This is a genomic window from Streptomyces sp. NPDC101181, from assembly GCF_044767975.1.
GTDB lineage: Bacteria > Actinomycetota > Actinomycetes > Streptomycetales > Streptomycetaceae > Streptomyces.
In genome coordinates this window covers 1-57,397 of sequence record NZ_JBIWOX010000023.1, presented here as the reverse complement: position 1 = coordinate 57,397, position 57,397 = coordinate 1, and the positions used below count along the sequence as shown (strand labels likewise).

The window sequence follows — 57,397 nt, the reverse complement described above, 5'->3', positions numbered from 1 at the left end:
CTTCTTCCCGCTCCCGGGGGAAGACGCCGTGGTGTCCACGGGCCTTGAGGCCGCGCAGCGCGACACGATCCACGCGAATCACTCCTGCTGTCGTTGGTCCTGCGGCACCCGGCCGCGTGCGGGCGGTGAGGTGCCGTCCGGTGAATCTACCCGCGGGCGCCGACGACGTTCGTCCGTGGGGGGCCCGGGTGCTCCCGCACCGGGCCGGGCCGCCTCCGGGCGATGGGCGCGCCGGGGGCTTCCCGAGGGTCCCGTACCCACTCAGGCGGGCGTTTCCCCGTCCTCGTCCTCGTCGGTTTCGGCCAGGACGGGGGAACCGTGGTGAGACCACAGTTTCCAGCCGTCGGGTGTGCGCCGGAACACGTTCGTGGCGACGACGAGCTGGCCGACCAGGGGGCCCAGTGCGTTGCCCTCCTCGGCGGGGCCGCCGCTGAGGATGTTCTCGGTGCAGGTCACCAGGGCGGTGTCGCCGGTCATCGCGACGTTGACGTCGGTGAGGAAGAACTGGATGTACTCGGTGTTCGCCATGATCAGCGCGTAGCTGCGCAGCACCTCGCCCCGGCCCGTGAGCACCGGCCAGCCGGGGTGGACGCAGGAGACGGTGAGGTCCTCGCCGGGCAGCCAGCTCTCGGAGAGGTTCTCGTAGTCGCCCTGTTCCAGCGCCTCGTAGAAGGCGGTGTTCGCCGCCTCCACCTCCGCGATGTCGGCGGCGGCCCGTGCGTGCTCCTCGTTCACTCGGCTCCCTCGACCGCGCGGGCGACCCGGACCGCGTCGGCGGTGGCCCGTACCTCGTGGACCCGTACCGCCCAGGCGCCGGACCGGGCGGCGAGGGCCGAGACGGCCGCGGTCGCCGCGTCCCGTTCGCGGGCGGGCGGCGGGGAGGCGTCCGGGGCGGCCAGGACGTGCCCGAGGAAGCGTTTGCGGGAGGCGGCGACCAGCAGCGGGCGGCCCAGGGCGTGCAGTTCGGCCAGGTGCGCGACGAGCGCCAGGTCGTGGGGCGCCTGCTTCGCGAAGCCGAGGCCGGGGTCGATCACCACGCGTTCCGGAGCGACGCCGCCCGCGATCACCGCGTCCAGGCGCTGCCGCAGTTCGTCCAGGACCTCGGCGACGACGTCCCCGTACACCGCGCGGCTGTTCATCGACGCGCTGAAGCCGCGCCAGTGCATCACCACGAACGGGATGCCGGCGGCGGCGACGGCGGGGATCATGTCCGGGTCGGCGAGGCCGCCGCTGACGTCGTTGACCAGGACGGCCCCGGCCGCGACGGCCCGGTCGGCGACGCGGGCGCGCATGGTGTCCACCGAGACGGTGACGCCTTCGGAGGCCAGGCCCTCGACGACCGGGATCACCCGGCGCAGTTCCTCGGCCTCGTCCACCCGGCTGGCGCCGGGGCGGGTCGACTCGCCGCCCACGTCGACCAGGTCCGCGCCCTCGGACACCAGGTGCAGGCCGTGCTTGACGGCGGCCGTGGTGTCGAACCAGCGGCCCCCGTCGGAGAAGGAGTCGGGCGTCACGTTGACGACTCCCATGACTCCGCAGCGGTCCCACTCCGGCAGCCCATGGACCGTGCCCCGCGCGTGTGACGTACTCATGCCACCAGCCTAGGCCCCGAACGGGCCCGGACGGCCGCGTACGGCGCGCCGGTGCCGCGCCTACGCCGCGCTCACCTCGTGCTCCGGGGCGGTGTCACGGGTGTGGCCGCAGGGGCGCGGGCCCCGGGAGCGGAACGGGCGGGGCCGGGAGACGTTGACGAAGCCCTCGGCCCGCATGGCCGCGATCCCGATGCGCGGCAGGTCGCGGCTGGTACGGAAGACCATGAAGCGGGGCTCCCAGCGCGGCTTGAACTTGGCGTTGAACTTGTACAGCGACTCGATCTGGAACCAGCGGGAGAGGAAGATCAGCAGCCCGCGCCAGCAGCGGAGCACCGGGCCCGCGCCGAGCCGTTCGCCGCGGGCCAGCGCGGAGCGGAACATCGCGAAGTTCAGCGAGACCCGCTCGACGCCGAGCTTCCCGGCGGCCTGGAGCGAGGCCACGATGAGCAGTTCGTTCATGCCGGGGTCGGCGGACCGGTCCCGGCGCATCAGCTCCAGGGACATCCCGTCGCGCCCCCAGGGGACGAAGTGGAGGACGGCCTTCAGGTCGCCGTGCGCGGCGGTCGTGGAGCCGGGGAGGTGGGCGGTGGCGATCACGCAGTCCCCGTCGGCGGGGTCTCCGATCCGCCCCAGCGCCATGGAGAAGCCGCGCTCGGTGTCGGTGCCGCGCCAGTCGGCGGCGGCCCGGCGGATGCGGTCCAGTTCGGGCCCGCCGATGTCACGTGCCCGCCGGACCCGGGTCTCGTAGCCATGGCGTTCGATGCGCTTGACCATCTGGCGCACGTTCCGCATGGCCCGTCCGGCGAGGGAGAAATCCGCGGTGTCCACCACCGCCTCGTCGCCCAGTTCCAGGGCGGTGAGTCCGGTCTCGCGGGTCCAGACCTGGCCACCGGTCTCGCTGCACCCCATCACGGCGGGGGTCCAGGAGTGGGCCTTCGCCTCGTCCATGAACCGTTCGATAGCGCCCGGCCAGGCCTCGACGTCCCCGATCGGATCGCCGCTGGCGAGCATCACCCCGGAGACCACCCGGTAGCAGACGGCGGCCTTGCCGCTGGGGGAGAAGACGACGCCCTTGTCGCGGCGGAGCGCGAAGTGGCCGAGCGAGTCGCGCCCCCCGTGCGTCTCCAGCAGCGCCCGCAGCCTGCTCTCGTCGTCCTCGGTGAGGCGGGCGGCCGGGTGCTCGGGGCGGAAGGCGAGGTAGATCGTGGTGACGGCGGTCAGCAGGCCGAGCGCGCCCAGGGAGTACGCCACGGTCCAGGTGGTCCGCCCGGCGTACTCGACGGGGCCGTCCATGCCGAACAGGCCGTACAGCACGTGCTGGAGCCGGTCCGCGATGGACGGGTCCCCGACCACCCGGCCCGGGTGCACGCTCACGATGATCAGGCCGAGCAGCAGCGAAGAGGCCCCGAGCAGTACGAAGTTGGCGAGCGCCCGCCAGCGGCTGCGCGGGTCGGGCAGCGCCCGGAACTGGTCCCGGTGGCGGACCAGGAGGGCGCACAGCGTCAGCGAGACCAGCACGCCGAGGACGGAGTGCCGGTACGCGAACTGCGCCACGGCCCCCGCGGGCAGCAGGATCACCGCGGCCCGCCAGGCCCGCCGCTTGTGCCGCTTCAGTCCGTGCGCGAGCAGGAGCAGCAGGATGCCCGCGCTCAGCGAGAGAGCGGCGGCGAACGGGCCGAGCGCCCCGGGGAGCACCTCGGCGACGCTGTGCATCCGGCTGTGCCGGAAGCGGGGGAAGACCCCGGCGGCGACGTCGATGAGGCCGACGACGGTGCAGGCGGTGCCGACGACGGCCGGTACGGAGTCGGGGCGCGGCCCGCGCAGCACCCGGCGGACGCCGTGCACCGCACGCGCCCGGCGCGACCGGGGCGTCCCGGGCGGAACCAATACCGACTTGTCCCCATCTAGCGTGACAGACATGGCTTCCCGTGGCTTCGCGAGAGATTCCTGGAGTCCGTCGGCCGGAGCCCCACGGACGATGTGCGCCCTCTAGGACGGGGGTGGTGGAGCGCGGGTTCCTCCACATTCCGGAAATTTCCCGCCGGGGATTTCCGTACGGCAGACGGTGCCGACAGGGCCGGGTCACGGCGTGGTGGCTGCGGCGACACGGCTTGATGGCGACACGGCCTGACGGCGGCACGGTGCCGCGTGATCAGCGAGAAGAAAGCTCACTCATGGGTCTCACCAGCACAACGGTTCTGGTCGTCGCGGTGACACTGGCCGTGGCGTCGTTCGCCGCCACGGTCGGGCTCTGGCCGCGCCTGGCCCGGCGGAGCGCCGCCGCCGTGGCGGGCCGGGTCGGGCTGCTGCTGGCGACCCAGCTGGCGCTGTTCGCCTCGGTGGGGCTCGCGGCCAACAACGCCTTCCTCTTCTACGGTTCCTGGGCCGACCTCTTCGGGCGGCAGCAGGACCTCGGGGTGGTCACCGACCACGCGGCCGGCGCGTCCGGGACGCGGCACGTGACGCGGACCGGCACCCGGCACCCGGACGTGCCGGGCGGCCGGGACCCGCGGGTCGGCGGGCGGATCGACCAGGTGGTGGTCTCCGGGCGCACGTCGGGCATCCAGTCCCCGGCGTACGTCTATCTGCCGCCGGAGTACTTCCGGAGCGCCTACGCCGGGCGGACGTTCCCGGCGGTCGTGGTCCTGACCGGCTACCCGGGGACGGCGGAGAACCTGCTGAAGGGGCTGCGCTATCCCCGGACGGCGCACGAGCGGGTGGCGGCGGGCAGGGCGCGGCCGATGATCCTGGTGATGCTGCGCCCGACGGTCGCGCCGCCCCGGGACACCGAGTGCGTGGACGTCCCGGGGGGCCCGCAGACGGAGACGTTCTTCGCGAAGGACCTCCCCGAGGCGGTCTCGGGGGCGTACCGGGTCGGGAGGAAGGCCCGTAACTGGGGCATCATCGGCAACTCCACCGGCGGCTACTGCGCGTTGAAGACCGGGCTGCACCACCCGGACCGGTACGCGGCGAGCGCCGGACTCTCCGCGTACTACCGGGCCGCCGAGGACCCGACGACCGGGGACCTGTTCCACGGGGACCAGGCGCTGCGGGACCGGGCGGACCTGATGTGGACCCTGGAGAACCGGCCGCCGTCCGGCGGGTCCTTCCTCGTGACGACGTCCCGGGAGGGCGAAGGCAACCGGAGGAGCACGATGCGGTTCATCGACAAGGTGAAGGCCCCGGCGAAGGTGTCGTCCATCGTGCTCGACAGCGGCGGGCACAACTTCACGACCTGGCGCCGGGAGATCCCGCCCGCCCTGGAGTGGCTGAGCGCCCGGCTCAGCGGGAACTGAGCCGGGTCCGCGCCGGTGTCACGCGGTCGCCACCGTCTCCACGGCGACCTCCGCGCGCGGTACGTCCTGGGCGTCCGCGTCGATCGAGCGGCGCAGGGCCTCGTGCAGCCCGGCGGGGGTCAGGACGCCGAGGAAGCGGCCCTCGCCCCCCTCGTCGATGACCGCGATCCAGCCCGCGTCGTGCTGGAGCATGGTGGCGAAGGCCTGCTTGAGGGGGGCGCCGAGCGGAAGCCAGGCCTCCATCCGGCGGGCGTGCTCGCGGACGGTGCCCTTGGCGGCGGGGGAGCCGGCGCTGTCCGTCCGGATCCAGCCGTGCAGGTTGTCCTCACCGTCCAGGACGACCGCCCAGCGCGCGCCCTCGGACCTGAGCCGCTCGGTGGCCGTGGCCAGCGGGTCGTCGAGGTGGACCACCGGCGGCTGTTCGAGGTCGCTCTCCTCGATGGGGGTCACCGAGAGCCGCTTCAGACCGCGGTCCGCGCCGACGAAGTCGGCCACGTACGGGGTCGCGGGGGCGCCGAGCACGGTGGCGGGGGAGTCGAACTGCTCGATGCGGCCCTGCCCGTAGACGGCGATCCGGTCACCGAGCCGGACGGCCTCCTCGATGTCATGGGTGACGAAGAGCACAGTCTTGCGGACCTGGGCCTGGAGTTTCAGGAATTCGTTCTGGAGGCGTTCACGGACGACCGGGTCGACCGCGCCGAAAGGCTCGTCCATCAGTAGGACGGGCGGATCGGCGGCCAGGGCCCGAGCCACTCCGACGCGCTGGCGCTGGCCGCCGGAGAGCTGTTCCGGATAACGGTCGCCGTAGACGGAAGGGTCGAGTCCGACGAGATCGAGGAGTTCGGCGGCGCGTTCGCGGCCCTTTCCGCGCTTCCAGCCCAGCAGATGGGGGACGGTCGCGGTGTTCTCCAGGACGGTCTTGTGCGGAAAGAGGCCCACCTGCTGGATCACATACCCGATCCGGCGGCGCAGTTCGACCGGGTCGATCCCGGAAATGTCGTCCCCGTCGAGGAATATCCGGCCCTCGGTCGGCTCGATCAGCCGGTTGACCATCTTCATGGTGGTCGTCTTGCCGCAGCCGGACGGTCCGACGAGCGTGACCAGCTCACCCTCGGCGACCTCGAAGGACAGGTCGTCGACGGCGGTGGTGCCGTCGGCGTACCGCTTGGTGACGTGCTCGAAACGGATCATGGTTCCCCATTGTGGAGGGTCTTCTGTGAAGTGCATGTTGCCGGAATACGACAGCCTCCGCGATTGTCAGTGGTCGAGGATAGGGTCGACAGTCATCAGTTCGATGTGACGGGGCAGGACGAAAGAGGAGGTGGGGGCGGATGGCCGAGCAGAGCTGCCTGGTGACGAACGACTGGATCTGCGGGGAGTACCTCCGCTCCCGCAGTCAGGAGCTGGTCGACGCGACCGTCCAGCACGTCGGGATCACGGTGGTCTCGGTGCTGATCGGGCTCGCGGTGGCCTTCCCGCTGGCGCTGCTGGCGCGCCGGGGCCGGGGCTTCGCCGGGCCGGTGCTGGGGCTGACGACCGTGCTCTACACCGTGCCCTCGCTGGCGATGTTCTCGCTGCTGCTGCCCCTGTTCGGGCTCTCCGCCGCGCTGGTCGTCACGGGCCTGGTGCTCTATTCGCTGACCATCCTCGTGCGGAACATCCTGGCCGGGCTCGAAGCCGTGCCCGAGGAGGCCAGGGAGGCCGCCCGGGGCATGGGATACGGACCGGCGCGGCTGCTGTGGGAGGTGGAGCTGCCGCTGGCACTGCCCGCGCTGATGGCGGGGCTGCGGATAGCCACCGTGTCGACGGTCGCGCTGACCACGGTCGGCTCGCTCGTCGGCAAGGGCGGCCTCGGCAATCTCATCGAGGACGCGCTGCCCAGCTTCTTCAAGGCGCAGGTGCTCACCGCCTCGGTGCTGTGCGTGCTGCTCGCGGTCACGGCGGATCTGCTGCTGCTCGGCCTCCAGCGGCTGCTGACACCCTGGACCCGCATAGCGAAGGGCCCGGCCCGCATGCCCGAGGCGTCCGGGGACAGGAGTTCCGGCGGCCGGAGTTCCGGTGGCGGGGGTGCCGTTCCGGGCGCTCCGGGTGACATGGCGGAGCTGTCCGCCCCGGCGAAGGCGGAGGCGGGCTGACCGTGGGAGTCATCGGCGACGCCTGGACCTGGCTGATCACCGGGGCCAACTGGTCCGGGGACGGCGGGGCCGCGCACCGGCTCGGCGAGCATCTGTACGTGAGCGGGGTCGCCCTCGCGGTGGCCTGCGCGATCGCGCTGCCGACCGCCCTGTATCTGGGGCACATCGGCAAGGGCGGGACGCTCGCGGTCAACGTCTCCAACGTGGGGCGCGCCGTGCCGGTCTTCGCGGTGCTGGCCCTGTTCATGGTCACCCCCCTGCGGAACGCGGGGTACTGGCCGACGATCATCGCGCTGGTGCTGTTCGCGGTGCCACCGCTGCTGACCAACGCCTACGTCGGGATGCGGGAGGTCGACCAGGCCGTGGTGGAGGCGGCGCGCGGCATGGGGATGTCGGGCGCCCAGCTCTTCGTCCGGGTCGAACTGCCCCTCGCCTACCCGATGATCATGACCGGGCTGCGGTCCGCGGCCGTCCAGGTCGTGGCCACCGCCTCGATCGCGGCCATGGTCGGCCTCGGCGGCCTCGGCCGGATCATCACCGCAGGGTTCAACACCTACGACACCGCGCAGGTCTTCGCGGGTGCGGTGCTGGTCGCCGCGCTGGCCCTGCTCGTGGAGGGCGTGCTGGTGGCGCTGGACCGGGCGCTGTCCCCGCTGCGCCGCCGCAGGCCCGCCTGAGCACGCCTCGTCCTCCTGCGGTCACCGCGTCCCCCGGGCAGCTCCCTCCGATCTGACCGCTTCCCCTCCCCACCGACCGTCTTCCCCCCCACCCCTCGTCTTTCCCACCCATCGCCTTCCCCCTTGGTCATCTTTCCTCTGGTCGCCACTTCCTCTGCCGGTGACCTTCACTCTGTTCGGACGGAGAACAACGCATATGAGCAGGACTTCGCGGATAGCCGGAGCAGTCATCGGCGTGGTGGCGCTGGCCGGGTCGCTCGCGGCCTGCGGCGGCGACAGCCTGGAGCAGGAGCAGGGCGGTTCCGGCTCCTCGGGCGGCGGCGACGGCAAGAAGGGGTCCCTGGTCGTCGGGTCGGCCTCGTTCACCGAGTCCAAGGTGCTCGCCGAGCTGTACGCCCAGATCCTCGGCGACGCCGGATACAGCACCTCGGTCACCACGGTGAAGAACCGTGAGCTGTACGAGCCCTCGGTGGAGAAGGGCGAGATCGACGTCGTACCGGAGTACGCCGCCACGATCGCCGAGTTCCTCAACGCCAAGGTCAACGGGGCGGACCAGGCCCAGGAGAAGCCGGTGGCCTCCGGGGACGTGGACGCCACGGTCGACGCGCTGAAGAAGCTCGCCGAGCCGCTGGGCCTCACGGTCCTGCCGCCCGGAAAGGCCGTCGACCAGAACGCCTTCGCGGTGACGAAGGAATTCGCCGAGAAGAACAGCCTCAAGACGCTGTCCGATCTCGGGAAGTCCAAGCTCAAGGTGAAGATCGCGGCGGGCGACGAGTGCGAGGTGCGGCCGTTCTGCGCACCGGGTCTGAAGAAGGCGTACGGCATCGACGTCACCGGGATCGACCCTAAGGGCGTCGGCACCCCGCAGTCCAAGCAGGCCGTCCGGGACGGAAAGGTGCAGCTGGTCCTGACGACCACCACGGACGCGGTGCTGGACGGACTGGTGTTCCTGGAGGACGACAAGAAGCTCCAGAACGCCGACAACATTCTTCCGGTGCTGAACACCAAGGACGCGGGGGACCCGGAGATCGCCGACGCACTCGGCAAGCTCACCGACGCGCTCACCACGGAGGATCTCGCCGAGCTGAACCGGAAGGTCGACGCCGAGCGCGCCAAGCCGGCCGATGTGGCCAAGGAGTATCTGGAGTCGAAGAGCCTGGTCAAGAAGTAGGCCCCGACAGAGCTTGATCAAGAACAGCGCCTGATCAGGGACAGAGCTTGATCAAGAACAGTGCCTGACCGAGAACAGCGCCTGATCAAGAAGCGAACGGTCCGGGAACAGAGGTTCCCGGCGGGTCTTCGGGGGGCCGCGAGGTAACCGGCGGAGAACAGATTGCCGGGCGGCCCCCCAAGTGGCGCGCACACACGGTAAATTTCAGGCCATGCCACGTGGACGCCACCGCCATTCGCCGCCCCTCCACAAAATCCTGCCGCCCTCCGCGGTGGCAGGCGTGTCGGTCGTCGGTGCCGCCGGCGCCTGGCTGCTCGCCGAACCCCTGGTCCTGCGCGGCCTGGTGGCCGCCGTGGCCGCCGCCGCGCTCACCGGCGCGTACCTGATGCGCAGCTGGGACCGGGCCGCGGGGCTGCGGGTCGCCGAGCTGACGCGGGCCCGCGTCAGCGACGAGTGGCGGGCCGAGGAGCGGATAGCCGAGCTGGAGCAGGATCTGGAGGAGTCGCGCGAGCTGCGCACCCGTCTGGAGACCAAGCTCCGCCGCAAGCGGGTGGAGCTCGCCGGACTGCGCGGGGAGCACGCCGGACTGCTGCGCCGCTACGCCAACGCCGAGACCGAGCGGGCCAGCGCGCTGGAGGGCCGCCGCCGGCTCGCCATCGAGGCGGCCGCCCCCCGGGAGCTGCTGCCCGCGCGGTCCACGCCGACGCCCGAGTCCTACCGGCGGGCGAACGAGGCGCTGTCGAACCTCACGCGCAACGCGGTGCTCCAGGAGGCCCGGCGTACGGCCGAGGCGGTCCGCGAACGCGCCCTCGCGACCCGCGCCGAGGCGCGGGGGGCGGAGGAGAGCCCGGGAGCGGAGGAGCGCCCGCGGGGGAAGCACGCGGCGGCCACCGGGGCGGGCGACCACCGGGACCAGCACCGCCGCCCGTCGCCTGTCCCGCCCGCTCCGTCCCCGAACGCCCCGTCCCCGAACGCCCCGGCCCCCACGAACCCCCCGGGCCGCCCGGCCACCCGGGGCCCGGCGAACCCCTCGGGCCCCGCAGTCCCCGCCGGCGGTTCGAACACCCCGGGCACTCCGGGACCCCGCCCCGCCGCGAGCGCCCCGGGACCCGTCGTCCCCACGAACACCCCCGGTGCTCCCGGCACTCCCGGCCGCCCGGCCCCGAGCGCTTCGCAGCTCCCGGCCGTCCCGAGCTCGTCGAACTCCTCGAACGCGTCGGACCCCTCGGCCGCCTCCGCTCTCGCGCGGGTCTCCGCCACGGCGGCGGAGACGCCGCGTACGGTTCCGGCCGCCTCGGCCGTCGTCCCGTACGCCTCGGCGCGCCGCACCCTTGTGCCCCAGGGCACCTTCGACTTCTTCGGCACCCAGAACGCTCATAAGGCGAGGGCCACGATCGAGGCCGTGCAGAACGAGGACCTCGCGGACGTCGTCGGCGAGGAGGCGCTGGCCGCCCACCGCACGGGAGCGGCACGGAACCAGGCCGTCGGCAAGGTCATCGACCTCACCGCGCACGACGAGACCGAGCAGATCGACGTGGCGGAGCTGCGCGGCGCGGTTTCCTGAGGCACGGCGCGGTCTCCTGAGCCTCCCGAGACCGGGGGTGGCCCCCCGGGTGTCCCCTCGGCGGCGGCCCGGGTGTCCGCTCGGTGGCGCTGTCTACTTGTCGATGTCGCCGACGACGAAGAACAGCGAGCCCAGGATCGCCACCATGTCGGCGACCAGGGTGCCCGGCAGCAGTTCGGTGAGCGCCTGGATGTTGTTGAACGAGGCGGAGCGCAGCTTCAGCCGGTACGGGGTCTTCTCGCCCTTGGACACCAGGTAGTAGCCGTTGACGCCGAGCGGGTTCTCGGTCCAGGCGTAGGTGTGGCCCTCCGGGGCCTTGAGCACCTTGGGCAGCCGCTGGTTGATCGGTCCGGGCTCCAGGCCGGCCATCCGGTCCAGGCAGGCGTCCGCCAGGTCCAGGGAGTTGAGCGTCTGCTCCAGCAGGCACTCGAAGCGGGCCAGGCAGTCGCCCTCGGTCCGGGTGACCACCCTCAGGGTGTCCCGCAGCTCTCCGTACGCGAGATACGGCTCGTCGCGCCGCAGGTCGAAGTCGACCCCCGAGGCACGGGCGATCGGCCCCGACACCCCGTACGCGTGGACCGCGTCGGCCGAGAGCACGCCCACGTCGCGCGTACGGCCCCGGAAGATCTCGTTGCCGAGGACCAGGTTCTCGTACACGTCCATCCGGGAGCGGACCGAGGCCACGGCGTCCCGGACCCGGCCCGTCCAGCCCGCCGGGACGTCCTCCTTGAGGCCGCCGACCCGGTTGAACATGTAGTGCATCCGGCCGCCGGACACCTCCTCCATCACCGCCTGGAGCTCCTCGCGCTCCCGGAAGGCGTGGAAGACCGGGGTGATGCCGCCGAGTTCGAGCGGATAGGAGCCGAGGAACATCAGGTGGTTGAGGACCCGGTTCAGCTCGGCGAGCAGCGTCCGCGTCCACACCGCGCGTTCGGGCACCTCCATGCCGAGCATCCGCTCGACGGCCATGACGACGCCCAGCTCGTTGGAGAAGGCGGAGAGCCAGTCGTGGCGGTTGGCGAGCATGACGATCTGCCGGTAGTCGCGGGCCTCGAACAGCTTCTCCGCGCCCCGGTGCATGTAGCCGATGACCGGCTCGGCGTGCTGGACGCGCTCGCCGTCCAGGACGATCCGCAGCCGGAGGACGCCGTGCGTCGAGGGGTGCTGGGGGCCGATGTTCAGCACCATGTCGGTGCTCTCCGCCGCGCCGCCGATGCCGATCGTCGTCTCCGTCATGGGGCCAGTATTCCCTGACCGTCCGACTCCCCGGCCGGGTCCGGCGGCACACGGTCGGACGCTCCCCGAGAGCCCGGGTCGGCCAGGACATCCGGGTGGCCCGGGTCGCCCGGGACATCCAGGGCATCCGTGACATCCGGGCGGCCCACGCGGTGCAGCAGCCACCCGAAGTCGCCGAGGCCGCCGCGCGCGGTCAGCTCCGCGGCCTCGCCCGCCGCCGCCAGCTCCCGTACGTAGCGGGCCGGGTCGGTGGCGGCCAGGGCCAGCGGCGGCCGCCGCCCGCCGACGCCCAAGCGCCCGAGCGCCGTCCGCTGGTCGGTGAGTTCGGCGGACCCGCGCGGCACCGCCGCCGCGCACGCGTCCAGCGCCACATGCGCGGTCAGGTCGCGGGAGCCGTCCGGCACCGGCGGCACCTCCCGCCCCTCCCGGAACGCGGTCAGGGTCCCGAAGGGCGGCCGGGCGCCCCGTACATGCGCGTAGTCGACGGCCACCGCCAGACCGGCGGCCAACGACCCGACGGCGTCCGCCCACGCCTCGTCCCGGGGGCGCCCGATCTCCGCCCGTTCGCCCGGCGCCGACAGCGGCCACCAGCGCTCCAGCCACGCCGCGTCCGCCCCGGTCACCGGCGGACCGAGACGCTCCGCGCCGTCCGAGGTCCGCACCTGGACGTACCGGGGGACCCCGTCCGCGTCGGCCTCCGCCACCTCCACCGGGACGTTGTCCAGCCACTCGTTGGCGAACAGCAGCCCGGTGACGCCCGAGGGCGGCCTCGCGCACCACTCGATCCGGGGATCCAGCCCCGCGGGCCGCCCGGCGACCTCCACGGCGTACGCGACCACCTCCACCCCCGCCAGATCCCCCAGCCCCTCCGACCTCCCCAGCCACTCCGGTTTCCCTGGCCTCTCCCGTTCTCCCAGTCCCTCCGGTCTCCCCAGTCCCTCCGGTCCCTTCCGCAGCGCGGCCAGCACCCCGGTCAGCAGCTCGCCCCGCCCCGCCCCGACGTCGACCAGCGCCACCGTCCCCGTGCCCAGTTCCCGCGCGGTCCGGGCCAGCAGCCGGGCCACCGCCGCCGCGAACAGCGGCGATGCGTGGACCGACGTACGGAAGTGGCCCGCCGGCCCCGCGGGGCTCCGGTGCGGGCTGCGGTAGAAGCCGTCGACCCCGTACAGAGCGGCCTCGGCCGCCTCCCGCCAACCACGCCATTCCTCCGTCACGTGGGCAAGTCTCCACCTTGGGGAGTACGGTCCCAGAACCCGGATCGACCCTCCGGTTGACCCGTCACCTGTTCGCTGTCCCTACGCTGGGTCACGTGCAGCGCCTCTACGATTTTCTCCGCAGACACCCGACGGGCGTCGACGTCTTCTGGGCGTTCGTCCTCCTCGGGCTCTCCGGGCTGGCGGCGGTGTCCGGAATGTACGGGAGCAGGCGCGAGGAGATCGTCGCGGTCCCGGTCGCGCTGGGGCTCTCCGCGGTGGTGGCCATGCGCCGCAGAGTCCCGGAGAAGATGCTGCTGCTCGCCATCCTGGTGGGCGTCGTCCAACTGCTCTTCGACGTCCGGCCGGGCGTCGGCAACTTCGCGATGCTGGTGATCACCTACACCGTGGCCACGGTCGGGGAGCGCTGGGCGTCCCGGCTCGCCCTGGTGTGCAGCCTGAGCGCGGCCGCCCTGTCCCAGCTGCGGTGGGAAGCCGAGCCCGGCGGCTCCTGGGCCCAGGTGCTCTTCGTCACCGTCATCCTGACCGTCCCGTTCGTGCTGGCCTGGGTGCTCGGGGACTCGCTGCGGACCCGGCGGGCCTACTTCGACCAGCTGGAGGAGCGCGCCGCCCGGCTGGAGCGGGAGCGGGAGGCGCAGTCCAAGGTGGCGGTGGCCGCCGAACGTGCCCGGATCGCCCGTGAGCTGCACGACGTCGTCGCGCACAACGTGTCCGTGATGGTCGTTCAGGCCGACGGCGCGGCCTATGTGATGGACGCCGCGCCCGACCAGGCCAAACAGGCCCTGGAGACCATCTCCAGCACCGGCCGCCAGGCCCTCGCCGAGATGCGCAGGCTGCTGGGGGTGCTGCGCACCGGCGACGCCCCGGAGAGCGGCGAGTACGTCCCCCAGCCCGACGTGGAGCAGATCGAGGACCTGGTCGACCAGGTGCGGCGGACCGGCCTGGCGGTCGACTTCAAGGTCGAGGGCACCCCGCGCCCGCTGCCCAGCGGCGTCGAGCTGACCGCGTACCGCATCGTGCAGGAGGCTTTGACGAACACCCGCAAGCACGGCGGCCCCGACGCGGGGGCCAGCGTGCGGCTCGTCTACTTCGACGACGGCCTCGGGCTGCTGGTCGAGGACGACGGCCGGGGCGCCTCGCACGAGCTGTACGAGGACGGCGGAGCGGACGGCGCGGGGCACGGCATGATCGGGATGCGGGAACGGGTCGGCATGGTCGGTGGCACCCTGGACGCCGGGCCGCGCCCCGGCGGCGGATTCCGCGTCAGCGCCCTGCTGCCGCTCAAGCCCGCCGACTGACCCGACGCCTCCCCGCCCCACCCACCCACCACGATCACCACAACTCCAGGACAGGACACGATCCCCATGGCCATGGCCATCCGCGTGATGCTCGTCGACGATCAGGTGCTCCTGCGGACCGGATTCCGGATGGTGCTCGCCGCGCAGCCCGACATGGAGGTCGTGGCCGAGGCCGGGGACGGGGCCGAGGCGATCGAGATCCTGCGGTCCACCGACGTCGACGTGGTCCTGATGGACGTCCGGATGCCCCGGCTGGACGGCGTCGAGGCGACCAGCCGGATCTGCGCCCAGCCGGACCCGCCCAAGGTGCTCATCCTGACCACCTTCGACCTCGACGAGTACGCGTTCTCCGGGCTGAAGGCGGGAGCCAGCGGCTTCATGCTCAAGGACGTGCCGCCCGGCGAACTGCTCGGCGCGATCCGCTCGGTGCACAGCGGCGACGCGGTCGTCGCCCCGTCCACCACCCGCCGCCTGCTGGACCGGTTCTCGCCGCTGCTGCCCAGCGGTCAGAAGGAGCCGAAGAACAAGCACCTCGCCAAGCTCACCGAACGCGAGCGGGAAGTCATGCTCCTGGTCGCGCAGGGCCTGTCGAACGGGGAGATCGCGTCCCGGCTCGTGCTCTCCGAGGCGACGGTCAAGACGCACGTCGGCCGCATCCTCACCAAGCTGAACCTGCGCGACCGGGTCCAGGTCGTCGTCCTCGCCTACGAGACCGGGCTGGTCCGTGCGGGCGGCGGCGCGGGCTGACCGGCCGCGCCGGGCCCGGGACGGGGGCCGTGGCTGGGTCCGGCGCGCCGGGGCGGGACCGGGGCGCAGCAACCGGCTGGGTCCGGAACGCCGGGTCGTGAACGCGGGGTCGGCAACGCCAGCCAGGCGCGCGTTCTGCGAGGTGTGCCCCGAGCACAGCACCCCCTCAGCGCAGCACGCCCTCCAGGAAGTCGCTGCCGAGCCGGGCGACGACGGTCAGGTCCAGCTGGTGCAGCACGTAGCGCCCACGGCGGCGCGTGGTGACCAGCCCGGCCTTCTTGAGCACGGTGAGATGACGGGAGACCTCGGGCGAGGTGACGCCGTGGGCGTCGGCCAGTTCGCCCGTGGTGTACGGGGAGCGGGCGAGGTTGCGGCACAGGCGCATCCGCATCGGGTGGGCCAGGGCCTCCATCCGGAGCTGGAGCAGTTCGACGGAGGCGGGCACCGGGAGGTTGGGCAGCTGGACCGGGTAGTGGATCACCGGCCGCCAGCCCGGGGCGTGCAGCACCATCAGGTGCGGCCAGCCGAAGCTGGTCGGCACCAGCGTCAGGCCCTGGCCGACCTCCGGGTCGGTGGCGGTGGTCCGGGCCTCGGAGAGCTTGTCGACGCTGATCCGGGCCCCGGACTCGTCCAGCGTCACGGCGGGGGACACCGATCCCATCGCGTCGGCGAGCCCTTTGCGGCGCAGCAGCTCCGTCTTGTGCCGGGCGTCGGCGGCCATCTGGACGGAGACCCGGCGCCAGGTGTCGGCGAAGAACGCCTGGTCGCAGTCCTCGAACAGGCGCCGGACCCAGCCGCGTACGGAGGCGGGGTCGGCCAGCAGCCGCCGGGTGAAGTCCAGCTGCTGCGGACCGCGCGCCGCCGCCAGGTCCAGGGCACGGCCCCGGGTTCCCGCGTCCTTCAGCGGTGACGGCGCATCGATCTCGTAGTGGCTGGCGCAGGTGAACTCCAGCGCCGCGCCGACGAAGCGTTCGTCGTCCAGCCGGTCCAGCAGGTCCAGATCCTCGGCGAGCGTCGCCCCGGTGCGCCCGTCGCCGCCCCGCACCCCGGCGAACGGCATGAACACATCGGAGAAGGTGTTGCGCCAGAGGAACTCCGCCTCCAGCATCCGGTCCGCGAGGTCGGGCTCCAGCGCGGCCGAGGTCGCGGTCGCCCAGCCGTGCAGCCCCGGGTGGTGGCCGGGCTCCGAGAGCGCGTGCAGGGCGAGCCCCAGCTCGGCGAGGGGCGAGGTCGCGAAAACGACGCGGTCGGCGGGGAGTCCCGCGATGTCTATGTGCACGCTCACCCCTCCATAGTGGGGGTACGTGTCCGGGCCGACGTGCCGTTTGACGAGGGCCGTCAAACGATGCGCGGCCCCGCCCCGGCCTGCGCACGCTGGAGGCATGAACGCCACGCAGCAGCACATGTTCGACACCTACCGTGCGGCCCGGCTGTCGGAGCCCGCGCCTCCGCTTCCGGGCGCGCAGGACCGCAGGACCCTGCGCGACCTGTACCGGTACTGGCTCACCCGCCGCCCGGCACGGGGATCCGGCCCACGGGGCGCCCCGTCCCGCTCTACGCGAGGTCTTCCAGATATCGCGCGAACCCCGCCACCGCCTCCCGTACCTCCCCGGCCGACCACTCCAGCCCCGCCCCGGCCACCGTCACCTCGGTGAACGACACCCCGGGCGGCAGCCCGCCCCCGCCCGCGCCCGCGAACCAGCGCCGGAACAGCGTCACGCCCGTCTCCTCGGCCTGCCGCACCGACGCCTCGTCCAGCGCCTCGGCGGCGTACGGCAGCCAGACCTGGAACTGGTGCGTGTGCGGCGGCTCCGGGTGGACCCGGAACCACGGCAGCCCCGCCGACGCGAACCCCTCCGCCAGCGCCCCGGCCACCACCTTCGCGTGGGCCACGTACGACGGGAGCCGGGGCAGCTCCCGCTCCAGGCCCAGCAGCGCGGACAGGGCCGCCGGATACTGCTGGAAGAGCTGGCCCCCGTAGCGGTGGCGCCACACCCGGGCCTCCTCCACCAGCACCGACGGCCCCGCCAGCACCGCACCCGACAGCCCGTCCAGGGACTTGTAGAACGACACGTACACGCTGTCCGCCAGGCCCGCGATCTCCGACAGCTCCCGGCCGAAGTGCGTCGGGCACTCCCACAGCCGGGCCCCGTCGAAGTGGACCACCGCGTCCCGCTCCCGGGCCGCCTCCACCACCGCCGTCAGCTCCTCCCACTCCGGCAGCACGAACCCGGCGTCCCGCAACGGCAGCTCCAGCATCAGCGTGCCGAACGGCTCCGGGAACTCCCGCACCTCCTCGGCGTCCGGCAGCCGGAGCGCGGCCGTCGGATGCACCGTGCGCAGCCCGCTCACCGCCCCGAGCGCCCCGCCCTCGTGCAGCTCCGGGTGGGAGAGGGGGTGCAGGGCCACGGTCGCGTCGCCCGTGCGCCCGGCCCAGCAGCGCAACGCGACCTGCTGGGCCATGGTGCCGGTCGGGAAGAACGCCGCCGCCTCCATGCCGAGCAGCCCGGCCACCCGCCGCTCCAGCTCGGCGACGACCCCGCCCCCGTACACATCGGTCCAGTCGTCCGGATCGTGTACGGACGAGGCGTCGGCGGCCAGCGCGGCCAGTCGCTCGCCCAGCGTGCCGTCCGCGCCCATCCGTGCCAGCACCCGGTCCGACCCCCGCCACGCGGTCAGCCTGCGCCGCCGCTCCTGCTCATCCACCGTCACCATGGGACGATCATCTCCCGGACCTCTGACAGCGCGCCCCCGTGAGTTCCCTCGGGTGATTTCCCTCGGGCCGGGAAGTTATCCACAGGCTGTGGGTGACCGGGGAGCCTCCTCGAAACGCTGGCGTAGCATGCAGAGAAATCGTCCGGTACCCCCTGCGGACTGGAACGGAAGGCTGTCGCCGCGTGAACGCACCAGTTTCGAAGGAACCCCTCGACGCGAGGGACCGCCCCGCCCGCCTCACGGTCGGTGTCGTGGGCGCGGGCCGGGTCGGCCCGGCGCTCGCCGCGTCCCTTCAGCTCGCCGGGCACCGCCCGGTCGCGGTGTCCGGTGTCTCCGACGCCTCCCGGCGGCGTGCCGCCGAACTGCTCCCCGACGTGCCCGTGGTGGAGCCCGCCGAGGTGCTGGCCCGCGCCGAGCTGGTGCTGCTGACCGTCCCCGACGACGTGCTGCCCACGCTGGTGGAGGGCCTCGTCGAGACCGGCGCCGTGCGGCCGGGCCAGTTGCTCGTCCACACCTCCGGGCGGTACGGGACACGGGTGCTGGACCCCGCGCTGCGCGCCGGTGCCCTGCCGCTCGCGCTGCACCCGGCGATGACGTTCACCGGCACCGCCGTCGACGTCCAGCGGCTCGCCGGCTGCTCCTTCGGCGTGACCGCCCCCGAGGAGCTGCGGCTGGCCGCCGAGGCGCTGGTCATCGAGATGGGCGGCGAGCCGGAGTGGATCGCCGAGGAGTCCCGCCCGCTCTACCACGCGGCCCTCGCCCTCGGCGCGAACCACCTGGTCACCCTGGTCGCCCAGTCGATGGAGCTGCTGTCCAAGGCCGGGGTCGCCGCCCCGGACCGGATGCTCGGCCCGCTCCTCGGCGCCGCTCTGGACAACGCCCTGCGCTCCGGCGACGCCGCGCTGACCGGCCCGGTGGCCCGGGGCGACGCGGGCACGGTCGCCGCCCACGTCGGGGAGCTGCGCGCGCACGCCCCACAGGCGGTGGCCGGGTATCTCGCGATGGCCCGCGCCACGGCGGACCGCGCCCTCGCCCACGGCCTGCTCAAGGCGGAGCAGGCCGAGGCCCTGCTCGTGGTCCTCGCGGCCGACCAAGACGCCCGCCCCACAGGCCCCGGCGGCCCCGGCCGGGGGGAGTCCTGATGACGACCGCCCGCCGCGAGGACGTGGCGCACCGGACGGCGACCGCCCGCCGTGAGAGCCCAGCACCCGGGATGGTCACCGCCCTCCGCGACGGCACGACGCGCCCGCCGACGACGACCGCCCGCCGTACGGGACCGGGGGAGCCCCGATGACCACGACCCTCCGCACCGGGGACGACGGCCCCCAGGACCCCGGAGGCCCCGAGGGCACGGGAGGCCCCGAGGGCACTGAAGGCCCCGAGGGCCCCGGAGGCCCCCAGGCTCCCGGCGCCCACCACGCCCCTGGCGCTCACCAGGCCCCCGGCGCCCCCCAGCGCACTACGTCGCCTCAGGCCGCACGCGCCCCCCGGAGCGCGCCCCCCGCCCTGCTGCGCACCGCCGCCGAGCTGGACGCGCTGGAGCGGCCCGCCGGTGCCGGGCGCGCCGTCGTGATGACGATGGGCGCGCTGCACGACGGCCACGCCGCCCTGATCCGGGCCGCGCGGGAGGCCGCGGGGCCGGAGGGCCAGGTCGTGGTGACGGTCTTCGTGAACCCGCTCCAGTTCGGCGAGGCCGCCGACCTCGACCGCTACCCGCGCACCCTGGACGCCGACCTGGAGATCGCCGCGGCGGCGGGGGCCGACGCGGTCTTCGCCCCCGGGGTGGACGAGGTCTACCCGGGCGGCGAGCCCCAGGTCCGGATCACCGCGGGCCCCATGGGCGAGCGCCTCGAAGGCGCGGCCCGCCCCGGGCACTTCGACGGGATGCTCACCGTCGTCGCCAAGCTGCTCCACCTCACCCGCCCCGACGAGGCGTTCTACGGGCAGAAGGACGCCCAGCAGCTCGCCCTGATCCGGCGCATGGTCCGCGACCTGAATTTCGGCGTCCGCATCACCGGCGTCCCCACCGTGCGGGACCCCGACGGCCTCGCGCTCTCCAGCCGTAACCGGTTCCTCTCCGCCGAGGAGCGGCGTACCGCGCTCGCCCTGTCCCACGCCCTGTTCGCGGCCCGCGACCGGCTCGCTGCGCAGCAGGCCCTGCACGAGCGGGCCAGGGCGACCGCCCCCGGCTCCGACCGGGCCGCAGGGCTCAACCGGATGGGCGAGGCCCGTGCCGCCGCCGACGCCCAGGCGGTGGCGCTGGCCCGGCCGGGCGGGATGCCGGCCGCCGTCCGGGCCACCGCGTGGGCGGTGCTGGAGGAGGCCGCGGCCCGGGGCAGGCTGCCGCTCGCCGTGGACTACCTCGCCCTCGTGGACCCGGCGGACTTCACCGAGATCCCGGACGGCCGCACGAGCGGGGAGGCGATCCTCGCCGTCGCCGCGCGGGTCGGGGAGACCCGCCTCATCGACAACATCCCCCTCACCTTCGGAGCCCTGACGTGACCGGAATACGGCTGACCGCCCCCGCCCCCGGCTGGGCCATCGACGCGGACGTCGTGGTGGTCGGCTCCGGTGTCGCCGGGCTCACCGCCGCCCTGCGCTGCGCGGCCGCCGGACTGGACACCGTGGTCGTCACCAAGGCCCGGCTCGACGACGGCTCGACCCGCTGGGCCCAGGGCGGCATCGCCGCCGCGCTCGGCGAGGGCGACACCCCCGAGCAGCACCTCGACGACACGCTCGTGGCGGGCGCGGGCCTCTGCGACGAGGAGGCCGTCCGCACCCTGGTCACCGAGGGCCCCGACGCCGTGCGCCGTCTGATCACCACGGGCGCCCACTTCGACACCACCGACAGCGGCGAGATCGCCCTGACCCGCGAGGGCGGCCACCACCGCCGCCGCATCGCGCACGCGGGCGGCGACGCGACCGGTGCGGAGATCTCCCGCGCCCTGGTCGAGGCGGTCCGCGAGGCCGCCCTGCACACCATCGAGAACGCCCTCGTGCTGGACCTGCTCACGGACGCCGAAGGCCGTACGGCGGGGGTCTCCCTGCACGTCATGGGCGAGGGGCAGCACGACGGCGTCGGTGCGGTCCGGGCCCCTTCGGTGGTCCTGGCCACCGGCGGCATGGGCCAGGTCTTCTCCGCCACCACCAACCCCTCCGTCTCCACCGGCGACGGCGTCGCCCTCGCGCTGCGGGCCGGGGCGGAGGTCTCGGACCTGGAGTTCGTCCAGTTCCACCCGACCGTCCTGTTCCTGGGGGCGGACTCCGAGGGTCAGCAGCCCCTGGTCTCCGAGGCCGTACGCGGTGAGGGGGCGAACCTCGTGGACGGCGACGGCGTCCGCTTCATGGCCGGGCAGCACGAGCTGGCCGAGCTGGCCCCGCGCGACATCGTCGCCAAGGCCATCACCCGCCGGATGCACGAGCACGGCACCGAGCACATGTATCTGGACGCCCGCCACTTCGGTGCGCGGATGTGGGAGCAGCGCTTCCCCACCATCCTGGCCGCCTGCCGGGCCCATGGCATCGACCCGGTCACCGAGCCGGTGCCGGTCGCCCCGGCCGCGCACTACGCCTCCGGCGGCGTCCGCACCGACCTCCGGGGCCGCACCACCGTCCCCGGCCTGTACGCCTGCGGCGAGGTCGCCTGCACCGGAGTGCACGGGGCCAACCGCCTGGCGTCCAACTCGCTGCTGGAGGGCCTGGTCTTCGCCGAGCGCATCGCCGCCGACATCGCCGCGACCCGCCCGCCCCGCACCGCCCCGGCCGACGCCCCCCGCACCGGGCCCCCGGTCCCGCTGCTCGCCCCCGAGGCGCGTACGGCCATCCAGCGGACCATGACGCGGGGCGCCGGGGTGCTGCGCTCCGCCGGGAGTCTCGCCACGGCCGCCGAGGAGCTGGAGGCCCTGCACCGCGAGGCCGCCGCCGAGGCGGACGGGGCCAGGGGCGCCAAGGCGGTCGTCCCCGGGGTCGAGGCCTGGGAGGTCACCAACCTGCTCCTGGTCTCCCGGGTCCTGGTCGCCGCCGCCCGGGACCGCGAGGAGACCCGCGGCTGCCACTGGCGCGAGGACCGGCCCGACCGCGACGACGTCCACGGCCGCCGCCACCTGGTCGTCCGTATCGCGCCCGACCGCACCCCGGTCGTCCACCGCACGGAGACCGCCGCATTCCCGCCCGTACGCCCGTCGGATTGAGCAGACTGCTGGAAGCAGCCGCTCCGCCGCGCACCGCACCACGGTGCCGCGCCGCGCCGGCATCGCCACCGCACGAAGCACCAGCCGCACCCGCACCACCCGCCACACCCCGAGGAGCCGTCACCGTGAGCACGCCCGAAGAGAATCCGCGCCCCACACCCGTGGACGTACCGCTGATCAGCGTCGGCGCGCCCACCCGCTCCTCGGCCCCGGAGGGCGGCTGCGGCGACGGCTGCGGCTGTGGCGGCGACGACGGGTTCGGCCCCGAGGCCCTGGAGTGCGGCCTGGACCCCGCACTCGCCCTGCTGCTGGCCGAGGCGGGTCTCGACCCGGTCCAGGTCGAGGACGTCGCGCATGTGGCGATCGAGGAGGACCTGGACGGCGGGGTGGACGTCACGACCGTGGCGACCGTCCCCGAGGACGCCGTGATCACCGGTGACTTCACCGCCCGCGAGGCCGGGGTCGTGGCCGGGCTGCGGGTCGCCGAGGCGGTCCTGTCGATCGTCTGCACCGAGGAGTTCGAGGTCGAGCGGCACGTCGAGGACGGCGAGCGGGTCGCCCCCGGACAGCGGCTGCTCACCGTCACCACCCGCACCCGCGACCTGCTGACCGGCGAGCGCAGCGCGCTGAACCTGCTCTGCCGCCTCTCGGGCATCGCCACCGCCACCCGCGCCTGGGCGGACGTACTGGAGGGGTCCGGGGCCCGGGTCCGCGACACCCGCAAGACGACGCCGGGCCTGCGCGCGCTGGAGAAGTACGCGGTGCGCTGCGGCGGCGGCGTCAACCACCGGATGTCGCTCTCCGACGCGGCCCTGGTCAAGGACAACCACGTCGTCGCCGCCGGCGGGGTCGCGGAGGCGTTCAAGCGGGTGCGCGCCGCCTTCCCCGACCTGCCGATCGAGGTGGAGGTCGACACCCTGGAGCAGGTCCGCGAGGTGCTGGACGCGGGCGTCGACCTGATCCTGCTGGACAACTTCACCCCCGCCGAGACCGCCGAGGCGGTGGCCCTGGTCGACGGACGGGCGATCCTGGAGTCCTCCGGCCGCCTCACGCTGGCCTCGGCCCGCGCCTACGCCGACGCGGGCGTCGACTACCTGGCCGTGGGGGCGCTCACCCACTCCTCGCCGATCCTGGACATCGGCCTGGACTTCCGCGACGCGGACGCCTCCCCCTCCGCCGGGGACGGGGCCGACGCCTGATGCTGCTCACCATCGACGTCGGCAACACGCACACGGTCCTCGGTCTGTTCGACGGCGAGGAGATCGTCGAGCACTGGCGGATCTCCACCGACGCCCGCCGCACCGCGGACGAGCTGGCGGTCCTGCTCCAGGGCCTGATGGGCATGCACCCGCTGCTCGGCATGGAGCTGGGTGACGGCATCGAGGGCATCGCGATCTGCGCCACCGTCCCCTCGGTCCTGCACGAGCTGCGCGAGGTCACCCGCCGCTACTACGGCGACGTCCCCGCGGTCCTGGTGGAGCCCGGCGTCAAGACGGGCGTGCCCATCCTGATGGACAACCCCAAGGAGGTCGGCGCGGACCGCATCATCAACGCGGTCGCCGCCGTCGAGCTGTACGGGGGACCGGCGATCGTCGTCGACTTCGGCACCGCCACCACCTTCGACGCGGTCTCCCCGCGCGGCGAGTACGCGGGCGGGGTGATCGCCCCCGGCATCGAGATCTCGGTCGAGGCGCTCGGGGTCCGGGGCGCGCAGCTGCGGAAGATCGAGCTGGCCCGGCCGCGCAGCGTGATCGGCAAGAACACCGTCGAGGCCATGCAGTCCGGCATCGTCTACGGCTTCGCGGGCCAGGTCGACGGGGTGGTGGCCCGGATGAAGAAGGAGCTGGCCGCCGAGCCGGACGACGTCACGGTCATCGCGACGGGCGGCCTTGCTCCGATGGTGTTGGGGGAGTCCTCCAGCATCGACGAGCACGAGCCGTGGCTGACCCTCATCGGACTGCGCCTGGTGTACGAGCGGAACGTCTCCCGCGCCTAAGGGCTGTCCCGATCCTCGGCCCCATACCGCGGTGGCACGGCCGCGCCGCGGGCCGTCGGGGGCGCCCGGCGCACGCCGCGCCACCGGCGGCCAGTTAAACGGATTTTGTCCCATTAACACGTATTGTCGCGCTATGCCCACGCCCTACGGTTCACGAGGCGGCATGGCGTTCAGCGCGGACGAGCTGCGGGTGCTCCGCCGTGCCCTCGCCATCGCCCTCCACCCCATGCCCCTGTCCGACGAGGACGTCCAGGACTGCCTGCGCCTCGCCGGCTCCGTGGACGAGGCGGTCGGCGAGGCGGGTCGGCTGCGAGCGTTCCTCCTCGCCGACCTGGCCCGCTACCGCAACGCCCTCCCCGGTTCCGTCACCGGCTACCTGGAGCTTCTCCAGGACGCCCTGGCCGCCGGATACGACCCCCGCCCGGACGATCTGGCCGCCCTGCGCGCGCTGCGCGGCAGGCCGCTCGCCGCGGCCCTCCTGGAGCGCTGCCAGATCCTCGCGGAGCGCTCCGTACGGGCCCGCCTCGCCGGGCGTTCCGCAGGCTCCGCCGCCCCCGGGCCGCGCGGCCTGCTGCTCGCCCTGCCCGGCGGCCGCGCCGCCGACCGGGACGCCGACCGGGACACGGACCGGCCCAGGACCCCGGCCGCGCCGGACCGCCCCCAGGCGCCCGGCGACCGTCCGATGCCCAAGCCCTCCGAGGTCTTCCCGCCGCGCCGCCGTCCGGTGCCGCCGCCCTCCGAGGAGCGCGCGGCGGGCTGACTCCTCCCGGCCCGGCTCCCGGTGCGGCGGCCATTCCTCCGGGAGGCCGCCGCACCGGTCCGCCGGGGGCTCGCTACTCTGGACGCCATGGACTACGTATCCGCGCTCGTGCCCCCCGTGGTGATGGCCGTCTTCTTCATCGGCGTGATCGTGACGATCGTGAAGAGCCAGGGCGGTCCGAACAAGACCAAGGAGGACGCCATCGTGGACGCGGCGCTCGCCCGCGCGGAATCCGTAAAGCAGACCGCACGTCCGGAGAATGGCTGATCGCGAGAGCGCCGGGCCCCTCCCTTACCTCCTGCGCGTACACCTCGGAGCGCACGACTCGCTGAGAGCCGTGCGCTCTTTGCTGTGTAATACCAGCTCATTCGGGACATCGGGCACTAAAGTGATGCCGTGCCCCGTCAATTGGGAGACCTGGAAGACGCCGTGATGACCCGCGTCTGGCAATGGAACCGGCCGGTCACGGTGCGGGAAGTCCTGGAACACCTCCAGCGGGAACGGTCCATCGCCTACACGACGGTGATGACCGTAATGGACAATCTCCATCAGAAGGGCTGGGTGCGCCGGGAAGTCGACGGCCGGGCCTATCGATATACAGCCGTCTCCACCAGGGCCGCCTACTCCGCCGCACTGATGAACGAAGCCTGGTCGCAGAGCGACAACCCCGCCGCCGCACTTGTCGCGTTCTTCGGCATGATGTCCGCCGAACAGCGCGAAGCGCTCCAGGATGCCGTTCGGATGGTTTCCCCCGGCCTTGCGGAAAGTGCCCCCGGCAACGCATCCGCCACCCCCGCGGAACCGACCGCCGCGGCCGCCGCGGATGCCGTCCCGGCCGATGACACGGAGCCGGAGCACGGGCGATAGCGTCGGGGCATGTCCTCTGAGCACTCGCAAAGCGTTCCGGAAACCGAACTCCATACCGACCCGTCGGTAAATAAGCCCGCCATCACCGTCCGACGAGCCAGGACGACTGATGTCGCGGCGGTACGCCGACTCCTCGACGGGTACGTGTCCGGGGGCATCCTGCTCGACAAAGCGACCGTCACCCTTTACGAGGACATCCAGGAGTTCTGGGTGGCGGAACGCGACGAGGACGCGCGGGTCATCGGCTGCGGGGCACTTCACGTCATGTGGGAGGACCTGGCGGAAGTACGGACCCTTGCCGTCGACCCCCGCATCAAGGGCGCCGGGGTGGGGCACCAGGTGCTGGACAAGCTCTTGCGGACCGCGCGGTGGCTCGGTGTCCGCAGGGTTTTCTGCCTCACCTTCGAAGTGGACTTCTTCGCCAAGCACGGCTTCGTCGAGATCGGAGAGGCTCCGGTCGACACGGATGTCTACAGTGAGCTGCTGCGTTCCTCCGACGAGGGCGTCGCGGAGTTCCTCGGTCTCGAACGAGTGAAGCCGAACACCTTGGGCAACAGCCGGATGCTTCTGCACCTGTGATCTGCACAAGTCCTGCATCCCTATGTCCGAATCGCGCACGTTTCCCGTCTTCCCGGGCCCCTGAACCTCTCCCGAGGGTTTGTGTTTTCCCGAGAAAAGCGGTTTCCTTTCCGCGTACTCCATTTTCGATGAAAGGAAATCCCGTGGCGCAGAAGGTTCAGGTCCTTCTTGTCGACGACCTCGACGGGGTCGAGGCGGACGAGACGGTCACGTTCGCCCTCGACGGCAAGACGTACGAGATCGACCTCACCACGGCCAACGCGGACAAGCTTCGCGGCCTTCTTGAGCCCTACACCAAGGGTGGACGTCGCACCGGTGGCCGGGCCGCCACGGGCCGCGGCAAGGGCCGTGCCGTGTCCGGCGGCAACAAGGACACCGCGGAAATCCGCCGGTGGGCGCGGGAGAACGGCCACAATGTGAATGACCGCGGCCGTGTTCCCGCCGAGATCCGCGAGGCTTACGAGAAGGCCAACGGCTGATCCGCCACACCTCTTGTCAGCAGCCCGGCACGGGCACGTGACAACCGGACCCAATGGCATTCGGCCGCCACGGCGTCCACCAGACGTACGAGATCGGGGGCATCCCCACCACTGCTCCCGAAGCGCGCGAGAGCCGGCAGCTCCGGCTCGGGCGTGTGCCTCGGCTCAGGGGGCCGCAGCCACACAGCGGCCCCCGGCGAGTCTTCCGGCCCGCCCCGGGATTCCGGGGCGCCGGGGCGGGGCGGCGCGGCCGGGAAGGGCGGGGCCGTGACGCCGCCTCCCGCGCCCAGCGCGGTCAGATCCAGGTCGACCGGGCCCCACTCCAGCCAGTCGAGCAGCCCCGGCAGCTCCTCGGCGCCGCCCGCGGCCACCAGGAACCCCGTCCGAGGCCCGGACAGCAGCACCGGCCCGGTCCGCACCCCGCGCCGCAGCACGGCATGACCGGCCTCGGCGGGAAGTTCCAGCACGTCGAAGCGCACCCCGGTGAGCAGCCGCAGCGGAGCCCGTCCCGCGGTGGGCCACCCCAGCTCCCGTTCGTACCGGCGCGCGAGGGCGGCGTCGGAAGGTCCCGCGGCGGCGCACGACCCCGCCGCGTCGGACGACGACCGGGGCTTCGGGACGATGGGGGCCATGTCCGATGAACCGCCGAATCGCGGCCGAAGTTACGCAGGGCTCCGAAAGGATCACTGTGCGTCGGCGCGACCGGGGCGTGCGGGAGTGCCCGGCGGCGCAAGGATGTTCGCCCGTAGCGGAGGGAACCGGCGCGCGCCGCATGGACTGTCAGTGATTGCGGGTAAGACTTTCCTAGTGGGAAGGGGCGACACGCTGGCCGAGGCGTCTCACGTTCGCCATCGGCGTACTGGCGAAAGGGGTATCTGCCTGGCCTGCGGGAACATCGTCTCGCACCATCGGGTTGGAGCAGTTGTCAGCTGTTCGGCAGTAAGAATCCCCGCTCGGCGCGGGGTGATCCGGACGGATGTCGGCAGTTGGAATGAGCTGTCCCGTCCTGCGGGACTAGCATGCGGAAGGACTGGGAGGGGACCGACCCCTCACTGACCGACCGCTCTGAGGAGCGATTAACGATGTTCGAGAGGTTCACCGACCGCGCGCGGCGGGTTGTCGTCCTGGCTCAGGAAGAAGCCCGGATGCTCAACCACAACTACATCGGCACCGAGCACATCCTCCTGGGCCTGATCCACGAGGGTGAGGGTGTCGCCGCTAAGGCCCTGGAGAGCCTCGGGATTTCGCTCGAGGCGGTCCGCCAGCAGGTGGAGGAGATCATCGGGCAGGGCCAGCAGGCTCCGTCCGGCCACATCCCCTTCACCCCGCGAGCCAAGAAGGTCCTGGAGCTCTCGCTCCGCGAGGCCCTTCAGCTGGGCCACAACTACATCGGCACCGAGCACATCCTGCTCGGCCTGATCCGCGAGGGCGAGGGCGTCGCCGCCCAGGTCCTCGTGAAGCTGGGCGCCGACCTCAACCGGGTGCGGCAGCAGGTCATCCAGCTGCTCTCCGGGTACTCGGGCGGCAAGGAGGCGGCCACCGCGGGCGGCCCCGCCGAGGGCACGCCCTCCACGTCCCTGGTGCTCGACCAGTTCGGCCGGAATCTCACCCAGGCCGCTCGTGAGTCCAAGCTCGACCCGGTCATCGGGCGCGAGAAGGAGATCGAGCGGGTCATGCAGGTGCTGTCCCGCCGCACCAAGAACAACCCGGTGCTCATCGGCGAGCCCGGCGTCGGCAAGACGGCGGTCGTCGAGGGCCTGGCCCAGGCGATCGTCAAGGGCGAGGTGCCCGAGACCCTCAAGGACAAGCACCTCTACACCCTGGACCTCGGCGCCCTCGTCGCCGGTTCGCGCTACCGGGGTGACTTCGAGGAGCGCCTGAAGAAGGTCCTCAAGGAGATCCGCACCCGCGGCGACATCATCCTGTTCATCGACGAGCTCCACACCCTGGTCGGTGCGGGCGCCGCCGAGGGCGCGATCGACGCGGCGAGCATCCTCAAGCCCATGCTGGCGCGAGGCGAGCTCCAGACCATCGGCGCGACCACGCTCGACGAGTACCGCAAGCACCTGGAGAAGGACGCGGCCCTGGAGCGCCGCTTCCAGCCCATCCAGGTCGCGGAGCCGTCGCTGCCGCACACCATCGAGATCCTCAAGGGTCTGCGCGACCGCTACGAGGCCCACCACCGGGTCTCCATCACCGACGAGGCCCTCGTCCAGGCCGCGACCCTGGCCGACCGGTACATCTCGGACCGCTTCCTGCCGGACAAGGCGATCGACCTCATCGACGAGGCCGGGTCGAGGATGCGTATCCGCCGGATGACCGCGCCGCCGGACCTCCGCGAGTTCGACGAGAAGATCGCCGGTGTCCGCCGGGACAAGGAGTCGGCCATCGACTCCCAGGACTTCGAGAAGGCGGCCTCCCTCCGCGACAAGGAGAAGCAGCTGCTGGCGGCGAAGGCCAAGCGGGAGAAGGAGTGGAAGGCGGGCGACATGGACGTCGTCGCCGAGGTCGACGGCGAGCTGATCGCGGAAGTCCTCGCCACCGCCACCGGCATCCCGGTCTTCAAGCTGACGGAGGAGGAGTCCTCCCGGCTGCTGCGCATGGAGGACGAGCTCCACAAGCGCGTCATCGGCCAGAAGGACGCCATCAAGGCCCTCTCGCAGGCGATCCGCCGTACGCGAGCCGGCCTGAAGGACCCGAAGCGCCCCGGTGGCTCGTTCATCTTCGCCGGTCCGTCCGGTGTCGGTAAGACCGAGCTGTCCAAGACGCTCGCCGAATTCCTCTTCGGCGACGAGGACGCGCTGATCTCCCTCGACATGTCGGAGTTCAGCGAGAAGCACACGGTTTCCCGCCTCTTCGGCTCGCCCCCCGGTTACGTGGGCTACGAGGAGGGCGGCCAGCTCACCGAGAAGGTGCGCCGCAAGCCGTTCTCCGTCGTCCTCTTCGACGAGGTCGAGAAGGCCCACCCCGACATCTTCAATTCCCTGCTCCAGATCCTGGAGGACGGTCGCCTGACCGACTCCCAGGGCCGGGTCGTGGACTTCAAGAACACGGTCATCATCATGACGACCAACCTCGGGACCCGGGACATCTCCAAGGGCTTCAACCTGGGCTTCGCCGCCCAGGGCGACGTCAAGACGAACTACGAGCGCATGAAGGTCAAGGTCAACGAAGAGCTCAAGCAGCACTTCCGGCCGGAATTCCTCAACCGTGTCGACGACACGGTGGTCTTCCACCAGCTGACCGAGGAAGACATCATCCAGATCGTCGACCTCATGCTCGCCAAGGTGGACGAGCGTCTCAAGGACCGCGACATGGGCATCGAGCTCAGTGGCGAGGCCAAGACGCTGCTCGCCAAGAAGGGCTACGACCCGGTGATGGGAGCCCGGCCGCTGCGCCGGACGATCCAGCGCCAGATCGAGGACGTCCTCTCCGAGAAGATCCTCTTCGGTGAGCTGCGCCCCGGTCACATCGTGGTCGTCGGCGTCGAGGGCGAGGGTGACGACAAGACGTTCACCTTCCGCGGCGAGGAGAAGTCGGCTCTGCCCGACGTCCCCCCGATCGAGCAGGCAGCGGGCGGCGGCTCCGGCCCGAACCTGACGAAGGACGCGTGACACGCGCGTAGGGCCTGAGCCCGAGCGTTGAGGGGCTGCCCCGGACCGGTATCCGTACCGTTCCGGGGCAGCCCCTTTTTCCGTGCCGCGTCTCAGCGTGGGGTGGTGAGCCGGTGGCGCGACTCCTCACGGGTCGTGACGAGCCGGTCGCCCAGCTCCTCCGCCCCGATGAGGCGGGGCCGCTCCAGCCCCCTCACCCGGACCCGGAGGTCCGGCCAGGCGTGCAGCGAGGTCAGGTCCAGGACGTGGCGCGCCGAGGCGTCCACCGTGAGCCGGGCGACTCCGGGGAACAGCCGGCGCAGCAGGCCGACGTCCTCGGTGTGCGAGGGGGCCTGGACGGACAGGTCGGTGACGGCGGGGGCGTGGAGGTGGGGGTCCGGCTGATGGGCCCAGGGGAACGCGGTGAGGGAGAGGCCGGTGATCCGGGGCCGGTCCCGCAGCGCGACGAGCGCGTCGTCCAGTGACACCGGTGCGGAGACGCTCAGCTCCACGAGCGAGGTCCAGCCTTCCAGGCCGTCCAGGGCGAGCGGGCGTTCGCTCCGCACGGTCAGACGCCGTACGCCGGGGTGCGCGGCGATCTCTCCCAGGCCGCCCACGGTGAGGTGGTCCAGCGTCAGGTTCTCCAGCGAGTCGAGTCGGGTCAGCGCGGCCAGCTCGATGGAGCCCAGCGCCTGGGCGTCCAGGTCGAGGGTGTCCAGGCGGTGGAGCCGGGCGAGCGGCGTCAGGTCCCGCACCCCGGGGCACGCGGCGATGGCCAGGGCCGACAGGGTGTCCGCGAGCGCTTCGAGGTGCGAGAGACGGACGAGCGAGGCGTTCGTCTCCATGGTGAGCGCCTCGACCGGCCGGCCGCGCAGCGCCGCGGCGATCTCCTCCTCGGGCAGGTCCGACGTCAGCGTCAGGCCCCTGACCGCCGGAATGTGCCGCAGGGCCCGCAGCCGCTTCCGGTCGCTCACCCAGAGGGCCATGTCCGGGCTCTCGCAGTGGGCCAGCACGTCGGCGGCGTACTCCTCGGGCGGGAAGAAAGGCCAGGCGGCACAGAAGAGGCCTGCCAGGCCCGGGTGGGACCGCAGCCAGGCACCCGCGTACGGAACGGCGGGGGCGCCCCCGACCCGGACGATCAGCTTCGCCACGCTCTCGACGCGCGGGTCGTCGGGGGCCGTCCGGTCAGGTTCGGGCAGGAAGTCCAGCGCCGCCGACCCCAGCCGGACCAGGGCGCGCACCTGCTTCTCGTCGGCGGGCGGGAACAGCGCCGACGTACTGAGCCGGACCCGTTCGCTCACCGCTCCGTCCAGGTAGGCCGCGTGCTGGGCGCAGAGGTCGGCCCGGACCCACAGCCGCATGCGCTCGATCGACCCCTCCGGGTGCTTCTCCCCGGCGTCCAGCAACCCGCGCACCAGCACCGCGATGTCGCGCCGGGCGCAGTGCCCGGCCGTCAGCAGGATCACGTCCTGCCACGGCTCCTCCTCCGCGTGGCCCAGCACCTCGTTCAGCTGGTCGTCCTCCACGAACTCCTTCGCGGCGAGGAAGTCCTGGAACGTCCGGTGGATGAACTGGTAGGTGTCGTCGCCGTGCTTCTGCAGCAGTCCGCTGCGGTTCAGCAGGTGGGTCAGAACGGCCTCGGAGCTGTGCTTCTCCGCCACCTGGCGCATCCCCTTCAGCGCCCGGCCGATCTGGCGCAGCCCCTGCTCCCGGGTGAACTCCGCCTGCCCGCCGCGCACCAGCCAGACCGCGATCCGCTGGAGCAGCTGGGTGTGCTGCTCGACGGTCAGGCTCACGCCCTCCGGGTCGGGAACCCGGCGCCGGATGTCGCGGTTGCCGAGCAGCATCTCCAGGGCCGAGCTGAACAACTGCCAGCGGGTCCTGGGGAGAAAGCCCTCGCTGCGGCGGTGCAGGGCGCAGATCACCGCGCAGAGCAGGGGCGTACGGGCCAGGTCGCGGAGGGTGGGGTTCTGGTCGAACTGGTGGGAGAGGTCGCGCTCCAGCACGTCCAGACGCTGGGTGCCGTCCTGCCCGGACAGCCGGGCCGCCCGGTGCCAGGAGGCCACGAACGCCTGGATGTCCTCGGTCCGCATCGGCAGCAGACGTAACTCCGTGAAGCCCTCCGACCGCAGCCAGTCCGGCTCGACGGCCAGCGGCCGTACGGTGGCCACGCACCGGGTGTCCGGGTAGCGGGCCAGCAGCCGGGCGAGCCAGGTGTGCGCCTGTTCGCGGTCCTCGGGCGGCACCTCGTCCAGTCCGTCGGCCAGCAGCAACGCCCGGCCCGACGCCAGGACCCGGCTCGCCCAGCCCTCCGGGGCCGAATCCACCACGAGGCCCGCCGCACCCGGCAGCTCCGACGGGTTCGGGAACGGGCCGCCGTGGGCGTGCAGGGTGCGCAGCGGCACGACGAGCGGGACCAGACCGTTCAGCGGCGCCAGGTGGTCCTCCAGGGTGCGGGCCGAGGCGTGGGCGGCCAGCCACCACAGCAGCGTCGTCTTGCCCGCGCCCGCCTCACCGCGCAGCAGGACCCGGGGGTGGCCGGCGAGGAGGTCGTCGATGCGCTGGGGGAGCGGCGGGCCGGGAGTCGCCCGGTCCTGGGTCTGCGCCTCCAGGCTGAGGTAGGCGGTGTCCAGGTCCCATTCTGCCTCGTCCCTGCTCAGCTCGTCCAGACCGAGAACCTTCGTCCGGCGGTAGGCGACGCCCAGCGCCTGGACGTAATCCGCCTCGTACCGCTGATCCCTCGGGAAGTGTCCGTGGACGCCCTCGTGGCGCGGTTCGAGGCCCATCCTGCGGCAGGCCCGGACGAACGGTTCCGCCGCCAGGACCGGTCCCAGCGGCACGCACTCCACCCGGCGGCCCCCGCGCTGCCCCGGGACCTGGCGGGCGATGCCCAGGAGTACGTCCCCGACGAACAGCGGACCGCCGGAGAGCCCGGACAGCGGCGGAGGCTCGTGTCCCGCGCGGGCGGCGGGCGAGCCGTCCAGGTCGCAGACCAGCAGGTCCCGGACCTCGCCCGCCAGGGGCAGGACCGTCGCGGTGTACTGGTCGGCCTCCAGCCGCCGGTCGGAGCCGTAGCGCTGGACCTCCGGGAAGCCGGTGATCTCGCAGCCGGGGACCGCCTCGCGGGTCTCCAGCACGCCGAGCCTCGCCCGGGGGACCCGGTGCACCGGTTCGAGCGCCTCCAGCAGGGCCACGTCCAGCCGGTAGTCGATCCAGGCGACGGTCGCCCGTATCCGGTCCGGGCGGGCGGGGTGGGCGATGAGGACGGACTCGGACTTGACGACGTGGGCGCAGGTCAGGACGAGCCGGTCGGTGAGCAGGACCCCACTGCCCTGGCGGATCGCGGAGACGACGACCGTACGGTCGGCCATGGACACCGCGCTCACGGCCGCCCGGCCCCGTCGCCGGTCGTGGGGACGGACGCCCCGGTCCCGGGTCCGGTTCCGGTTCCGGTTCCGTCTGAGAAGGCGCCGGGTCCGGTTCCGCCTGACAAGGCCCCGGGCCCGGTTGCGGGGGCGCCCGACCGGGCCGAGGGGGCGCTGAATCCGGTTACTGGGGCGCTGGGCTCGGCGTCTCCGCCGAACCCCGCCGTCGACCCGTCGTCCTCCGTGCCGATCGCCCAGGCCTCGCCGGTCGCCGCGTTCCGCGGGGTCAGCGTGAAGGCGACCTTGTGCGTGCGGCCCGTGGCGCGGGAGGCGTCCGCGCCCGCCTCCACGACCCAGGCCTTCACCTTGCCGCCCGCCTTGGCCTCCCGGCGCAGTTCGAAGGTGAACTCCATCTGGATGTCGCCCACCGCGAAGGAGACGGGATGGTCCGTGGCCCGGGTCGCCGCGTCGATGAGCTGGTTTCGGATGGAGGCGACGGCGTCGGCCAGCTCGATGCCGTCCAAGGCGTGGGTGTTCTCGGCTGTCATGGGTCCCCCCGGGGTGCGGCTCCGCTTCCCCTTCAGCGTAGTGATGGAGCAGGCCGAAGGTCCTGAATCGGAAGGACCAAGGTCCCACCGGCGGTGACAAGGCGCACAGCCCGAAACAGGCCTACTACCCGTGCTAGGAGAAACCGCCCGGGGTGGTTGCGGGACCTTCGGCCCGGCGTGCGCAGGACCTTCCCGCGATTCGACGGATAAGCGCGCATTGAGGCCTAATGTCCGTAAAAGTCGCGATGGACCAGGGGGTAAACCCCTGCGCCGCGAAGGATTTCGTCGTCTGGGCCACCTCCCGAAACGGGGCAACCGCGACGAATTCCCAGGGCCCCCTCTACGGCTTTTCTTCGTAGATGGGGGGTTTGGGCACCGGTGGGGGAGCGGGTTACCAAGGTGGAGCAAGCCCGGACAGCACGCCGGGTCCACTCACCTTTCGGAGGACTTCCCCGTATGAAGCGCGCATCGAACCAGCACACCAACCGCCCGTCCGTGTCCCGTGTCCGTGGCGCCGTCCTGGCCGCCGGCCTGGGAGCGTCCGTGGCGCTGGGTGCCGGCACGGCGTTCGCGTCCGGCACCACCGATGCGGCCGGTACCGCCCCCCTCTCCGCGAGCACCACCGCCGACTCGGTCGCCCAGCAGGCCTCCGCGCAGAGCAAGGCGGCCGCGGCGGCCAAGAAGATCGCGGCGCAGAAGGCCTCCGACGCGAAGAAGAAGGCCGAGGACAAGAAGAAGGCCGCGAAGAAGAACGCCGCCTCGTGGAAGACCCCGGTCAAGAAGTACACGCTGAGCGCCAGCTACGGCACCGGCGGCGCCCGCTGGGCCGCCAAGCACTCCGGCCAGGACTTCGCCGTCCCGGTCGGCACCCCGGTCACGGCCGCCCACACCGGCACCATCGTGAAGGCCGGTCCGAACGGCGGCGGCGACGGCCCCGCGTACGGCAACGCCATCGTGGTCAAGCACGCCAACGGCAAGTACTCGCAGTACGCGCACCTGTCGAAGATCAACGTGAACGTCGGGCAGAAGGTCAAGACGGGCCAGAAGATCGCCCTGTCCGGCAACACCGGGAACTCCAGCGGCCCGCACCTGCACTTCGAGATCCGCACCACCCCGAACTACGGCTCGGCGCTGAACCCGGCCGCGTTCCTCCGCTCGGTGCACGTCTCCATCTGATCCGGCGGGCGTCACCGCGCGACCCCGCCGAAGCCCGGAAGCCCGGAAGCCTGAGCGTCCGGCGGCCGCGCGGCACAACCGAAGAGAGTTCAGTGGACCCGTTGCACCCCGGTACCCGGGGCGTGCGCCCGGGTCACCCGACCGACGGCGACGTCGAGGACAGCCTCACGGCTCACTCCTCGGGGTCGCCGTCGGCGTTGCGCCCGAGGCTATCGCGGCGCGCTCCCGCCTTCCTCGGGCCCGATGCCCGGGAGCCCACCCCGGGCCCGACGCCGGGGGCCCACCCCGCGCCCGACGCCGGGGTCCCACACCGGGCCATCGCGGCGCACTCACTCCAGGCCCCGAGCTCGATGCCGGGAGCCCACCCCGGCCCCGGGAAAGCGCGTTCCCGCCCTTCCCCGCGCACTCACCCCGAGGCCTGCGGCTGGTCCGCCGTCCCCGCCCGCAGTACCGGAAAGCTTCCCGTGTTCGTCGGCGCGTGCTCCGGCAGCCACAGCACCGCGATCGCCCCGCCCGTGCCCTCCGCCGCACCCGAGGGCGCCGCGTTCCGGAAGGTCAGCCGGGCTCCCAGCACCCGGGCCTGACCCGCCGCGATCGTCAGGCCCAGACCGTGCCCGTGCCCGGCCCGGTCCACCGACCCCGTACGGAACCGGCTCGGCCCGTCCCGCAGCAGCTCCTCCGGGAAACCGGGGCCGTGGTCGCGGACCCGGACCACCCGGCCCTCGACCGTGACCTCCACCGGGGTGGAGCCGTGCTTGGCGGCGTTGCCGAGCAGGTTGCCGAGGATGCGCTCCAGGCGGCGGGGGTCGGTGGAGACCCACGACTCGTGCACCACCCGTACGGTCACCTCGGGATTCAACAGCCCGATGCGCCGGCTGACGAACTCGCCCAACGGCAGCTCCTGGAGCTCCGCCCGCTCCGACGCGCTGTCCAGGCGGGCCACCTCCAGCACGTCCTCGACCAGGGTCCGCATCGCCTGGGCCCGGTCCCGTACCAGCTCGGTCGGGCGGCCCGGGGGCAGCAGCTCGGCCGCCGTGAGCAGGCCGGTCACCGGGGTACGCAGCTCGTGGGCGATGTCGGCGGTGACCCGGCGCTCCGCCTCGATGCGCTCGTTCAGCGCGTCGGTGAGCGCGTCGACCGCTCGCGCCAGCTCGTCCGTCTCGTCGCGGACGACCCCGCCGACCGACTCCCCGACCCGTACGCCGGTCTGCCCCTGGGCCACCAGGCCGGCCGCGGCCGCCGCCTTGCGCAGCCGGCGTGAGAGCTGGCCGCCGATCAGGACCCCGAGGGCGCAGCCGCCGAAGACCACCGAGACCGAGCCGATGATCAGGGCCCGGTCCAGGTCGTCCATGATCGTGGCGGAGCGGTCCGCGAGCCGGGTGTGCAGCGACAGCACGTCGCCGCCCGCCAGGGGTACCGCCGCCCACACGTCCGGGACCCCGTCGGGGCCCTGTTCCACATGGGTGGCGCGGCGGTTCTTGCGGACCTCCTCGCGCAGGGTCGGCGGGAGCGACGGGTCGTTGAGCTTGGCGCCGAACTTCGGGCCGCCGTTCTGCACGCCGGTCGCCTCGTAGAAGCGCTGCGCGCCCAGCAGCCGTTCCAGCTGCACCTCGCGGGCGTTCTCGATCATGGAGACCCGGGCCGCGTTGTGCACCACCAGGCTCAGCGCGACCGCGACGAGGGCGCCGACCGCCGCGATGGCGATGCTGATCTTCCAGCGGACCCCCGTGCGCAGCGTCGGCCGGCTCATCCGTCTCGTCGGCCCCGTCTGTCGTGTCGGCCTCGTCCGGCCCGTCCGCTTCATCCCCGGGTCAGCCGCGCAGCTTGTAGCCGAAGCCGCGGACCGTGTCGATCCGGTCCTGGCCGATCTTGGCGCGCAGCCGCTGCACATGGACGTCCACCACCCGGGTGTCACCGCCCCAGCCGTAGTCCCAGACCCGCTCCAGCAGCCGGTCCCGGGACAGGACCGTGCCCGGCGCGGACGAGAACTCCAGCAGCAGCCGCATCTCGGTGGGCGTCAGCGCCACCTGCTCACCGGCGCGCCGCACCTCCATCCCGTCGGTGTCGACCTCCAGGTCACCGAAGACCAGCACGCCGCCGAGTGCCTGGCCCTCCCCTTCCGTACCGCTTCCCGGCTGCGGACCGCCGTCCGGCCCGGCCGCGTGGCCGAAGCGGCGCAGCACCGCGCGGATGCGGGCGACCAGGACCGCGCCGTCGAAGGGCTTGGTGACGTAGTCGTCGGCTCCGGCCTCCAGGCCCAGCACCACGTCGATCGCGTCGGCCCGCGCGGAGAGCATGATCACGGGGACGGTCGACTCGTCCCGGATGCGGCGGCACAGGCTCACCCCGTCCAGGCCCGGCACCATCACGTCGAGCAGCGCGATGTCCGGCCGGTCGGCCCGGAACGCCTCCAGGCCCAGCAGGCCGTCGGGCATGGCGGTGACCGTGAAGCCGACCCGCTCCAGGGCGAGCTGGGTGGCCTCACGGATGACGTCGTCGTCCTCGACGAACAGGACGTGGGTCTCGGCCATGGACGCTGCTTCTCGCTTTCGGTTCCTGCTCGCTCCCGCGGGGGCGGGGCGCCGCCTCAGTTCCTGCCCGGGTCCGGCTGACCGACCGGGTCCTCCGGTTCCGCCGGCACGGACAGGTCGCCCGCGCCCGTGTAACCGCGGCTGAAGTCGTTGTGCACCCGGTCGTGCTCGGTGAAGCGGTCGTCCGCCCAACGGTAGGTGACCACCTCCGAGCCGGAGGGGTACGCCATCGGGTCGTCCTCCCCGTAGACCTGGGTCGTCACCACCAGGTCGCCCCGGTCGATCGTGCCGTAGACGGCGGGTACCTCGACGGTGAAGACGTTCTCGTACGAGCCGTCCTCGCCCGCCCGGTACGCGTAGGTCCCGAGGCCCACCGAGTCGGCGCAGCTCATCACGTTGACCACGACATCGGCGGCCGGACCGCCGGTCAGCGATCCGTAGGAGGTGTCGACCGGGTAGGTCTTGCCCGCGCAGGGCTTCAGCGCCTCCTTGACCCGCTCGCCCACCTTCGGGTCGTTCTTCAGGAGCCGTACGCTGTCGATCCGCCGGGTGGCCTTCGCCGTACCGGAGGGGCTGGCCTGCGGGGTGATCTGGGCGACCGGCTGACTGCCCGCGGGTCCCTCGTCGCGGGTGCCGGTGCCGCCGGTGGCGCAGCCGGCGCTGAGCAGCCCGAAGGCGACGAGCCCGGCAAGAACCGTGCCGCTCGCCGCCCTGCCCGGCCGCAGCCGGAAGAACCGGAACCCGAACCGGTCACCGCGGCCGGATCTCCCCGAGGCGCCGTCGTCGTCGCCGGTGTTGCCGGGGTGGTCCCCGGCGCCGGAGGTGTCACCGAAGCCTCCACCGGTGCCGCCTCCGTCACCTTTGGTGCCGCCCCCGCCCCCGCTCCTGCTGCCCGTCAGGCCGCGCACCGCTCCCGCCCCCGCTCGTCGTGACGCCCGTCCCGCTGCGCCGGTGTGTGTGCCCGGCCGCCCGGCACCACCGTGACCGGCGACCGCCGGGCGGCGGCGCGGGGAGCGGCGGCCGGGCCGGCCGCGCGGTGGCCACCGGTCTCCCGGGCGACCGCCTCGCGGCTGTGCAGCTCGCGGCTCTCCAGCTCCTGGCGCAGCCGCGCCAGAGCCCGGTGCAGCGTGCTCTTGACCGTGCCGGCGGACATGCCGAGCGCCGCCGCCGTCTCCTCCGTGCTCATCTGCTCCCAGTGTCGCAGCACGACGACGCTGCGCTGCTTCGGAGCCAGGATCCCGAGGATGTCCATCAACAGGGCGCGGTCGGCGCGCTGTTCGCTGCCGTCGTCCACGCTCGCGTCGGGCAGCTGCTCGGTGGGGACCTCGTCGAGCTTGCGCGCCCGCCACCACTCCGTACGGGTGTTGATCATGACGCGGCGCAGGTAGGCGTCGGCCAGGGACTTGTCGGCGATGCCGTCCCAGCGGCCGTACGTGCGGGCCAGGGCGGTCTGGAGCAGGTCCTGCGCGTCCACCGGGTCGGGCACGAGACGGCGCGCGCTGCGCAGCAGGGCCTCCTGCCGCGTGCGTACGTAGTCCTCGAACGCGAGCACCTCGCCCTGCGCCATGACAACCGCCTCCGTCCCCGTCGATCCCCGTGGGCCCTGCTGTCGGAGACGCTACGGAGGCGTTGTCACGGCGATGTGCGGGGCAGCCGTAGGCCGGTGCACGGCTGCCCATCGGTTGTGTAACAGCGCGAGGCCGGGGCCCCGCAGCCCGCGGGGCCGGGTCAGGTCAGCGGCAGCCGGTACCGGCCGTCGGCCAGCGGCTCGACCAGCCCGTCCGCCACCAGCCCGTCCAGCGCCCGGGCCCGCTGCACCGGCTCGTCCCACACCGCGTCCAGCGCGGCCTGCGGCACCGGGGTCAGCGCGTCCCGCAACACCGCGAGCAGCCGCCCGCGCACCTGGCGGTCCGTCCCGGCGTACGTCTGCCCCTTGCGCGCGGGCCCCTCGTGCGCGGGCTTCCCGGCCAGCCGCCACGCGCACTGCGCGGCGATCGGGCAGCGGTCGCAGTCCTCGTTGCGCGCGGTGCACACCAGCGCGCCCAGCTCCATGGTGGCCGCCGCCCACTTCGCCGCGCGCTCGTCCCCGTCCGGCAGCAGGGCGCGGGCGAGCTTGCGTTCGGCGGCGGTGGTGGCGTTCGGCGGGTACTGGATGCCGGTCGCGGCGCGGGCGAACACCCGGCGGACGTTCGTGTCGAGCACCGCGTGCCGCTGCCCGTACGCGAACGAGGCGACGGCCGCCGCCGTGTACTCGCCGATCCCGGGCAGCGCCAGCAGCTGGGCGTGCTCGCTCGGTACGTCACCGCCGTGCCGTTCCGTTATCGCCTGCGCGGCCCCGTGCAGGCGCAGGGCGCGGCGCGGGTAGCCGAGCCGGCCCCAGGCCCGGACCGCCTCACCGGGCGCCTCGGCGGCCAGGTCGGCGGGGCGGGGCCAGCGGGCGAGCCACTGTTCGTAGACCGGGAGGACCCGGCTCACCGGGGTCTGCTGGAGCATGAACTCGCTGACCATCACGCCCCAGGCGCCCGCTTCGGGGCGGCGCCAGGGCAGATCGCGGGCGTGCTGCTCGAACCACCCGATGACGGGGGTGTGGAGGGAGGCGGCGGCGGGGGGCGTCTGGGGTGAAGTCGAAGTCATGGCTGTCATCGCACGGACGATCCTGGCACGGAAGAGGGGGCGACCGGTCACGGGCGCGGGGTGTCGACCCGTACGGGCGGCTCAGCGAGTGACAACGGCCACCCGTTCTGTCCCCTGCGGCGGTGTCGCGTGGTTCTCCGCGCCGGTGCCGCGTTGTCCTCCGCTCCTGTGCCGCGTTGTCCTCCGCTCCTGTGTCGCGTTGTCCGCTGCGCCGGTGTCGCGCGGTTCTCCGCGCCGGTGTCGCGCGGGCCGGAGCCGCTCGTGTCTGTTTCGTCGGCCTTGTGGTCATGTCGCCGTCCTTCGCGACCGGGTCGCCCCTCCGCCGGGAGCCGCACCCGTGATGATGATCCGCAAAACTTGTGCGTCTGGCGGCGGGTGGGGCCCGAGCGGCCCTGGATCTCTCGTACAGTTTGCGCCGTGGGATCTATGCGTAATCCGGTCGGTCCGCTTCCCTCCAGCATCTACTGGCGACGGAGGGCGGTAGCGGCGCTTCTGGTTGCGCTGCTCGCCGTGCTGATCGCCTGGGCGTTCACCTCCGGCGGCGGTGGGGGGAGCAAGGACGACGGCAAGCCGGGCGGCTCCGATCCGGTGGAGTCGATCACCCCCGGCCCCTCCAGCAGTGGTCCCGCGATCAGTGAACAGCCCGGCGGGCGCGACGAGTCGGGCGAGGACGGCGGCTCCGAGGGGTCCGGCGGCTCCGGGGGCTCCGGCAGCGGCGACGGCAAGTCCTCCGGTGGCGCGGGCGGTGACGGTGCGTCATCCGACGGAGCGTCAACAGGCTCCGGAGGTACGGGCGGTGCGGGTACGGGCGGTGGCGGGGCGGGCGGCCAGCAGGTCCCGGCGAACTCCTCGCTTCCCGACTGCAAGCCGAACGCGGTGCGGTTGAGCCTGCGGACGAAGGTCAGTTACGCCCCCGAGGACAAGCCGAAGTTCGAACTGGTCGTCAAGAACACCTCGTCCGCCACCTGCAAGACCGACCTCGGGCCGAAGAACGTGGTCCTCACGGTCACCGAGGCGGGCGGTGACGAGAACGCCGACGCGGTCTGGTCCTCGAAGGACTGCCCCGCCCGGCCCGGCCCGCTGTTCCTGAAGGTCCCCGCGGGCGCCACGGTCGTGCACACCGTGGACTGGAACCGGGTCCGCTCCGCCCCCGACTGCGCGACCCCGCCGCCGGGGAAGGCGTCCCCAGGGACGTACCTGCTGGAGGCGGAGTCGGACGGCGGTACGGTCCAGCCCGCGTCGTTCGTCCTGGCCAAGGACTGAGCCCGCTCCGGACGCGCGCCGGACACCCAGCTGAGCCCGCGCCGGACGCCCGACTGAGTCCGCGCTGGACGCGCACCCGAGTCCGTCCGGAGCGCGCACCCTCAGTCCGTCCGGGAAGACCGGCCTCTCCGCCGGGCGGCGACACGCGAAAGGGGGGCCGCCCCGCAGGACGGCCCCCCATCGCACGACGTCAGACGTACCGCTCCAGGATCGACGACTCCGCCAGCCGCGAGAGACCCTCGCGCACGCTGCGGGCCCGTGCCTCGCCGACGCCGTCCACCGTCTGGAGGTCGTCCACGCTCGCCGCCAGCAGCTTCTGCAGGCCCCCAAAGTGCTCCACCAGCCGCTCGATGATGGTGTTCGGCAGCCGCGGCACCTTCGCCAGCAGCCGGAAGCCGCGCGGGGAGACCGCCGAGTCCAGCGTCTCGGGCGACCCGCTGTAGCCCAGTGCCCGCGCCACCACCGGCAGTTCCAGCAGCTCGGTGTGGGTCAGCGAGTCCAGCTCGGTCAGCGCCTCGGTCACCGTACGCGACCGTTTCGCCGTCGGCTCGGGGACGTAGTCGCGGACGACCAGCTCCCGCTCCGGCTCCACCCCGGCGATCAGCTCGTCCAGCTGGAGCGAGAGGAGCCGCCCGTCGGTGCCCAGCTCGACCACGTACTCCGCGATCTCCGTGGCGATCCGCCGCACCATCTCCAGCCGCTGGGCCACCGCCGTCACGTCCCGCACGGTGACCAGGTCCTCGATCTCCAGCGCGGACAGCGTGCCCGCCACCTCGTCGAGGCGGAGCTTGTACCGCTCCAGGGTCGCGAGCGCCTGGTTGGCCCGGGACAGGATCGCCGAGGACTCCTCCAGGACCCGCCGCTCGCCGTGCACGTACAGCGCGATCAGCCGCATCGACTGGGAGACCGAGACGACGGGGAAGCCGCACGCCTTGGAGACCCGGTCCGCCGTACGGTGCCGGGTGCCCGTCTCCTCCGTGGGGATCGAGGCGTCCGGGACCAGCTGCACTCCGGCGCGCAGGATTTTGGTCATGTCCTTGTCGAGGATCAGCGCTCCGTCGAGCTTGCACAGCTCGCGCAGCCGCGTCGCCGTGAACTCCACGTCCAGCACGAATCCGCCGGTGCACATCGACTCGACGGTCTTGTCCATCCCCAGGACGATCAGCCCGCCGGTATTGCCGCGGAGAATGCGCTCCAGGCCGTCCCGCAGGGCCATGCCGGGCGCGACCGCGCTCAGCGAGGCGCGCATCAGCGCCTCGTTGCCGGTGCCTTGGCCGGACTTTCCGGGCGTCGTCGCCCGGTCGTTGGCTGCCACTGCACTCCTCCGGTCACAGGTTTGCGGTGCCCTTGCGTCCGCCATGCCGTGTCCACGGGCGGGCGAGACCAGGGCAAAGTCTACCGGCGCGCCCCGTCCTCCTGTGGTGCCTCCTTGCGAGAGCGGGACGGGAGGACCCGCAGGGCGTCGCCCATGTCGGCGACTTCTGTGACCTTCATACCGGACGGGACCCTTCCCGGGTCGGTCGGGACCAGGGCGTGGGTGAAGCCGAGGCGGTGTGCCTCGGCCAGTCTCCGCTGCACCCCGGTGACCCGCCTGACCTCGCCCGCGAGCCCCACCTCGCCGATCGCGACCAGGTTCTTCGGCAGCGGGGTGTCACTGGCCGCACTGGCCAGGGCGAGCGCGACGGCCAGGTCGGCGGCGGGCTCGGTGAGCTTCACCCCGCCCACCGTCGCGCTGTAGATGTCCCGCTTGCCGAGCGCGCTGATCCGGCCGCGCTGCTCCAGCACGGCGAGCATCATCGACACCCGGGAGGTCTCCAGACCGGAGGTGGTGCGCCGGGGCGAGGGGATCTGCGAGTCGACGGTCAGCGCCTGCACCTCGGCGACCAGCGGCCGCTTGCCCTCCAGCGTCACGGTGAGGCAGGTGCCCGGCACCGCCACGTCGCGGCGGGTGAGGAAGAGGCCCGAGGGGTCGGCGAGACCCGTGATGCCCTCGTCGTGCAGTTCGAAGCAGCCGACCTCGTCGGTCGCCCCGTAGCGGTTCTTGACGCCGCGCACCAGGCGCAGCCGGGCGTGCCGGTCGCCCTCGAAGGAGAGCACCACGTCCACCAGGTGCTCCAGCAGCCGGGGCCCGGCGATCGCGCCGTCCTTGGTGACATGGCCGACCAGCAGCGTGGCCATCCCGCGCTCCTTGGACGCCCGGATCAGCGCCCCGGCCACCTCCCGCACCTGGGCCATCCCGCCGGGCGCGCCGTCGATCTCGGGCGAGGCGACCGTCTGCACCGAGTCCAGGACGAGCAGCGAGGGCTTCACCTCGTCCAGATGCGCGAGCACCGCGGACAGGTCGGTCTCCGCCGCGAGGTACAGGTGGTCGTTAATCGCCCGGATGCGGTCGGCCCGCAGCCGGACCTGGCTGGCGGACTCCTCGGCGGTCACATAGAGCGTGCGGTGGTCGTCGCCGGCCGCCTTGGCCGCCACGTCCAGCAGCAGCGTCGACTTGCCGACCCCCGGCTCGCCCGCCAGCAGCACGACGGCCCCCGGCACCAGCCCGCCGCCGAGCACTCGGTCCAGCTCGCTGACGCCGGTGGAGCGGGCGGTGGCCGTGCGGCTGTCGACCTGGCCGATCGGCAGCGCGGCGGTGGAGACCCGCCCGGCCGCGGTCGTGCGCACGGCGGGGGCGCCGCCGAACTCCTCGACCGTCCCCCAGGCCTGGCACTCGGGGCACCGGCCGAGCCATTTGGCGGTGGTCCAGCCGCATTCGGTGCAGCGGTAGGACGGCCGGTCCTTCGCGGATTTCGTACGGGCAGCCATGGCGTCACCGTATCGGTGACGTCTGACAGTCCCGTCCGCCCACCGCTGGCAGCCCCGCCCGCCTGTCCCGCCCGCCTGTCCGGCCCGCCCGTCCGCGCGGGCCGGACGGGGGGACGGAGGCGGAGTCGGCCCGCCGCGGGCCCCGGGGGCGCGACGGGATCGCGCGTCGGTGCGTCCGCACGGAGGGCGCACGGAAGCACTCCGGAGCATGCGCGGAGCACGCGCGGGCGGGAAGCTTCGGCCGCTGTCCTCTTTCGAGGGATACCTTCACTCGTAAGGATTAAATGTACTCAAGGGGTATTAAGGGGATGCGCTCCTCTGCCTACGGTCGCCGGGTGACGAGCAGCAGGCTGGAGACCCCCACACACACCACCGGCGCACACCGGGCGCACCGCCGGGACCACGACGCGGCGGCACAGCGGACGTCCGCACGGGGCGAGCCGTATCTCGACGGGCTGTTCACCTACTGCCTCTCCGTGCTCTGCGACCACGACGCGGCCACCGAGGCGCTCGGCGCGGTCCTGGCGGTCGCGGAGCGGCACGAGGCCCGGTGCCCCGCCGCCGAGGAGGAAAGTCAATCCTGGCTGTACGCCCTGGCCAGGTGGACCTGTCTGCGCACCCTCACCGAACGCAAGCGCGGCCGCCAGGCGCACCGCCGCCCATCGGGCCAGGCCGCCAAGCCCTCCCGTACGGCCAAGGCGTCCGAGCCCCCCGCGCCGCCTGTCCCGGGGGCCAAGTACACCCCGGCCGCGCAGGCGATGAACCCCCCGGCGCCCGAGGCGAAGCACACCTCGGGCACGCAACCCGGACACGCCCAAGGCGCGCAACCCGGGCACACCTCGGGCGCGCAACCCGGACATGCCCAGGGCGCGCAGACCGGGCCCACTCCGGGCGCGCAGGCCGGGCACGTCCCGGGGCGGGGTGGGAAGCACGCCCCCGCCCGCCCCGTCATCACCCCCGAGGACGCCGCCACCCCCGACCCCACCGAGTCCCCGGCCGCCGAGGCCCGCCGCCGGGAGCTGGCCACGCTCGCCTGGCCCGAGGCGGCGGGCACCACCCCCGAGCAGCGCGAAGCCCTCGAACTGGCCGTACGCCACCGGCTCCCCCCGCGCTCCGTCGCCGCCGTCCTCGGCCTGGAGCCCGCCACCGCCCGGGAGCTGCTGGCCGCCGGGGCCTGCGAGGTCGAGCGCACCCGCGCCGCCCTCGCCGTGGTCGAGACGGGCGACTGCCCCACCGTCTCCCGGCTCACCGGCGACCACCAGGTGCTGCTCTCCGCCGCTCTGCGCCGCGAGCTGGTCCGCCACGTCGACGACTGCCCCCGCTGCCGCCGCGCCGCCGAGCGGGCCGACGCCGCGGGGCCCTGGCCCGGGGCGGCCCTGGCCCCGACCGCCGCGCTGCCCCTGGTCGAGGCCCCCCGCCCCTCCGTGTACGTGGCGATGGCTCACGCCCGGCGCTCCCGTTCCGGCGGACCGCGCTTCGACCGCGCCGGCTACCCCCTGGACCCCAAGGACCACGCCGCCCGCCGGGACCGGGTGCGCGCCCGGGTCGTCACCACCACCGTCGTCGCCACCGTGGTCGCCGCCCCCGTGATCGCCCTGTGGGCCGCCTACCGCGGGGCACCCCAGACCGGCGAGGCGAACGACTCCTCCTCCGTCACCGCCACCGAGGTCGACGGCGCGGGCGGGATGAGCGGCGATCCGTACGAGAAGACCGGCAGCGCCCGTCCGGGCGACCGGTTCGGGGCGCGCGTCCCGGACGTCACCGCCGAGGTCATCAGCATCGGCGGCGCCCAGCAGGGCGACGGCCGTCTCGCGGTCGCCGCCCGGACCTCCGGCGCCGTCACGACGATCACCCTGACCGCGTCCGGCGGCTCCCCGGTCACCTGGTCGGCGGCGACGGACGCGTCCTGGCTGCGCCTGAGCCGGACGTCCGGGACGCTCGCGGCCGGGCAGTCCACGACGCTGGTGGTCTCGGTGGTCCACGCCGCGCAGCCGAGGGGCCCGTGGCGGGCCCGGATCTCGGTCAACCCGTCCGGTTCCGCCGTGGTCATCGACGGCTACGGAGCGGCCCCGCCGACCACGGGCGGCCCGCGCCCCACGCGCCCCGGGACGGGCTCGCCCCGCCCCACGGACCCGGGTCCCACCGACCCAGGACCGGACCCGACCAGCCCCGGCCCCACGGACCCGGGCCCCGACCCCACCGACCCCGGTCCCGACCCGACCGACCCCACGGACCCGCCGGACCCGACCGGACCGCCGGACCCCACGGACCCGCCGGAGCCGACCCCGGACCCGACCGATCCGACGGACCCGGGCCCCACCGACCCGGGCCCGACCAGCCCCGGCCCCTCGGACCCGGGCCCCTCTGACCCGGGCCCGACGGGCTGAACCACCCGCCGCCGCGCCCGGGGAGTGCGTCCACGGGCGGCCGACGCCGACGACTCGGCCGACGCCGATGCCGACGATTCGGCCCACGCCGACGATTCGGGCGACACCGACGGCTCAGCTGACGCCGACGACTGGGCCTACGCCGACGCCGACGATTCAGCCGACGCCGACGACACGGTCGAAGGAGCGGCCGAGGGAGACCGGGCGGCCTCCTAGCGCCTCTTCTTCGCCGGGGCCTGCGGCGGGTCGGCCGGGTGCGGGGCCATCGGCAGCAGTGCGGACAACCGCTCCTCGCACAGTTCGGCGAGCCGGTCGTAGCCCTCCTTGCCCATCAGCTCGACCAGTTCCGGGCGGTAGGAGACGTACACCGGCTCCCCGGCCCCGTGCGCCGAGGTCGCCGAGGTGCACCACCAGTGCAGGTCGTGTCCGCCCGGACCCCAGCCCCGGCGGTCGTACTCCCCGATCGTCACTTGAAGGACCCGGGTGTCGTCGGGCCGGTCGATCCAGTCGTACGTCCGCCGCACCGGCAGCTGCCAGCACACGTCCGGCTTGGTCTCCAGCGGCTCCCGGCCCTCGCGCAGCGCCAGGATGTGCAGCGAGCAGCCCGCCCCGGCGGCGAACCCCGGCCGGTTCTGGAAGATGCAGGAACCCTCCCAGCGGCGCGTCTGGCGTTCGCCGTCCTCGTCGACGCCGACCCAGCCCGTTCCCGTGCCGACGTCGTGGAACTGCCACAGCTCCGGGGTGAGCCGCGCCACGTGCTCCGCGACCCGCTTCTCGTCGTCCTCGTCGGAGAAGTGCGCGCCCAGCGTGCAGCAGCCGTCGTCGGCCCGGCCCGCCTGGATCCCCTGGCAGCCGCTGCCGAAGATGCAGGTCCAGCGGGAGGTCAGCCAGGTCAGATCGCAGCGGAAGACCTGCTCGTCGTCGGCCGGGTCCGGGAACTCCACCCAGGCCCGCGCGAAGTCGAGCCCCTTCTCGTCGGCCGGATCAGGTCCGCCCGCCTCCGGCTGTGTCGTCCCCTCGTTCGTCTTCGGCTTCTTCGTGGCTTTGTCCTGCTTAGCCTTTTTCGTCTTTGGCACGCGGACAGCGTAAGTCCGATGGAGCAGTAGCGTTCCCCTATGAGACTCGGAGTCCTCGACGTGGGGTCGAACACGGTTCATCTCCTGGCGGTCGACGCCCACCCCGGCGCCCGCCCGCTGCCCGCGCACTCGCACAAGGCCGAGCTGCGGCTCGCCGAACTCCTCGACGAGACCGGCGCGATCGGCCCGCCGGGCGTGGACCGGCTCGTCGCCACGATCGCCGGGGCGGTCCAGGCCGCCGAGGACAAGGGGTGCGAGGACGTACTGCCGTTCGCCACCTCCGCGGTCCGCGAGGCGACCAACGCCGACCAGGTGCTGGAGCGGGTCCGGGAGGAGACCGGTGTGGACCTCGCCGTCCTCAGCGGCGAGGAGGAGGCCCGGCTGACCTTCCTGGCCGCCCGCCGCTGGTTCGGCTGGTCGGCGGGGAAGCTGCTGGTCCTGGACATCGGCGGCGGCTCGCTGGAGATCGCCTTCGGCATCGACGAGGAGCCGGACACCGCGGTGTCCCTGCCGCTCGGCGCGGGCCGCCTCACCGGCGCCTGGCTCCAGCAGGACCCGGCCGACCCGGAACAGGTCAGGGCGTTGCGCCGGCACGTGCGGGCCAGCATCGCCCGCACCGTGGGCGAGTTCAGCCGGGCCGGGCGGCCGGACCACGTCGTCGCCACCTCCAAGACCTTCAAGCAGCTCGCCCGGATCGCCGGAGCGGCCCGCTCCGCCGAGGGGCTGTACGTCCAGCGCACCCTGACCCGCGAGGCCCTGGAGGAGTGGGTGCCGAAGCTGACGACGATGACCGTCGAGGAGCGCAGCCGTCTCCCCGGGGTCTCCGAGGGCCGCGCCGCCCAGCTGCTCGCCGGGGCCCTGGTCGCCGAGGGCGCGATGGACCTGTTCGGCGTCGAGGAGCTGGAGATCTGCCCCTGGGCGCTGCGCGAGGGCGTCATCCTGCGCCGCCTGGACCACCTCCCGCCGCAGCGGATCGCGCTGCCGGGGTGACGGACGGTCACACGCCCATGGCCCTGATCACTTTCCGCCAGGGGCCCTCGGCGCGGCGCACCGCTGCCCGTACGCTGTCCAGGTGGCAGAACCAGTGGTGCGCATCCCCGATGCGAAGGTCGCCCTGTCCACGGCCTCGGTCTACCCCGAGTCCACCGCGACGGCCTTCGAGATCGCCGCGCGCCTGGGGTACGACGGCGTCGAGGTCATGGTCTGGACCGACCCCGTCAGCCAGGACATCGAGGCCCTGCGCCGCCTCTCCGACCACCACCGGGTCCCGATCCTCGCGGTGCACGCCCCCTGCCTCCTGATCACCCAGCGGGTCTGGTCCACCGACCCCTGGGTCAAGCTCCAGCGGGCCCGCGCCGCCGCCGAGAAGCTGGGCGCCTCCACCGTCGTGGTGCACCCGCCGTTCCGGTGGCAGCGCGGCTACGCCCGGGACTTCGTCACCGGGATCTGGCGGATGGCGCACGAGACGGACGTCCGGTTCGCCGTCGAGAACATGTACCCCTGGCGCTACCGGGACCGCGAGATGCTCGCGTACGCCCCCGACTGGGACGTCACCAACGACGACTACCGGCACTTCACGGTCGACCTCTCGCACACCGCGACCGCCCGCACCGAGGCGCTCGCCATGGTGGACCGGATGGGCGACCGGCTCGCCCACGTCCACCTCGCCGACGGCAAGGGGTCGGCCAAGGACGAGCACCTGGTGCCGGGCCGGGGCGACCAGCCGTGCGCGGAGCTGCTGGAGCGTCTCGCCCGCACGGGCTTCGACGGCCATGTCGTCATCGAGGTCAACACCCGGCGCGCGATGTCCTCCGCCGAACGCGAGGCCGACCTCGCCGAGGCGCTGGCCTTCACCCGCCTCCACCTCGCCACGGCCGTCGCGGCCCCCCTCGACCCCGGCCCGTCGACCCCGGCTCACCACCCGTGACGGGGGAGCCCGACCCGCGGGCCGTGACCGGGTAAACCCGGGCCATGGCCGAGGTCGCGTCCGTCGGCCACCAGGGCAGCCCGCCACCAGGGCAGCCCGCAACCGGGGCCGCCCCTCCCGCAAGGTTGCCGCCGGGGGGCGAGGGGCGCGGGGATGGTGCGGGGCCGCCCCGGAGCGCGGGGGGACCGACCACCCACCGACCATCGTGTCCCGCATTCCGGACAGCCTGTCCAGATCTTGGATTCGAGGCGTACGCTCGAAAGACAGTCTTTTCTGCCGAAGGAGCGAGCGACGATGCCCGAGCTGAGGTCCCGCACGGTCACCCACGGACGCAACATGGCGGGCGCGCGCGCCCTTATGCGCGCGTCGGGCGTAGCGAGCGCGGACATCGGCAAGCCGATCATCGCCGTCGCCAACTCCTTCACCGAGTTCGTCCCCGGCCACACCCACCTCGCCCCGGTCGGCCGGATCGTCTCCGAGGCGATCGCGGCGGCGGGCGCGGTCCCGCGCGAGTTCAACACCATCGCCGTGGACGACGGCATCGCGATGGGCCACGGCGGGATGCTCTACAGCCTGCCCTCGCGCGACCTGATCGCCGACTCCGTGGAGTACATGGTCGAGGCGCACTGCGCGGACGCCCTGATCTGCATCTCCAACTGCGACAAGATCACCCCGGGCATGCTGAACGCCGCCATGCGCCTCAACATCCCGACCGTCTTCGTCTCCGGCGGCCCGATGGAGGCCGGCAAGGCCACCCTCGTCGACGGAACCGTGCGCAAACTCGACCTGGTCAACGCGATCAGCGACGCGGTCGACGAGTCGATCTCGGACGAGGACATCCTCCGCATCGAGGAGAATGCCTGCCCCACCTGCGGCAGCTGTTCCGGCATGTTCACCGCCAACTCGATGAACTGCCTGACCGAGGCCCTCGGCCTCTCCCTCCCCGGCAACGGCTCGGTCCTCGCCACCCACACCGCCCGCAGGGCGCTGTACGAGAACGCGGGCCGCACGGTCGTCGAGATCACGAAGCGCTACTACGAGCAGGACGACGCCACGGTCCTGCCCCGCTCCATCGGCACCCGCGCCGCTTTCGACAACGCCATGGCGCTGGACATCGCGATGGGCGGCTCGACCAACACGATCCTGCACCTGCTGGCCGCCGCCCAGGAGGCCGAACTGGCCTACGACCTGGCCGACATCGACGCCGTCTCGCGCCGGGTCCCGTGCCTGTCCAAGGTCGCCCCGAACGTCGCGCCCGGCGGCACGTACTACATGGAGGACGTCCACCGGGCGGGCGGCATCCCCGCCCTCCTCGGCGAGCTGCACCGCGGCGGACTCCTCAACGAGGGCGTCCACTCGGTGCACTCCGACACCCTCGCCGAGTGGCTGAAGACCTGGGACGTGCGCGGCGGCTCCCCGTCCGCCGAGGCCGTCGAGCTGTGGCACGCCGCCCCCGGCTGCGTCCGCTCCGCCACCGCCTTCTCCCAGTCCGAGCGGTGGGACACCCTCGACCTGGACGCGGCCGGGGGCTGCATCCGCGACGTCGAGCACGCCTACTCCCAGGACGGCGGCCTCGCCGTCCTCAAGGGCAACCTGGCCGTGGACGGCTGCGTCGTGAAGACGGCCGGTGTCGACGAGTCGATCTGGACCTTCGAAGGCCCGGCCGTCGTCTGCGAGTCCCAGGACGAGGCCGTCGACAAGATCCTCCGCAAGGAGATCACCCCGGGCGACGTCGTCGTCATCCGCTACGAGGGCCCGCGCGGCGGCCCCGGCATGCAGGAGATGCTCTACCCCACCTCCTTCCTCAAGGGCCGGGGCCTGGGCAAGGTCTGCGCCCTGGTCACCGACGGCCGCTTCTCCGGCGGCACGTCGGGCCTCTCCATCGGCCACGCCTCGCCCGAGGCGGCCTCCGGCGGCACGATCGCGCTCGTCGAGGACGGGGACCGCATCCGGATCGACATCCCGGGCCGCTCCATCGAGCTGCTGGTCGGCGACGCCGAACTGGCCACCCGCCGCGAGGCGTTGAACGGCGTCTACGCGCCGAAGAACCGCGACCGCAAGGTGTCGGCCGCGCTGCGCGCCTACGCGGCGATGGCGACGAGCGCGGACCGGGGCGCGGTCCGGGACGTCTCCCAACTGGGCTGACCCCGCCGCCCGGCCCCCGCGCGCGAGGAGACGGCGCGGCGGCAGGACCGCGTCGCGGGGACCGTCCACCCCGGAGTGGTTCGCCACCCAGGGACCGGCCCCCGCGCGCGCCGGGACTCCGCGTGGACCACCTCGGGCCCCCCGGTGTCCGCGCGCACCGGGACACGGCACCCGCGCCCTCGTGTGGTTCGCCAGCCAGGGCCCGGCCCCCGCGCGCACCGGGACGCCGCCTGGTCCGCCCCCGGGCCCCCGGACCCGGCCGGTGGCGCCCGCCGTACGCGTTACGCGGGTCGGCATCGGCCCTCGGACCGAGCCCCGGGCGGCCGACCCCTGGGCGGCAGCCACTCACGTACGTACCCCCGGCAGCCCCTCAGCCGCCGGGACCAGGACGGCAGACACCTACGGACCCGCCTCCGGGCCCCGGGGCGACGGCCTCACCAGCCGCCCGGGTCCGCCGTGTCCAGGGCGAAGACCGACCCGTCCGGCGCGCTGCCCACCACCATGCGCCCCGTCACCACCGGCGCGGGCAGATCCGAGGCGTACGCCAGTTTCCCGCCGCTCAGTCGCGCCCGGCTCTGCCCCACCAGCGCGCCCCGGGCGGTGTCGACGGCCAGCAGCCGCCCGTCCGCGGCCGAGAAGTACAGCCGTCCGCCCGCACCGGCCACCGGTGCGGACGCCCGTCCGACCCCGGTCTCCAGCCGCCACAGCTCCGCCTTCTCCCCGTCGCGCGCCGTGGTGTCCACGGCCACCAGCGAACCGCCCCGGCCCAGCAGGTACGCGGCGTCCCCGGCCATCGCCACCTGCGGCCCGTCCAGCGTGAAGGGCAGCGCGACCCGCACGGTGTCCCCGCTGCCGGGTGCGTACCGCACGAGCCCGGAGGTGTCGGAGTTCGCGTCCATCTCCGTCAGCACCAGGTCCCCGGCGCCCGCCGTGCCGACCGGGGTGAGCATCCCGTCCAGCCGCCGCTGCCACGACGCCCGGCCGTCGGCCGCGTCCACCGCGGTGACCAGGGTCGAGGCGCCGGACGGGGCGTGCTCGACGGCGTAGGCGAGCCCGGACTCCTCGTCGTACAGCGCGAAGTCGGGCCGGGTGTGTCCCGCCACCGGGCTCTTCCAGCGCACCTCGCCGCTGCCGCCGTCGAGCGCGGTGACCGTCCCGTCGTCCGCGACGGACAGCAGGGAGTCACCGGCCGGGAACACGCCACCCGGGCTCGCGGGGAGCGCGGTGTCCCGGAGTGCGGTGCCCTTGCCGGGGTCCAGCGCGCGCAGCTTCCCGTCCGGGCCGGTGCTCAGCACGGCCCCGCCCGAGACGATCGGCGCGGCCGTCTCCCGGGCGGCGGACCCGGCCGACCACAGCACCCGGCCGTCGGCCGGGTCGATCCTGGCCGTGCCGGTCCCGGCCACCGAGCAGTACAGCGCCGCCCCGGATCCGGCGGAGGAGCAGACGGGCGTGGCGCCGCCGTCACCCCGCAGCTCGGTACGCCACGGTCCGGAGCCGGAGCCGGTGGTGCGCCCCGGCCCGGTGCGCTCCGGCTCCGCACGCCCCGGCGTCGCGGACTCCCGCCCGTCCCCGCCGCCCCACACCGCGTACGCACCGGTACCCGCCCCCGCCACCAGCAGGAGCAGTGCCGACGCCAGGACGATCCGGGTGCGCGGCAGCCGTCGGCGCCGCGCGGGGCGCCCGCCGCGCACATGCGTGTCCTCCTCCGCGCCCGCCCGCTCCCCGGCCACCGGGACAGCGGCAGCGGCACCCGGCCGCCGCCGCCCCGGTACGAACGCCGCGGCCTCGTACGACGGGGGCCCCAGCGCCGCCATCACCTCGTCCGGCGTCGGCCGGTCCGCCGGGTCCTTCGCCAGGCACCGGGCGACCAGCGGGGCCAGCTCCTCCGGCACCCCGCCCAGATCGGGCTGGTCGTGCACCACCTGGTACGCCACGATGTACGGGCTGTCCGAGTCGAACGGCCCGCGCCCGGTCGCCGCGTGCACGATCACGGCCCCCAGCGCGAACACGTCGGCGGGCGGGCCCACCTCACGCGGCCGCTGGAACTGCTCGGGGGCCATGTAGGGCGGCGAGCCGATCAGCTTGCCGGTCTCGGTGCGCAGATCGCTGTCGTACGGCCGGGAGATTCCGAAGTCGATGACCTTGGGGCCGCCGTCGGTCAGCAGCACGTTGCTCGGTTTCAGGTCGCGGTGGATCACGCCCGCCCGGTGGATGTCCCGCAGCGCCTCCGCCAGTCCGGCGGTCAGCCTGCGCAGCTCGGCGGGGGCCATCGGGCCGTTCCGCCTGACCTGCTCGGAGAGGGTGGGGCCGGGAACGTAGAGCGTGGCCATCCAGGGCCGTCCGGCCTCCGGATCGGCGTCGACGACGGGCGCGGTGAACGCCCCGCTCACCCGGCGCGCGGCCGCCACCTCCTGCCGGAACCGGGCCCTGAACTCGGGGTCCGCCGCATAGGGGGCGTGCACCACCTTCACCGCGAGCTGCAACCCGGAGGCCGAACGCGCCAGATGGACGACCCCCATGCCGCCCGAGCCGAGACAGGCCTCCAGGCGGTAGGAACCGGCGTACCGCGGAAATTCCGCTTCCGGATGCGCTCCGGGCTCTCGCAGCGGCGGCATCGCCCACCCCCGTGTGTTCGTGCGCATGCGACCGTGCGTTCGAGTCGCACGCGACGCACGGAGCCTAGTCGATGGTGCGTGCGAGAAGCACGGGGGTTGCTAGCCTGCGCGTCGTACGCCGCGAGCGCGTACGCGTTGGTCAACGGGGGAGGCCCGAGTGGGCGTCGAAGAGCAGACACAGGAACCGACGGCGGCCGGGGCGACGGCGCGGACAGCGGTGGAGACCGCCGACTCCGCCACCCGCTACCCCGTCGCCCCGGGCTACCGGGTCAACGTCCGCAGCGGACCGGGCACCGGCTACCGCATCGTGCGGACCCTGCCGTACGGGCAGAAGATCCCGATCTACTGCCAGAAGCCGGGGGAGCAGGTCACCGGCCCCTACGGCACCACGAACCTCTGGGACAACATCGCCAACGGCCAGTTCGTCTCGGACGCCTACGTCTACACCGGCCGCGACGGCTACGTCGCCCCGCGCTGCGACTGACCCGCTCCCGGCCGACACCGGGGACGAGCGGGCATGGCGGATAATCGACCCCGTGAGCGAGAACAGCGAAGCCCCCGGCACCCCGCCCGCGGGAGGGAAGCCCTCCGGCGGCGCCCCGACGACCCCCGGCCCGCAGCCCGAGCCCATCCGCTTCTTCGGGACGACCTGGGTCGACCACGACGGCGGCTACGGGCTGCGCCGCGCCGGGGTCGCGGTCGGCTCCCTGGCCGCCGCGGCAGCCGCCTGCTTCGTGCTGCGCTTCGCCTTCCAGGGCCTCCAGATCGCGGAGGTCGGCAGCCTGGTCGGGATGCTGGTGATCGTGATGTTCGCGGTGTGCAGCGCGATCGCGTTCCGCAAGACCTGGGAGGGCTTCGGTGCCCGCCCCAAGGACCCGGCCCGCGAGGACGCCCTGCGCGGACTGAAGTCGATCGGGTTCATCGGCTCGCTGCTCGCCTACTTCGTCCGCTCACTCACGGAGGCCCCGGGCGAGAAGCTGCGCCGCACGGAGTACGAGACAGCACGCGCCCAGTACGACAAGCGCCGCTCGTCCCGCACCGGCAACCCGGCCGCCCGCAAGAACTCCGGCCGCAAGCGCCCCAAGCGCACCTGAGCACCCCCGACCCGCCCCAGCCGCCGCACACTCCCTCAACCCCGGCCCGTACCACGGCCACCGCGGCACGCGCCCCGCGCCAACTGCCCCACGACCGCCGGACACTCACCCCCTCCCCCTTCTGGTCCCGGTCGTCCTGACCACCTTCCGCCGCCGTACGCCGTGACAACTCCGATGCGAGGATGACGGGGAGAGCACAGCCCAGCACAGCCCGGAGGGTGAACGCATGACCCAGACAGTCGCAGTCCTCGGCACCGGCAAGATCGGCGAGGCCCTGCTCAGCGGCATGATCCGGGCGGGCTGGCGACCGGCCGACCTCCTGGTCACCACCCGCCGCGGCGACCGGGCCCAGGAGCTGCACACGCGGTACGGGGTCGAGTCGGTCACCAACGCGGAGGCGGCGAAGAACGCCGACGTCCTCATCCTCGCGGTCAAGCCGCAGGACATGGGCAGGCTGCTGGACGAACTGGTCCCGCACGTCACCGCCGACCGCCTGGTCATCAGCGCGGCGGCGGGCATCACGACCGCGTTCATCGAGGACCGGCTCACCGAGGGCACCCCCGTCGTGCGGGTCATGCCCAACACCCCGGTCCTCGTCGACGAAGGCATGTCCGTCATCTCGGCGGGCAGCCACGCCACCCCCGCCCACCTCACCACCACCGAGGAGATCTTCGGCGGCGTCGGCAAGACGCTGCGCGTCCCGGAGTCCCAGCAGGACGCGGCCACCGCCCTCTCCGGCTCGGGTCCCGCCTACTTCTACTTCCTGGTGGAGGCCATGACCGACGCGGGCATCCTGCTCGGCCTGCCCCGGGCCCAGGCCCACGACCTCATCGTCCAGGCGGCCATCGGCGCCGCCGTGATGCTCCGGGACAGCGGAGAACACCCGGTCAAACTGCGCGAGGCGGTCACCAGCCCGGCCGGCACCACCATCAGCGCCATCCGCGAACTGGAGAACCACGGCGTCCGCGCGGCCCTCATCGCCGCCCTGGAAGCAGCCCGCGACCGCAGCCGCGCCCTGGCCTCCGGCAACGGCTGACCAGGTGATTCCGCCGGGGGTTGACACACCCCCGGCGCGTCCGTAGTGTGCTCCGAGTTGTCCGACGTGAGCGCTGACTCCGGTCGGTCCCCGGACAACCATTCCGCAGTAACTACGAGAAGACGAGCGACTTCGTGTCGTATGTCTTTTCGTGCGCCTGCGCGAAATGAGGAAACCGGGTTCGAAGGAACGCCCCCGATTAGCGTCGGGGGCCAGGATTCCGCTAAAGTCTCACTCGTCGGAACGGCCCAACGGCCGTAATGGCAAAGCCCGCTGACTGGGAATCAGGCCCGAAAGGATCTGATAGAGTCGGACTCGCCGGAAAGGGAAAGCGCGAAAGCGAAGAACCTGGAAAGCGAAACTGTATGGCCCGCTTCGACCGGGAATCGGGCACTGGAAAGTGTCTGGTAGAGTCGGAAACGTAAGAACGGTAAGACTGAAGGGAAGCGCCCGGAGGGCCCGGTGATACGGGGCTGAAGGAAGCGTCCGTTCCTTGAGAACTCAACAGCGTGCCAAAAGTCAACGCCAGATATGTTGATACCCCGGCCTGCACCTGGTGCAGGTTGGTGGTTCCTTTGAAAGCCCTGTCGGGTCTGCTTCGGCGGCCGGGCAGGCAAGAACACAGCGAGGACGCTGTGAACGACTGGTCTTATTCCGGCTGGTTGTTCCGCTCTCGTGTGTGT

The 57,397-nt window shown here is 73.1% G+C and carries 49 protein-coding genes and 1 pseudogene (1 of these 50 cut by a window edge); 29 read left to right on the top strand and 21 right to left on the bottom strand.

Annotated features, from left to right (window positions below; all coding sequences use genetic code 11):
• The 4 genes from folB to ACIRRU_RS27020 form a co-directional block, all read right to left on the bottom strand.
• Positions 1-73, bottom strand: partial view of a dihydroneopterin aldolase gene (folB, locus tag ACIRRU_RS27035; protein ID WP_363204803.1) — the start only. 287 nt of this gene lie to the left of the window's left edge; the window shows 73 of its 360 coding nt (coding positions 1-73); it begins with the start codon at positions 71-73; its stop codon lies off the left edge, out of view.
• 188 nt (positions 74-261) lie between these two features.
• Entirely contained in the window at positions 262-735 is a 474-nt protein-coding gene (locus ACIRRU_RS27030) for a nuclear transport factor 2 family protein (RefSeq protein ID WP_403684693.1), read from the bottom strand.
• On the bottom strand, positions 732-1,529 hold the full coding sequence (folP, locus tag ACIRRU_RS27025; RefSeq protein ID WP_403684831.1) for a dihydropteroate synthase: 798 nt from the start codon (positions 1,527-1,529) through the stop codon (positions 732-734). The genes ACIRRU_RS27030 and folP overlap by 4 nt, the downstream gene beginning before the upstream one ends.
• A 123-nt stretch (positions 1,530-1,652) precedes the next feature.
• A complete protein-coding gene (locus ACIRRU_RS27020; protein ID WP_403684690.1) occupies positions 1,653-3,512 on the bottom strand; it encodes a phosphatidylglycerol lysyltransferase domain-containing protein in 1,860 nt (619 codons plus the stop codon).
• A 254-nt stretch (positions 3,513-3,766) separates the two neighbouring features.
• Between ACIRRU_RS27020 and ACIRRU_RS27015 the strand changes: the two genes are divergently transcribed.
• On the top strand, positions 3,767-4,888 hold the full coding sequence (locus ACIRRU_RS27015; protein WP_403684687.1) for an alpha/beta hydrolase: 1,122 nt from the start codon (positions 3,767-3,769) through the stop codon (positions 4,886-4,888).
• 18 nt (positions 4,889-4,906) lie between these two features.
• On the opposite strand, the gene ACIRRU_RS27010 is transcribed toward ACIRRU_RS27015, so the two are convergent.
• Complete coding sequence (locus ACIRRU_RS27010) at positions 4,907-6,079, bottom strand: betaine/proline/choline family ABC transporter ATP-binding protein (RefSeq protein WP_403684684.1); 1,173 nt, start codon at positions 6,077-6,079, stop codon at positions 4,907-4,909.
• 140 nt (positions 6,080-6,219) lie between these two features.
• Between ACIRRU_RS27010 and ACIRRU_RS27005 the strand changes: the two genes are divergently transcribed.
• From ACIRRU_RS27005 to ACIRRU_RS26990, 4 genes are all read left to right on the top strand, one after another.
• Entirely contained in the window at positions 6,220-7,023 is an 804-nt protein-coding gene (locus ACIRRU_RS27005; protein WP_403684681.1) for an ABC transporter permease, read from the top strand.
• Positions 7,024-7,025: 2 nt separating this feature from the next.
• A complete protein-coding gene (locus tag ACIRRU_RS27000; RefSeq protein ID WP_403684678.1) occupies positions 7,026-7,700 on the top strand; it encodes an ABC transporter permease in 675 nt (224 codons plus the stop codon).
• Positions 7,701-7,896: 196 nt separating this feature from the next.
• Positions 7,897-8,871, top strand: coding sequence for an ABC transporter substrate-binding protein (locus ACIRRU_RS26995; RefSeq protein WP_403684676.1), 975 nt, complete (start codon positions 7,897-7,899; stop codon positions 8,869-8,871).
• A 211-nt stretch (positions 8,872-9,082) separates the two neighbouring features.
• Positions 9,083-10,435, top strand: coding sequence for a hypothetical protein (locus ACIRRU_RS26990; protein ID WP_403684673.1), 1,353 nt, complete (start codon positions 9,083-9,085; stop codon positions 10,433-10,435).
• 93 nt (positions 10,436-10,528) lie between these two features.
• Here the strand turns inward: ACIRRU_RS26990 and ACIRRU_RS26985 are convergent, their stop codons facing one another.
• Both ACIRRU_RS26985 and ACIRRU_RS26980 read right to left on the bottom strand, forming a co-directional pair.
• Positions 10,529-11,671, bottom strand: a complete 1,143-nt coding sequence (locus ACIRRU_RS26985; RefSeq protein WP_403684670.1) for an NADH-quinone oxidoreductase subunit D — start codon at positions 11,669-11,671, stop codon at positions 10,529-10,531.
• Positions 11,668-12,885, bottom strand: coding sequence for an SAM-dependent methyltransferase (locus tag ACIRRU_RS26980; protein ID WP_403684667.1), 1,218 nt, complete (start codon positions 12,883-12,885; stop codon positions 11,668-11,670). The genes ACIRRU_RS26985 and ACIRRU_RS26980 overlap by 4 nt, the downstream gene beginning before the upstream one ends.
• A 95-nt stretch (positions 12,886-12,980) precedes the next feature.
• Here ACIRRU_RS26980 and ACIRRU_RS26975 point away from each other — a divergent pair, with 95 nt between their 5' ends.
• A complete protein-coding gene (locus ACIRRU_RS26975) occupies positions 12,981-14,183 on the top strand; it encodes a sensor histidine kinase (RefSeq protein ID WP_403684664.1) in 1,203 nt (400 codons plus the stop codon).
• Between the two features lie 72 nt (positions 14,184-14,255).
• The gene (locus ACIRRU_RS26970) at positions 14,256-14,930 is read left to right on the top strand and encodes a response regulator transcription factor (protein WP_363204844.1); all 675 of its coding nucleotides are present in this window, start codon (positions 14,256-14,258) and stop codon (positions 14,928-14,930) included.
• Between the two features lie 166 nt (positions 14,931-15,096).
• Here the strand turns inward: ACIRRU_RS26970 and ACIRRU_RS26965 are convergent, their stop codons facing one another.
• Both ACIRRU_RS26965 and ACIRRU_RS26960 read right to left on the bottom strand, forming a co-directional pair.
• The gene (locus ACIRRU_RS26965; RefSeq protein WP_403684828.1) at positions 15,097-16,209 is read right to left on the bottom strand and encodes a DUF5937 family protein; all 1,113 of its coding nucleotides are present in this window, start codon (positions 16,207-16,209) and stop codon (positions 15,097-15,099) included.
• A gap of 275 nt (positions 16,210-16,484) precedes the next feature.
• Complete coding sequence (locus ACIRRU_RS26960; protein WP_403684661.1) at positions 16,485-17,645, bottom strand: threonine aldolase family protein; 1,161 nt, start codon at positions 17,643-17,645, stop codon at positions 16,485-16,487.
• 182 nt (positions 17,646-17,827) lie between these two features.
• Between ACIRRU_RS26960 and ACIRRU_RS26955 the strand changes: the two genes are divergently transcribed.
• From ACIRRU_RS26955 to ACIRRU_RS26905, 11 genes are all read left to right on the top strand, one after another.
• Complete coding sequence (locus ACIRRU_RS26955; RefSeq protein WP_403684658.1) at positions 17,828-18,787, top strand: Rossmann-like and DUF2520 domain-containing protein; 960 nt, start codon at positions 17,828-17,830, stop codon at positions 18,785-18,787.
• Positions 18,787-18,939, top strand: a complete 153-nt coding sequence (locus tag ACIRRU_RS26950; RefSeq protein ID WP_403684656.1) for a hypothetical protein — start codon at positions 18,787-18,789, stop codon at positions 18,937-18,939. Before ACIRRU_RS26955 ends, ACIRRU_RS26950 begins: the two co-directional genes overlap by 1 nt.
• Positions 18,936-20,147 (top strand): pantoate--beta-alanine ligase, encoded by a 1,212-nt coding sequence (panC, locus tag ACIRRU_RS26945; RefSeq protein ID WP_403684654.1) that lies wholly within the window; start codon positions 18,936-18,938, stop codon positions 20,145-20,147. The genes ACIRRU_RS26950 and panC overlap by 4 nt, the downstream gene beginning before the upstream one ends.
• Positions 20,144-21,835 carry an L-aspartate oxidase gene (locus ACIRRU_RS26940; protein WP_403684651.1) on the top strand — a complete coding sequence of 564 codons (1,692 nt, stop codon included), beginning with the start codon at positions 20,144-20,146 and terminating at the stop codon, positions 21,833-21,835. Before panC ends, ACIRRU_RS26940 begins: the two co-directional genes overlap by 4 nt.
• A 125-nt stretch (positions 21,836-21,960) precedes the next feature.
• On the top strand, positions 21,961-23,034 hold the full coding sequence (gene nadC, locus ACIRRU_RS26935; RefSeq protein WP_403684649.1) for a carboxylating nicotinate-nucleotide diphosphorylase: 1,074 nt from the start codon (positions 21,961-21,963) through the stop codon (positions 23,032-23,034).
• Positions 23,034-23,831, top strand: a complete 798-nt coding sequence (locus tag ACIRRU_RS26930) for a type III pantothenate kinase (protein ID WP_363204822.1) — start codon at positions 23,034-23,036, stop codon at positions 23,829-23,831. Before nadC ends, ACIRRU_RS26930 begins: the two co-directional genes overlap by 1 nt.
• Before the next feature lie 163 nt (positions 23,832-23,994).
• Complete coding sequence (locus tag ACIRRU_RS26925; protein WP_403684825.1) at positions 23,995-24,591, top strand: hypothetical protein; 597 nt, start codon at positions 23,995-23,997, stop codon at positions 24,589-24,591.
• Between the two features lie 87 nt (positions 24,592-24,678).
• Complete coding sequence (locus ACIRRU_RS26920; protein WP_363204823.1) at positions 24,679-24,858, top strand: hypothetical protein; 180 nt, start codon at positions 24,679-24,681, stop codon at positions 24,856-24,858.
• A 129-nt stretch (positions 24,859-24,987) separates the two neighbouring features.
• Positions 24,988-25,458 carry a BlaI/MecI/CopY family transcriptional regulator gene (locus tag ACIRRU_RS26915; RefSeq protein WP_403684647.1) on the top strand — a complete coding sequence of 157 codons (471 nt, stop codon included), beginning with the start codon at positions 24,988-24,990 and terminating at the stop codon, positions 25,456-25,458.
• A 9-nt stretch (positions 25,459-25,467) separates the two neighbouring features.
• Positions 25,468-26,037 (top strand): amino-acid N-acetyltransferase, encoded by a 570-nt coding sequence (locus ACIRRU_RS26910; protein ID WP_403684645.1) that lies wholly within the window; start codon positions 25,468-25,470, stop codon positions 26,035-26,037.
• Positions 26,038-26,180: 143 nt separating this feature from the next.
• Positions 26,181-26,516 (top strand): Lsr2 family protein, encoded by a 336-nt coding sequence (locus ACIRRU_RS26905; RefSeq protein ID WP_018489329.1) that lies wholly within the window; start codon positions 26,181-26,183, stop codon positions 26,514-26,516.
• On the opposite strand, the gene ACIRRU_RS26900 is transcribed toward ACIRRU_RS26905, so the two are convergent.
• The gene (locus ACIRRU_RS26900) at positions 26,495-27,148 is read right to left on the bottom strand and encodes an SCO3374 family protein (protein WP_403684642.1); all 654 of its coding nucleotides are present in this window, start codon (positions 27,146-27,148) and stop codon (positions 26,495-26,497) included. The two genes, ACIRRU_RS26905 and ACIRRU_RS26900, sit on opposite strands and share 22 nt — an antisense overlap.
• A 450-nt stretch (positions 27,149-27,598) precedes the next feature.
• Here ACIRRU_RS26900 and ACIRRU_RS26895 point away from each other — a divergent pair, with 450 nt between their 5' ends.
• Entirely contained in the window at positions 27,599-30,130 is a 2,532-nt protein-coding gene (locus tag ACIRRU_RS26895) for an ATP-dependent Clp protease ATP-binding subunit (RefSeq protein WP_363204827.1), read from the top strand.
• Between the two features lie 92 nt (positions 30,131-30,222).
• Here ACIRRU_RS26895 and ACIRRU_RS26890 read toward each other — a convergent pair whose 3' ends face one another.
• Both ACIRRU_RS26890 and ACIRRU_RS26885 read right to left on the bottom strand, forming a co-directional pair.
• A complete protein-coding gene (locus tag ACIRRU_RS26890; protein ID WP_403684639.1) occupies positions 30,223-33,495 on the bottom strand; it encodes an NACHT domain-containing protein in 3,273 nt (1,090 codons plus the stop codon).
• 182 nt (positions 33,496-33,677) lie between these two features.
• A pseudogene (locus tag ACIRRU_RS26885) lies at positions 33,678-34,022 on the bottom strand (trypco2 family protein); the annotation flags it as partial.
• A gap of 456 nt (positions 34,023-34,478) precedes the next feature.
• On the opposite strand from ACIRRU_RS26885, the gene ACIRRU_RS26880 reads away from it, so the two are divergent.
• Positions 34,479-35,198 (top strand): M23 family metallopeptidase, encoded by a 720-nt coding sequence (locus tag ACIRRU_RS26880; protein WP_403684637.1) that lies wholly within the window; start codon positions 34,479-34,481, stop codon positions 35,196-35,198.
• A gap of 406 nt (positions 35,199-35,604) precedes the next feature.
• Here the strand turns inward: ACIRRU_RS26880 and cseC are convergent, their stop codons facing one another.
• The 5 genes from cseC to ACIRRU_RS26855 form a co-directional block, all read right to left on the bottom strand.
• Positions 35,605-36,948 carry a two-component system sensor histidine kinase CseC gene (gene cseC, locus ACIRRU_RS26875; protein ID WP_403684634.1) on the bottom strand — a complete coding sequence of 448 codons (1,344 nt, stop codon included), beginning with the start codon at positions 36,946-36,948 and terminating at the stop codon, positions 35,605-35,607.
• A 61-nt stretch (positions 36,949-37,009) separates the two neighbouring features.
• Positions 37,010-37,729, bottom strand: a complete 720-nt coding sequence (gene cseB, locus ACIRRU_RS26870) for a two-component system response regulator CseB (protein WP_403684632.1) — start codon at positions 37,727-37,729, stop codon at positions 37,010-37,012.
• A 56-nt stretch (positions 37,730-37,785) separates the two neighbouring features.
• A complete protein-coding gene (locus tag ACIRRU_RS26865; protein ID WP_403684822.1) occupies positions 37,786-38,454 on the bottom strand; it encodes a hypothetical protein in 669 nt (222 codons plus the stop codon).
• A gap of 170 nt (positions 38,455-38,624) precedes the next feature.
• Positions 38,625-39,296: a SigE family RNA polymerase sigma factor gene (locus ACIRRU_RS26860; RefSeq protein WP_403684629.1), complete on the bottom strand. Its 672-nt coding sequence runs from the start codon at positions 39,294-39,296 to the stop codon at positions 38,625-38,627.
• 161 nt (positions 39,297-39,457) lie between these two features.
• Positions 39,458-40,372 (bottom strand): A/G-specific adenine glycosylase, encoded by a 915-nt coding sequence (locus tag ACIRRU_RS26855; protein ID WP_403684626.1) that lies wholly within the window; start codon positions 40,370-40,372, stop codon positions 39,458-39,460.
• Positions 40,373-40,873: 501 nt separating this feature from the next.
• Between ACIRRU_RS26855 and ACIRRU_RS26850 the strand changes: the two genes are divergently transcribed.
• The gene (locus tag ACIRRU_RS26850) at positions 40,874-41,626 is read left to right on the top strand and encodes a hypothetical protein (protein ID WP_403684819.1); all 753 of its coding nucleotides are present in this window, start codon (positions 40,874-40,876) and stop codon (positions 41,624-41,626) included.
• Positions 41,627-41,816: 190 nt separating this feature from the next.
• Here ACIRRU_RS26850 and disA read toward each other — a convergent pair whose 3' ends face one another.
• Together disA and radA are read right to left on the bottom strand one after the other, a co-directional pair.
• Positions 41,817-42,941 (bottom strand): DNA integrity scanning diadenylate cyclase DisA, encoded by a 1,125-nt coding sequence (gene disA / locus ACIRRU_RS26845; protein WP_403684623.1) that lies wholly within the window; start codon positions 42,939-42,941, stop codon positions 41,817-41,819.
• An 80-nt stretch (positions 42,942-43,021) separates the two neighbouring features.
• Positions 43,022-44,434: a DNA repair protein RadA gene (gene radA / locus ACIRRU_RS26840; protein ID WP_403684622.1), complete on the bottom strand. Its 1,413-nt coding sequence runs from the start codon at positions 44,432-44,434 to the stop codon at positions 43,022-43,024.
• A gap of 284 nt (positions 44,435-44,718) precedes the next feature.
• Between radA and ACIRRU_RS26835 the strand changes: the two genes are divergently transcribed.
• Complete coding sequence (locus ACIRRU_RS26835; protein WP_403684619.1) at positions 44,719-46,821, top strand: hypothetical protein; 2,103 nt, start codon at positions 44,719-44,721, stop codon at positions 46,819-46,821.
• A 24-nt stretch (positions 46,822-46,845) separates the two neighbouring features.
• The gene (locus ACIRRU_RS26830) at positions 46,846-47,037 is read left to right on the top strand and encodes a hypothetical protein (RefSeq protein WP_403684617.1); all 192 of its coding nucleotides are present in this window, start codon (positions 46,846-46,848) and stop codon (positions 47,035-47,037) included.
• Here ACIRRU_RS26830 and ACIRRU_RS26825 read toward each other — a convergent pair.
• On the bottom strand, positions 47,034-47,897 hold the full coding sequence (locus ACIRRU_RS26825; protein ID WP_403684615.1) for a hypothetical protein: 864 nt from the start codon (positions 47,895-47,897) through the stop codon (positions 47,034-47,036). The two genes, ACIRRU_RS26830 and ACIRRU_RS26825, sit on opposite strands and share 4 nt — an antisense overlap.
• Before the next feature lie 39 nt (positions 47,898-47,936).
• On the opposite strand from ACIRRU_RS26825, the gene ACIRRU_RS26820 reads away from it, so the two are divergent.
• From ACIRRU_RS26820 to ilvD, 3 genes are all read left to right on the top strand, one after another.
• Complete coding sequence (locus ACIRRU_RS26820; RefSeq protein ID WP_403684614.1) at positions 47,937-48,887, top strand: Ppx/GppA family phosphatase; 951 nt, start codon at positions 47,937-47,939, stop codon at positions 48,885-48,887.
• A 94-nt stretch (positions 48,888-48,981) separates the two neighbouring features.
• Entirely contained in the window at positions 48,982-49,824 is an 843-nt protein-coding gene (locus tag ACIRRU_RS26815) for a sugar phosphate isomerase/epimerase (RefSeq protein WP_363204849.1), read from the top strand.
• Positions 49,825-50,118: 294 nt separating this feature from the next.
• Positions 50,119-51,969, top strand: coding sequence for a dihydroxy-acid dehydratase (gene ilvD, locus ACIRRU_RS26810; RefSeq protein WP_403684612.1), 1,851 nt, complete (start codon positions 50,119-50,121; stop codon positions 51,967-51,969).
• Positions 51,970-52,403: 434 nt separating this feature from the next.
• Here the strand turns inward: ilvD and ACIRRU_RS26805 are convergent, their stop codons facing one another.
• Positions 52,404-54,584, bottom strand: a complete 2,181-nt coding sequence (locus ACIRRU_RS26805) for a protein kinase (RefSeq protein WP_403684815.1) — start codon at positions 54,582-54,584, stop codon at positions 52,404-52,406.
• 157 nt (positions 54,585-54,741) lie between these two features.
• Between ACIRRU_RS26805 and ACIRRU_RS26800 the strand changes: the two genes are divergently transcribed.
• The 3 genes from ACIRRU_RS26800 to proC all read left to right on the top strand — a co-directional run bounded on the left by ACIRRU_RS26800 (position 54,742) and on the right by proC (position 56,714).
• On the top strand, positions 54,742-55,068 hold the full coding sequence (locus ACIRRU_RS26800) for an SH3 domain-containing protein (RefSeq protein WP_403684610.1): 327 nt from the start codon (positions 54,742-54,744) through the stop codon (positions 55,066-55,068).
• Positions 55,069-55,120: 52 nt separating this feature from the next.
• On the top strand, positions 55,121-55,678 hold the full coding sequence (locus ACIRRU_RS26795) for a hypothetical protein (RefSeq protein ID WP_403684607.1): 558 nt from the start codon (positions 55,121-55,123) through the stop codon (positions 55,676-55,678).
• 226 nt (positions 55,679-55,904) lie between these two features.
• Complete coding sequence (proC, locus tag ACIRRU_RS26790; protein ID WP_363204841.1) at positions 55,905-56,714, top strand: pyrroline-5-carboxylate reductase; 810 nt, start codon at positions 55,905-55,907, stop codon at positions 56,712-56,714.
• The last annotated feature ends 683 nt before the right edge of the window (positions 56,715-57,397 follow it).

Excerpts from the sequence above, each read along its gene's own strand:
- folP (WP_403684831.1), bottom strand. The coding sequence starts at position 1,529 with ATGGGAGTCGTCAACGTGACGCCCGACTCCTTCTCCGACGGGGGCCGC.
- ACIRRU_RS27020 (WP_403684690.1), bottom strand. The coding sequence starts at position 3,512 with ATGTCTGTCACGCTAGATGGGGACAAGTCGGTATTGGTTCCGCCCGGG.
- ACIRRU_RS27015 (WP_403684687.1), top strand. The coding sequence starts at position 3,767 with ATGGGTCTCACCAGCACAACGGTTCTGGTCGTCGCGGTGACACTGGCC.
- ACIRRU_RS27010 (WP_403684684.1), bottom strand. The coding sequence starts at position 6,079 with ATGATCCGTTTCGAGCACGTCACCAAGCGGTACGCCGACGGCACCACC.
- ACIRRU_RS27005 (WP_403684681.1), top strand. The coding sequence starts at position 6,220 with ATGGCCGAGCAGAGCTGCCTGGTGACGAACGACTGGATCTGCGGGGAG.
- ACIRRU_RS26995 (WP_403684676.1), top strand. The coding sequence starts at position 7,897 with ATGAGCAGGACTTCGCGGATAGCCGGAGCAGTCATCGGCGTGGTGGCG.
- ACIRRU_RS26990 (WP_403684673.1), top strand. The coding sequence starts at position 9,083 with ATGCCACGTGGACGCCACCGCCATTCGCCGCCCCTCCACAAAATCCTG.
- ACIRRU_RS26985 (WP_403684670.1), bottom strand. The coding sequence starts at position 11,671 with ATGACGGAGACGACGATCGGCATCGGCGGCGCGGCGGAGAGCACCGAC.
- ACIRRU_RS26970 (WP_363204844.1), top strand. The coding sequence starts at position 14,256 with ATGGCCATCCGCGTGATGCTCGTCGACGATCAGGTGCTCCTGCGGACC.
- ACIRRU_RS26960 (WP_403684661.1), bottom strand. The coding sequence starts at position 17,645 with ATGGTGACGGTGGATGAGCAGGAGCGGCGGCGCAGGCTGACCGCGTGG.
- ACIRRU_RS26950 (WP_403684656.1), top strand. The coding sequence starts at position 18,787 with ATGACGACCGCCCGCCGCGAGGACGTGGCGCACCGGACGGCGACCGCC.
- panC (WP_403684654.1), top strand. The coding sequence starts at position 18,936 with ATGACCACGACCCTCCGCACCGGGGACGACGGCCCCCAGGACCCCGGA.
- ACIRRU_RS26930 (WP_363204822.1), top strand. The coding sequence starts at position 23,034 with ATGCTGCTCACCATCGACGTCGGCAACACGCACACGGTCCTCGGTCTG.
- ACIRRU_RS26925 (WP_403684825.1), top strand. The coding sequence starts at position 23,995 with ATGGCGTTCAGCGCGGACGAGCTGCGGGTGCTCCGCCGTGCCCTCGCC.
- ACIRRU_RS26920 (WP_363204823.1), top strand. The coding sequence starts at position 24,679 with ATGGACTACGTATCCGCGCTCGTGCCCCCCGTGGTGATGGCCGTCTTC.
- ACIRRU_RS26910 (WP_403684645.1), top strand. The coding sequence starts at position 25,468 with ATGTCCTCTGAGCACTCGCAAAGCGTTCCGGAAACCGAACTCCATACC.
- ACIRRU_RS26900 (WP_403684642.1), bottom strand. The coding sequence starts at position 27,148 with ATGGCCCCCATCGTCCCGAAGCCCCGGTCGTCGTCCGACGCGGCGGGG.
- ACIRRU_RS26895 (WP_363204827.1), top strand. The coding sequence starts at position 27,599 with ATGTTCGAGAGGTTCACCGACCGCGCGCGGCGGGTTGTCGTCCTGGCT.
- ACIRRU_RS26880 (WP_403684637.1), top strand. The coding sequence starts at position 34,479 with ATGAAGCGCGCATCGAACCAGCACACCAACCGCCCGTCCGTGTCCCGT.
- cseC (WP_403684634.1), bottom strand. The coding sequence starts at position 36,948 with ATGAGCCGGCCGACGCTGCGCACGGGGGTCCGCTGGAAGATCAGCATC.
- cseB (WP_403684632.1), bottom strand. The coding sequence starts at position 37,729 with ATGGCCGAGACCCACGTCCTGTTCGTCGAGGACGACGACGTCATCCGT.
- ACIRRU_RS26860 (WP_403684629.1), bottom strand. The coding sequence starts at position 39,296 with ATGGCGCAGGGCGAGGTGCTCGCGTTCGAGGACTACGTACGCACGCGG.
- ACIRRU_RS26855 (WP_403684626.1), bottom strand. The coding sequence starts at position 40,372 with ATGACAGCCATGACTTCGACTTCACCCCAGACGCCCCCCGCCGCCGCC.
- radA (WP_403684622.1), bottom strand. The coding sequence starts at position 44,434 with ATGGCTGCCCGTACGAAATCCGCGAAGGACCGGCCGTCCTACCGCTGC.
- ACIRRU_RS26835 (WP_403684619.1), top strand. The coding sequence starts at position 44,719 with ATGTACTCAAGGGGTATTAAGGGGATGCGCTCCTCTGCCTACGGTCGC.
- ACIRRU_RS26820 (WP_403684614.1), top strand. The coding sequence starts at position 47,937 with ATGAGACTCGGAGTCCTCGACGTGGGGTCGAACACGGTTCATCTCCTG.
- ilvD (WP_403684612.1), top strand. The coding sequence starts at position 50,119 with ATGCCCGAGCTGAGGTCCCGCACGGTCACCCACGGACGCAACATGGCG.
- ACIRRU_RS26805 (WP_403684815.1), bottom strand. The coding sequence starts at position 54,584 with ATGCCGCCGCTGCGAGAGCCCGGAGCGCATCCGGAAGCGGAATTTCCG.
- proC (WP_363204841.1), top strand. The coding sequence starts at position 55,905 with ATGACCCAGACAGTCGCAGTCCTCGGCACCGGCAAGATCGGCGAGGCC.